This is a genomic window from Streptomyces sp. NPDC093261 (genome assembly GCF_044753645.1).
Classification (GTDB): Bacteria; Actinomycetota; Actinomycetes; order Streptomycetales; family Streptomycetaceae; genus Streptomyces.
This window is the reverse complement of the sequence record NZ_JBIVNO010000014.1, coordinates 110,574-165,028: the sequence shown is the minus strand read 5'-3', so window position 1 is coordinate 165,028 and position 54,455 is coordinate 110,574. Positions and strand designations below refer to the sequence as shown.

Here is a 54,455-nt window from a genome sequence, read left to right as displayed (position 1 = left end):
GCACCGCGGTCGCCGCGGCGGAACTGGCGGTGCTGGCCGGCGCGGACCGGGTGGAGGGCTGTCTGTTCGGGCAGGGCGAGCGCACCGGGAACGTGGACCTGGTGACCCTGGGGCTCAACCTCTTCAGTCACGGGATCGACCCGCGGGTCGACTTCTCCCGGATCGACGAGGTCCGCCGTGTCGCCGAGGAATGCACACAGCTGCCGGTGCCGCCGCGCCACCCGTACGCGGGCGACCTCGTCTACACGGCGTTCTCCGGCTCGCACCAGGACGCCATCGCCAAGGGGTTCGCGGCGATGGAGCGCACGGCCGCCGCGACCGGCACCCCCGTGGAGCGGCTGCCGTGGGCGGTGCCCTACCTGCCGATCGACCCGCGCGACGTGGGCCGCAGCTACGAGGCGGTCATCCGGGTCAACAGCCAGTCCGGCAAGGGCGGTGTGGCGCATGTGCTGCGCACCGAGCACCGCCTCAGGCTGCCGCGGCGGTTGCAGATCGAGTTCTCCCGGGTGATCCAGTCGCACACCGACGCGGCGGGCGGCGAGGTCACCCCGGCCGAGATCTGGGCGGCCTTCACCGCCGAGTATCTGCCGGGGCCCGCCCCGGGGGCCTCGGGCCTGGAACTGCTCACCCACCATCTGCTCACCGAGCCGGACGGCCGGGTGGCGCTCACCGTCCGAGTGCGGCTCGCAGGTGCCGTACGGGAGTTGACGGGCACGGGCACCGGTCCCGTCGACGCCTTCGCCCGCGCCCTGGCCGGGGCCGGGCTGCCGCTGCGGGTCCTGGACTACGCCGAGCACGCGCTGGCGTCCGGCGGCGACGCCCGCGCCGCCGCGTACGTGGAGTGCGAGGCGGACGGGCGCACGGCGTGGGGGGTGGGCATCGACGCCAACCTGGTGCGTGCCTCGCTCGCCGCCATGGTCAGCGCGGCCCGCCGCGTCCACCGGTGACCGCCCCGACGGGGTCCGCTCCCAGCCGAAAGGACGGAACGTGATCACAACAGGCTTGCCCGGACCTGCCGAGGAGCCGCCCCCGGTGCGGCTCCTGGACGCCGAGGGCCGCAGGGTCGAGGACCCCCGCTGGCCCCTGGACCTGTCCGCCGGGGAGGAGCGGTCGCTGTACCGGGACATGGCGCTCCTGCGGCGGTTCGACGCGGAGGCGACCACCCTGCAACGGCAGGGCGAACTCGGCCTGTGGGCCTCCCTGCTCGGCCAGGAGGCGGCCCAGATCGGCGCGGGCCGGGCCCTGGACCTGCGGGACTTCGTCTTCTCCAGTTACCGGGAGCACGGCATCGCCTGGTGCCGCGGCGTGGACCCGGTCGGAATGCTCGGCTTCTGGCGGGGCACCGCCCACGGCTGCTGGGACCCGTACCAGGCGGGCATGGCCAACTACCAGGTGGTGGTGGGCGGGCACGCCCCGCACGGGGTCGGCTACGCGATGGGCCTGCAGCGGGACGGGGCGGACGGCGCGGTCCTGGTGTGCTTCGGCGACGGCGCGACCAGCCAGGGCGACGTCAACGAGGCCTTCACCTTCGCCTCGGTCTACGGCGCCCCCGTGGTCTTCTACTGCCAGAACAACCAGTGGGCGATCTCCGAACCCCTGGAGCGGCAGACGCGCGTGCCGCTGTACCGGCGGGCCCTGGGCTTCGGCTTCCCCGGGATCCGGGTCGACGGCAACGACGTCCTGGCGTGTCTGGCGGTGGCCCGGGGCGCGCTGGAGCACGCCCGCTCGGGGGCGGGTCCGGTGCTGGTCGAGGCGGTCACGTACCGGATGGCCCCGCACACCACGTCCGACGACGCGACGCGCTACCGCTCGGGCGAGGAGGTGGAGGACTGGGCGGCCCAGGACCCCCTGACCCGGATGCGGGCGTATCTGGAGTCCACCGGGCGGGCCGACACCGGCTTCTTCAAGGAGGTCGACGAGGAGGCCGGGGCGCTGGCGGTACGGGTGCGCGGCGGCTGCCGGGCGATGCCGGACCCGCCCCCGACGGCGATCTTCGACCATGTCTACGCCGGCCCGCACGCCCTCCTCGACGCCCAGCGCGAGGAGTTCACCGCCTTCCAGGCCCAGTTCGAGGACGCATCCTGACCGAGCGGAGGACCGGCATGACAGCGACGACCCTGGCCCAGGCGCTCAACCTGGGGCTGCGCAAGGCACTCGAGGGCGACCGGAAGGTCCTCGTGATGGGTGAGGACGTAGGCCGGCTCGGCGGTGTCTTCCGGATCACCGACGGGCTGCACAAGGACTTCGGGGAGGACCGCGTCGTCGACACCCCGCTCGCCGAGTCGGGCATCGTCGGCACCGCGGTGGGCCTGGCCTTCCGGGGCTACCGGCCGGTCTGCGAGATCCAGTTCGACGGGTTCGCCTACCCCGCGTTCGACCAGATCGTCTCCCAGCTCGCCAAGGTCCGCACCCGGACGCGGGGACGGGTGGCGATGCCGGTCGTCGTGCGGATCCCCTACGGCGGCGGCATCGGCGCGGTGGAGCACCACAGCGAGTCCCCCGAGGCGTACTTCGCGCACACGGCGGGCCTCAGGGTGGTCTCACCGGCGAACCCGGCCGACGCGTACTGGATGATCCAGCAGTCCGTCGCCTGCGACGACCCGGTGATCTTCCTGGAGCCCAAGCGCCGCTACTGGGACCGGGAGGAGTTCGACCCGGGTACCGGTGCCCCGCTGCCGCTGCACACGGCACGGGTCGCCCGGCCGGGCGGGGACGTCACCCTCGTCGGCTACGGCCCCACCGTGCGCGTCTGTCTGGACGCGGCGGCGGCCGCCGCCCAGGAGGGGCACAGCGCGGAGGTGATCGATCTGCGCTCGCTCTCCCCACTGGACACGGACACCGTCGCCGCGTCGGTCGCGAGGACGGGCCGGCTGGTCGTGGTGCACGAGGCGCCGGGCTTCCTCGGCCCCGGCGCGGAACTCGCCGCGTCGATCGGCGAGCGCTGCTTCTACGCCCTCCAGGCACCGACGCTCCGGGTGACGGGGTACGACACCCCGTACCCGCCGTCCCGGCTGGAGGACGCCTATCTCCCGGACCTGGAAAGGGTGGTGGACGCGGTGCACCGCTCCCTGGCCTACTGAGCCCCGGACACCGCCCACATCCACGACGCGGGCCGGACCGTCCTGCCACGACGGCCCGGCCCGCCCTCCCGTGCCCTGGTCAGGGTGTCTTGGGCGCCAGGTCGGCCGGGACGTCGCGCCAGACCTCGCCGGCCAGCCGGTGGTAGTCGGCGCGCCAGCCGACGAGGGCGGCGCTCATCTGCTCCTGGAACTTCGGCGGAAGCGCGGCGAGCGCCGCGTCGGTCACGACCGGGTCCAGGCCCTCGTCCGTCCAGGCCGAGATCAGCCAGGTCGGCGGCCGGTACGCGCCGCCGTCACCGTCCTGGGCGCCCCCCGGCCCCTGGGGGCCGCCACCGGGGCCACCGCCCTGCCCGCGGCCCCCGCCGCCCTGGCCGCCGGCGATCTCCTCCGGCCGGACCCGGTCCACCAGGACCGGCACTATGTGCTTCTCCTCCAGCTCGAGATGCCGGTCGAGATGAGCCAGAAGACGCTCGGTCGCGGCCCGGGCCGCCTGGATCGCGTCGGCCTGCGGCAGCCGCTCCATCTGCCGGGTGATCTCCTCGAGCTCTCGGTCGAGGTCCGCGTGGTCCTCCTCCAACTCCGTCATGACGGGCGCGAGTTCCCCGGCGCGCGACGTGACCAGCGGGAAGAGGCTGTCGTCCTCGTTCTCGCTGTGGTCGGCGAGCGCCCAGTGGTAGAGCTTCCAGTGTCCGGCCAGGCGCTGCGCCTGCTCGGCGTCGTGCGGGTTCAATGCGGCCAGGGCGTGCGGGAAGCGGGCGGCGTCGCGTCGTAACGCGTGGTGGATCATGAGAAAGGACGTCGCCGCGGTGATCTTCCCCTCGGCGTCCAGCTGGAACCCTTCGGACATGCGTGACTCCTTGCGGTGGTCGGTGCCATTCAGGGGCCGGCGCGGGCAGGCGGCCGGCTTCACGCGTCGTGGCCCCGGCCCCGCGCGGGCGGCGCGGGACCGGGGCGCACAGGATGGATCGGGTGACCGGGAGGGCGTTCGGACGACCGGTGGGCCGTCAGAACGCGGTGAGGTACCGCTCGATCTCCCAGTCTCCGACCCGCCGGTGGTACGCGGCGAACTCGCTCTGCTTCAACTGGGCGTAGTAGTCCACGAATTCGCCGCCCGACACCTTACCGAAGGCCTCCCTGAGAACGGGGTCGGCGCTGACGGCTGCGGCCGCGTCGGCGAGGGTCGCGGGGAGCGCGGGGGCGGTGTCCCGGCCCCCGTCGCGCTCCAGGTTCGCCTCGTTGGGCGCCCCCGGGTCCATCCCGTGGTCGATGCCGTCGAGACCGGCCGCGAGCAGCGCGGTCATGGCCAGATAGGGGTTGGCGGAGGAGTCGACGCAGCGTGCCTCCACCCGGCCCGGGGCGGGCACCCGCAGCATCTGGGTGCGGTTGTTCCCGCCGTACGTGGCCCAGGTCGGCGCCCAGCTGGAGCCGGAGGCGGTCGCGTCGCGCGCCGCGAGCCGCTTGTAGGAGTTGACGGTGGGACAGCCGAAGCCGACGACCCCGGGCGCGTGCGCGAGCACCCCGGCGATGAACGAGTAGCCGAGGTCGGACATCCCGAGTCCCCGGCCGTCGTTGGCCCCGCGGAAGAGTTCGGTGCCCGAGGCGCGGTCCCACAGGCTCATGTGCAGATGCAGTCCGCTGCCGGTGAGATGACCGAAGGGCTTCGGCATGAAGGTCGCGAGCAGCCCCGCCTCACGGGCCAGCATCTGCACCAGAAAGCGGAAGAGGATCACACGGTCGGCGGTGACGAGCGCGTCGGCGTACGCGAAGTCGTGCTCGAACTGCCCGCCTGCGTCCTCGTGGTCGTTGGAGTAGTTGCCCCAGCCGAGCGCGGTCAGGGCCCGGCTGACGGCCGCGACATGGTCGAGGGAGCGGCCGAGCCCCCGGGCGTCGTAGCACGGCAGGTCCGCGGTGTCCTCGTCGTCCGCGATCGCGATGCCGCCGTCGGGGGTGCGCCGGACGAGGAAGTACTCCGGTTCGGCACCGACCTTGAACTGCATGCCCCGGTCCGCGAGCGCGGCGAGCCGGCGCCGGAGGATCACCCGTGGGGCGTACGGCCAGGGGGCGCCGCCGACATGCGGGTCGCACATGACCGCGGCCAGGCCGGTGCGCCAGGGCAGCACGGTGTACGTGGACACGTCCGGGACGGCCACCAGGTCGGGGTCGGCCGGGGACTGGCCGATGGCGCCCACGGCGTGGCCCGCGAAGCCGAGGCCCTCCTCGAGCAGCTCGGGGACGGCCGCGGCGGGGACGAGTTTGCAGCAGGGCTTGCCGTCGATGTTGACGAACAGGGCGAGGACGAACTCGATGTCGTCTCGGGCGACGGCGTGCAGGAAGTCCTCGGCGGACTCGGGCGGTTCGGGCAGCCGGGGCACGACGGGGTGTCCGTATCCGAACATCAGAGGTTCACCTGCACCCGGTAGTGCTCCAGCCACATGTTGAGGCTGAGGAGCATCTCGATGTCCAGCCGGCAGATCCACGCCCAGACCCCGGGGCGGCCCGCGACGTGCTGGGGGTCGGCGGCGACGGCGCGTGCGGCGGGGAGATTGACGAAGGGCCGCACGGGGGCGTTCGGGTCGGCGAGCACATCGCGCAGCTGGCGGCACAGTTCGGTGAGGTAGCCGAGGTCCTGGGTGACCGGGTAGGGGCTCTTCTGCCGGTCGAGGACGGACGCCGGGACCAAGTCCTTCGCGATCGAGCGCAGCAGGCTCTTCTCGCGGCCGTCGTGGTTCTTCATCGCCCAGGGGGTGTTGAAGACGTAGTCGACGAACTCGTGGTCGCAGTACGGCACCCGCATCTCCAGGGCAGGTCCCATGCCGAGCCGGTCGCTGCGGTCCAGGAGCACGCCCAGCCAGCGGGTCAGATGCAGATGGATGACCTCCCGCATGCGCCGCTCGTGGGCGTCCTCGCCGGGCAGGACGGGGACGTCCGCGAGGGCTTCGCGGTAGCGCTGGGCCACATAGCCGCGCAGGTCGAGCTTCTGGAGCAGGCCCGGGTCGAGCAGCCCGAGGCCGAGGCCGGGGTGGGTGGGGTCGAAGACGTGCATGATGGCCATCCACGGGAAGGTCTCGGCCGAGACCACCTGCTCGTTGTGCACCCACTGGAAGCCGCCGAAGACCTCGTCGGCGGTCTCGCCGGACAGGACCATGGTGGCCTTCTCGCGCACGGCCTTCGACAGCAGATAGGCGGAGGCGTCCATGTCGCCGAACATCGTCGGCATGTCCTGGGTGACGATGGTGGCCAGCCGGACCTCGGGCGCGGCGAGTTCGGCGGCGGGCAGCGCGATCTCCTCGTGGAGCGCGCCGACGTGCCGGGCCATCTCGGCCGCGTACGGGGCGTCCGAGGTGCCGCGCATCTCGTCGGCGCGGAAGCCGTCCGCGCCGGTCAGCGTGAGGGAGAAGGTCCGCAGCCGCGGCTCGTCGTGCTCGGCGACCCAGCGGGCGGCGAGCGCGGTCAGCACGCTGGAGTCGAGGCCGCCGGAGAGCAGGATGCCGCGCGGCACATCGGCGACGAGCTGCCGGGCGACGACCGCCTCCAGGCGCTCGCGGATCTGCGCGACGGTGGTGGGCAGGTCGTCGGTGTGCGGGCGGGCCGTCAGCTCCCAGTAGCGGTGCTCGCTGACGCCCTTGCGGCTGAAGCGGAGCACGCTGCCGGGAAGCACCTCGCGGATGTCGCCGTAGATCGAGGTGCCCGGGGACTTGGTCTGGGCGAGCAGTTCGCGCAGCCCGTCGCCGTCCACGACGGTGGCGATGTCGGGGTGGGCGAGCAGCGCCTTGGCCTCGGAGCCGAAGACGATGCCGGTGGGCGTCAGCTTGTACAGCAGCGGCTTGATGCCCATCTGGTCGCGGATCAGCACCAGTTCCTCGCGCCGGGCGTCCCAGACGCCGAAGGCGAACATGCCGTTGAAGTGCTCGCCGCACTTCTCGCCCCACTCCAGATAGCCGCGGATCACGACCTCGGTGTCGCAGCGGGTGCGGAACCGGTGGCCGCGTGCCTCCAGTTCGGTGCGCAGCTCACGGAAGTTGTAGATCTCCCCGTTGTAGGTGACGGCGGCGAGCAGCCGCCCGTCCTCCTCCACGACCATGGGCTGCCCGCCGCCGGGGATGTCGATCACCGCGTTGCGGGTGTGCCCGAAGCCCGCGTGGGCGCTCACCCAGACGCCGTCCCCATCCGGGCCACGGCAGGCCAGGGTGTCCGTCATGGCTCGTACGACCGGCCGCTCGGCGGAAATATCGCGCTCGAAGTCGGCCCATCCGGCGATTCCGCACATGCCTTCTGGCTCCTTCCTCCAGTGCCCGCCCCAGCGGCGGGCCTGGCCATCACCGCAACCCGCCCCATGGTGGTCGTGGTCGTTCGAGGCGATCTGGTGTCCCGGTAGGCGTCGCGGCGGGGGGCGCGTCCGGGTCCCGCTGGGCGCGCTCCGCCGGGGCGTCCGTCTCGTGCGCGATCGGCGGCCGCGGCGTGCGCAACGTCGTTGCAACGTGCCGTGTGCTGGAATCCGCGCGTGACGATGGACGTGATCCCGCGCGTGGAGCTGACCCCCGCGGCCGCCGAGCTGGTGCGGCGGCTGCGGGAGAACCACGGGCCGCTGATGTTCCACCAGTCCGGCGGCTGCTGCGACGGCAGCGCCCCGATGTGCTACCCGAAGGGCGAGTTCCGCACCGGCGGCTCGGATGTGCTGCTCGCGGAGCTGGAGGTCGACGGGGTCGACGAGCCGGTCGGTTTCTGGATGTCGAGGAACCAGTACGAGCTGTGGAGTCACACCCGGCTGATCGTCGACGTCGTCTCCGGCCGGGGCAGCGGATTCTCCCTGGAAGCACCCGAAGGAGTGCGTTTTCTCATCCGTTCACGCGTCGTAGACGCCTGAACACCGCACGCGACACCGCGTTCTGCTGCACTTCCCCTGAGTCCTGCGCACGTTGACGAGACATCAGGGGGAAACATGGGGCCTCGCGACAGACGGCTCAGAACGGTACTGACGGTTCTCGTGGCATGGAGCGCACTGGCCGGTGCGGCCCTTGTGGGGGCGGCACCGGCCACTGGTGTGCAGAGCACCCGGACGATCGCTCCCGGCGTCCGGTACAGCCAGTTCGACATCCCCGCGGCCCACGGGACGGCCCGCGCCCATCTGGTCACCGTGGACCTGCGGGATCCCCGCGTGCGGGTCGACCTGCTCCATCCGGGCGCCGTCGCCGCCCGGGCCACCGTCTCGCGGCTCGCCGGCCCGCGCGGCGCGGTCGCCGGGATCAACGGCGATTTCTTCGACATCTCCGAGACCCAGCACCCGGGGGTGGAGGCGACCGGCTCCAGCGACGGTCCGGCGATCGCGGGCGGGCACCAGCTCAAGGGCGCCGTGCCGAACGGGCAGCGCTTCGGGCCGGCCCTGCCGCCGGGTGCCGACACCCAGGACGTGCTCGGGGTGGGCACCGACCGCAGGGCCCGCCTGGACCGGCTGTCCCTGAGCGGCTCGGTGCGCACGTCCCATGGACGGCTGACGCTGGGCGGGTTCAACCAGTACGCGCTGCCGGTGGGGTCGATCGGGGCGTACACCTCGGACTGGGGCGCGGTCTCACGGATGCGGGCGGTCTGCGGTACGGACACCGACCGGGCCGCGCCGTGCAGCACGGACACCTACGAGGTGACGGTCAGGAAGGACCACGTCGTCGCCGCGGCCGCCCGGCCCGGTGGCGGCCCCGTCGCCGTCGGCACCACGGTGCTGGTCGGCCGCGAGGCGGGGGCCCGGTATCTGCGCACGCTGTACAAGGGCGAGCGGGTCCAGGTGCGGGAGCGTCTGGTGGCGGCCTCGTCCGGGATCCCGTACCGCTTCGCCATCGGCGGCTTCCCGGTGCTGCGGGGCGGCGTGCCGTCGGCGGGCCTCGACAACAAGACGTCCGCCGTGCGTACCGCGGTGGGCATCGGGGACGGCGGCCGGCGCCTGCTGCTCCTCGCGCTCGACGGCGCTGCCGCCTACCGCAGCGGTCTCACCGTCGCCGAACTCGCCACCACGCTACGGGGGCTGGGCGCGACCGACGGCTTCAACCTGGACGGCGGCGGCTCCACGACGCTGGTCACCCGGCTCGGTGGCGAGAGCGCGGTGACCGTGCGCAACCACCCCAGCGGGGGCGCCGAACGCGCGGTACCCAACGGGATCGGGGTCTTCTCCGCCTTCTGACGTCCGCTCGGGACAGCCGCCCCTGACGGTCGCCTCCCGGCGGTCAGGGGCGCAGGCCCCCGATGATCTGCGCCGTCGCCGCGAGGCCCTGGTGGAACGTCGGCGCCATGCTGGAGCCGGCCAGGAAGAAGCCGAGCAGTATGCAGATCAGGGCATGGGAGATCTTCAGCGCGCCGTTGCGGATGAAGATCACTGCGATGATCAGGAGCAGCAGCACCACAGAGATGGACACGGCCATCGTCACCCTCCTTCGCCACGCCCACGGCGCGGCTTTCGGCCGCAAGTGTGGCGTAGTGAAGGGTTGGCCCGGGCGGCTGACGTGTCCCCCGAACGTGTGGTTCTACGGCCGCTCGTGGGAATCGACGAAGGACTCCAGGCCACCGGGGCCGTCCGTGTTGACAGAGTCGACGCCGGCGTCCAGCGGTTCGTTCCACAGCGCCTTCCGGGCCGGGCCTGCGACATCGGGCGCGGCCCGGAAGCGCACCCTGTGCCGGCGCGCGTGTGCCGGGGCGACGGTGTCACGCCCAACCCGCGTGACAGGGAGGGAAGTCGGCCGGACCGCCACTGCCGGGTCACCTCCCCGGCGCGGCGGGCACAGGACGGGCCCGCCGCCCTGCCGGGAGACGGGCCCGTTCCTCGGTGCCGTCTACAACGGGGGCCGCAGATCGGCCAGTTCGGCCACTGTCGCGCGGTGGCGCCCGGCGGTGCCGTAGGCGATCGCATCCGCCTTCGCCCGCTTCAGATACAGATGGACCGGATGCTCCCAGGTCATCCCGATCCCGCCGTGGAGCTGGACAGCCTCCTCGGCGGCGTGCACCGCGACAGGCGCGGCGTACGCCGCCGCGACGGCGACCGCGACATCCGTGTCCGCGCTGCCCGTCGCGAGCGCGTCGGCGGCGTTGCGCGCGGCAGCCCGCACGCCCACGACCTCCAGCCACAGTTGCGCGAGCCGGTGCTTGAGCGCCTGGAACCCGCCGACGGGCCGGTTGAACTGCTTGCGCTCCTTCAGATAGCGCACGGTCTCCGTCAGGCACCAGTCGGCGAGGCCGAGTTGCTCGGAGGCAAGCAGTCCGGCCCCGGCCCGCAGGGCCCGTCGCACCGCCGTCCCGGCGTCCTCCGTGAGACGGCGTCCGGGCGCCCCGTCGAGAGTGACGGTGGCGAGGGGCCGAGTGAGGTCGAGGGACACCCGCGGGGTGGCGGTCACGGCGGCCGCGTCCACCGCGTACAGGGCGCCGTCCTCGGCCGGGACGAACAGCTCATCGGCGACGGCCGCGTCCGCGACGGCGGCCACCTCCCCGCGCAGCAGGCCGCCGTCCTGTCGTACGACGCCGGAGGCGCCCTCGAAACCGGCGGACAGCCCGACCGCGAGGACGCCCACCTTACGGCCGGACGCCAGCTCCGCCAGCAGCCCGGCGGCCTCGTCGCTCTCGCAGGCCAGCAGGGCCTCGGTCGCCACCACGGCACTCGTCAGATACGGCACCGGAGCGACCGAACGCCCGAGCTCCTCCAGGACGACGGCTGCCTCGCGGTGCGAGGCGCCCTGGCCGCCGAGGGACTCCGGCACCAGCAGCCCGGCGAGGCCCATGCCCTCCGCGAGCGCCTTCCACAGGGCGCGGTCGTGCGGGGCCTTGGACTCGGCACGGGCGAGGACGCCCGCGGGATCGCAGTGGTCGTCGAGGAGGTCACGGACGGCGGCGCGCAGCGCCTCTTCCTCCTCCGAGTACAGCAGATCGGGCTGCGTCGGCTGGGAGTTCATCGGGACAGGTCCTTCCACGCGACGTCCTTGTCGGTGCGCGCCTCGGCGGGCAGGCCGAGGACACGCTCGGCGACGATGTTCAGCAGAACCTCGCTGGTCCCGCCCTCGATGCTGTTGCCCTTGGCACGCAGATAGCGGTAACCGGCGTCGCGGCCGGTGAAGTCGACGAGCTCGGGCCGGCGCAGCGTCCAGTCGTCGTAGAACAGGCCCTCCTCGCCGAGGAGTTCCACCTCCAGACCGCTGATCTCCTGGTTGAGGCGGGCGAAGGCGAGCTTCATGCCGGAGCCCTCGGGGCCGGGCTGGCCCGCGGAGAGCTGCTGGCGCAGCCGCTCGCCGGTGAGCCGGACGACCTCGGCCTCGACCCACAGCGTCAGCAGCCGCTGGTGCAGGTCGTGGGTGCGCAGTTCGGGCCGCTCGCGCCAGGTGCCGGCGACCGGGCCGATCATGCCGCCCTCGCGGGGTATCCGCATGCCGCCGATGGACACGCGCTCGTTCATCAGCGTGGTCTGCGCGACGCGCCAGCCGTCGCCGATCCCGCCGAGGCGGCGGGCGTCGGGGATGTGGACGTCGGTGAGGAACACCTCGTTGAACTCGGCCTCGCCGGTGATCTGCCGCAGGGGCCGGACCTCGACGCCGGGGTCGGTCATGTCGCAGATGAAGTAGGTGATGCCCTGGTGCTTGGGCACGTCCGGGTCCGTACGGGCGATGAGGATGGCCCAGCGGGCGAGATGGGCGCTGGAGGTCCACACCTTCTGCCCGTTGACCACCCAGTCCCCCGCGTCGTCGCGGACGGCGCGGGTGCCGAGCGCCGCGAGGTCGGAGCCCGCACCCGGCTCGCTGAACAGCTGGCACCACACCTCCTCACCCGTCCACAGGGGCCTGAGGTAGCGGCGCTTCTGCTCCTCGGTGCCGTAGCGGAGGATCGTCGGCGCGGCCATGCCGAGGCCGATGCCGATGCGCCGCGGGTCGTTGTCGGGCGCGTCCGCGGCCTGGAGTTCGGCGTCGACGACCGTCTGGAGCGCGCGCGGGGCGCCGAGGCCGCCAAGGCCCTCCGGGTAGTGCACCCAGGCGAGTCCGGCGTCGAAGCGGGCCCGCAGGAAGTCGAGGCGGTCGGTGCCGGCGGGCGGGTGGGCGGCCAGCAACGCGCGGGTGCGCTCGCGCAGTTCGGCTGCGTCGGTCATACGGCGGCTCCGTTCTCCGGTACGACGGCGATCCGGCCGGTGGTGAGGCCGTCGGCGACGCGCTGCACGGCGTCCGCGGCCCCGCTCAGCGGCACCCGCTCGCTCACCAGCGGCTTGACGGCGCCCCGTGCGGCCAGCTCGGTGAGCTGCTCGTGGCAGTGCTGGATCAGCTTCGGGTTCTTGGTGTTGTACAGGCCCCAGTGCAGACCGAGGATGGAGTAGTTCTTGACGAGGGCGTGGTTGAGCGCCGGGCTGGGGATGTGACCGCTGGCGAAGCCGACCACGACGATCCGTCCCTCGAAGGCGACGACCTTCGCGGACTGCGCATAGGCCTCCCCGCCCACCGGGTCGTAGATCACGTCGGCGCCCCGGCCGCCGGTGGCCTCCTTCACGGCGGCGATGACGTCCTCGGCGCGGCGGTCGATCACGAAGTCGCAGCCCAGCTCGCGGGCCACGGCGGCCTTGTCGGCGCCGCCGACGACGCCGATGACGGTGGCGCCCGCGGCCTTGCCGAGCTGGACGGCCGCGCTGCCGACCCCTCCGGCGGCGGCGTGGACGAGCAGCGTCTCGCCGGCCTCGAGACCGGCCCGTCGGTGCAGGCCGAACCAGCCCGTCTGGTAGCCGATGTGCAGGGCCGCGGCCTCGGCGTCGTCGAGGGTCTCGGGAGCGGGCAGGACGGCCGCGGCATCGGCGACGGCGTACTCGGCGAAGCCCCCGTGCGGCAGCGCCGGGTTGGCGATCACCCGGCGTCCGTCCTCGGTCTCCCCGCAGATCTCCACGCCCGGTGTGAACGGCAGCGGCGGCCTGACCTGGTACTGGCCGCGGCACAGCAGCGCGTCCGGGAAGTTGATGTTCGCGGCCCGCACCTTCAGCAGGACCTGGCCGTGGCCGGGCGTGGGCGGCTCCACCTCCGCCGGCCGCATCACCTCGCTCGGTTCGCCGTTCTCGTGCACTTGCCATGCCTGCATGCGCGGCCTCCAGAGGGCTGTGCCGGTTGTGTTCGCCTGACCGGGTCGGTCGCATACTAAGCGGTCGCTTGCCGATCAGGGAACAGGAAGAGAACAGTCGCGCGCGTCACTGCCGACGGGGCCGCGCCCGGACATGCATCCGCTCGCCCTGGGGCCCGAACAGGCTGAGAAACTCGACCGGCCCTTCCCCGGTCGAGCCGAACCAGTGCGGCACCCGGGTGTCGAACTCGGCGGCCTCGCCGGACCCCAGCACCACATCGTGCTCGCCCAGCACGAGCCGGAGCCGGCCGGAGAGCACATACAGCCACTCGTAACCCTCGTGCGTCCGCAGGTCCGGTTCGAGCCTGCGCTGCGGCTCGACCACCTTGAAGGCCTGGAGCCCGCCGGGCTGGCGGGTGAGCGGCCAGTGGGTGCGGCCATGGCGGACGATCGGCTCGCCGCGCACCCGCGGGTCCCGCACCGCCGGGGCGCCGACCAGTTCGTCCAGCGGCACATCGTGGGCCTGTGCGATCGGCAGCAGCAGTTCGAGGCTGGGCCTGCGCAGGCCCGACTCCAGGCGCGAGAGCGTGCTGACGGAGATGCCCGTCGTCTCCGACAGCGCCGCGAGTGTCACCTCCCGCTCCCTGCGCAGCCGCCGCAGCCTCGGGCCCACGCCCGCGAGGACCTCGTCCATGCCCATGGCCCTCATTGCAGTTCCGGCAAATAGGTTTGTCAATGCCGCAGTGTCCGGGCCACGGTTCCGGCGGAGGTGGTCACCATGACCGAGAAGAGCAGCGGGACCTACGAGGTGGTCGTCGTCGGAGGCGGGCCGGCCGGACTGTCGGCGGCCCTGGTCCTGGGCCGGGCACGGCGCCGCACGCTCGTCGTCGACGCGGGCGAGCCGCGCAACGCGCCCGCCGCGCATCTTCAGGGCTATCTGTCCCGGGACGGCATGCCGCCGGCCGAGTTCCTCGCGGTGGGCCGCGCGGAGATCGCGCGCTACGGCGTGGAGCTGGTCCGGGACCGGGCGGTGGACGCCGTCCGGGGCGCGGACGGCGAGTTCGACGTGACGCTCGCGCAGGGACGGTCCGTGCATGCCCGCCGGCTGGTGGTCGCCACCGGCCTGCGGGACGAGCTGCCACGGGTGCCCGGGATGGCCGAGCGGTTCGGGCGCGATGTGCTGCACTGCCCGTACTGCCATGGCTGGGAGGTGCGCGACCGGCCCTTCGGAGTGCTCGCGACCAGCCCGCTGAGCGCGCACCAGGCACTGATGGTCTCCCAATGGTCGAAGGACGTGACCCTGTTCCTGCACACGGTCGCCGAGGAGGAGCTGTCCGGCCCGGACCGGCGCAGGCTGGCGGCGGCCGGGGTCGGTGTGGTGCCCGGCGAGGTGGCGGGGCTGGTTGCCGACGACGACCGGCTCACCGGGGTCCGGCTCGTGGACGGGACGGTCCACGAACGCTCGGTGCTGTTCGTCGCGCCCCGCGCCGTGCCGCGCACCGGCCTGTTCGAGCGGCTGGGCGCCGAGCTGAGCGAGACCCCCTTCGGCAGCTACCCGGTGGTGGACGGGCAGGGGCTGACGACCGTGCCCGGTCTGTGGGCGGCGGGAAACGCCACCGGTTTCGCGGAGCAGATCGTCAACGCGGCCAGCCGCGGGTACCGGGCGGGGGCCGCGATCAACGGGGAACTGCTCATGGCGGACCTGGACGCCGCCGCCTGGGTGTAGACCCGCCGCCCGCGGTGCACCATGACTGCATGCTCCTCGCCCGGCTGGCCCGTGTGTCCCGGGAGGTCGCCGCCACCTCGGCGCGCTCCCGGAAGATCGCGCTGCTCGGCGAGCTGTTCCGGGACGCCGACGCGGACGACGTGCCGATCGTCATCCCGTATCTGGCCGGTCGGCTGCCCCAGGGGCGGCTCGGCATCGGCTGGAAGCTCCTCGGGCAGCGGATCGCTCCCGCCGCCGAGCCCACGCTCACCGTGCGGGACGTGGACGCCCGGCTGAGCGGAATCGGCGCGGTCACCGGCCCCGGCTCCCAGGCCGAGCGCAAGCGGCTGGTCGGTGAGTTGCTGGCGGCGGCCACCGAGGACGAGCAGCGGTTCCTGACCGGGCTGCTGACCGGTGAGGTGCGCCAGGGCGCGCTGGACGCCCTGGCCGTGGAGGGACTGGCCGAGGCGACGGGGGCCGGCCCGGTGGACGTCCGGCGGGCCGTCATGCTCGCCGGATCGCTGCAGACCGTGGCGCAGGCCCTGCTCGCCGAGGGCCCGGCGGCCCTCGCCACCTTCCGGCTCACCGTCGGCCGGCCCGTGCTGCCCATGCTCGCGCACACCGCGTCGTCCGTGGCCGAGGCCATCGGCAAGCTCGGCGCGTGCGCCGTCGAGGAGAAGCTCGACGGCATCCGCGTGCAGGTCCACCGCGACGGCGACGACGTACGGATCCACACCCGCACCCTCGAGGACATCACCGCCCGGCTGCCGGAGATCACGACGGCGGCCCTGGGGCTGGCGGGCGAGCGGTTCGTCCTGGACGGCGAGGTCATCGCGCTGGACGAGAACGGACGGCCGCGGTCGTTCCAGGAGACGGCCGGACGGGTCGGCTCCCGGCTGGACGTGGCGACCGCCGCCGCGGCCGTCCCCGTCTCCCCCGTCTTCTTCGACGCACTGTCGGTGGACGGCAGGGACCTGCTGGACCTGCCCCTCGCCGATCGCCATGCGGAGCTGGCCCGGCTCGTACCGAAGCCGATGCGAGTGCGGCGTGTGGTGGTCGAGGGCCCCGGGGACACGACCGCCGCGGAGCGCTTCCTCGCCGAGACCCTGGCGCGAGGTCACGAAGGCGTGGTGGTCAAGGGCCTCGACGCCCCCTACAGCGCGGGCCGGCGCGGCGCCTCCTGGCTCAAGGTCAAACCCGTGCACACCCTCGACCTCGTGGTGCTGGCCGTCGAGCGGGGACACGGCCGACGCACCGGCAAGCTGTCCAACCTGCACCTGGGCGCCCGCGCCCCGGACGGCTCCTTCGTGATGCTCGGCAAGACGTTCAAGGGCATGACGGACGCGATGCTCGCCTGGCAGACCGAGCGGCTGAGGGAACTGGCCGTGGAGGACGACGGCTGGGTGGTGACCGTACGCCCCGAACTCGTCGTCGAGATCGCCTACGACGGACTCCAGCGGTCCACCCGCTACCCGGCCGGTGTCACCCTGCGCTTCGCCCGGGTCGTGCGCTACCGCGAGGACAAGCGGCCGGAGGAGGCCGACACCCTGGAGACCCTGCTGGCGGCGCACCGCGGGGTGGCGCCATGAGCGGGCGGCAACGGCACAGCGCCGGTCTGCTGTTGTTCCGGCGCACCGAGCACGGTCTTCAGGTCCTGCTCGGCCATATGGGCGGCCCGTTCTTCGCCCGCCGCGAGGCCGGGGCGTGGACCGTGCCCAAGGGCGAGTACGAGCCCGGAGAGCCCTCCTGGGAGGCCGCCCGGCGCGAATTCCGGGAGGAGCTGGGGCTGCCGCCGCCCGACGGCCGGGCCGTGCCGCTCGGCGAGGTGCGGCAGAGGGGCGGCAAGGTGGTCACGGCCTGGGCGGTCGAGGCGGATCTCGACCCGGCGACGGTCGTCCCGGGCACCTTCACGATGGAGTGGCCGCCGCGCTCGGGGCGCCTGGAGGAGTTCCCCGAGCTGGACCGGGTGGAGTGGTTCGGCCTCGACCGGGCCCGTGAGGTGATCGTGACGGCGCAGACGGCGTTTCTCGACCGGCTCATGGAGCACTCGGGCTGAAGGACGAGCCGCGTTGCGGTGGCGACCGCCGCGCGGGAAGGTCGAAGCAGAGCCTGTTCTCAGGAGGTCAGCCATGCCCATCGCCACCGTCAATCCGGCGACCGGCGAGACGCTCGAGACGTACGACGCCCTGAGCGAGGAGGAGATCGAGCGCAGGCTCGCCGCCGCCGAGACCGCGTTCCGCACCCATCGCACGACCACGTTCGCCGAACGGGCCCTGCGGATGAACAGGGCGGCCGCCCTGCTGGAGGAGGAAGAGCAGGACATCGCCCGGGTGATGACCGTCGAGATGGGCAAGCCGATCAGGCAGGCCCGCGCGGAGGCCGCGAAGTGCGCCAAGGCGATGCGCTGGTACGCGGAGCACGCCGAGGAGCTGCTCGCCGACGAGGAGCCCGCCGAGTACGACGTGAAGGACTCGGGCGCCTCCTGGGTGATCGTGCGCTACCGGCCGCTCGGCCCGGTCCTCGCCGTGATGCCCTGGAACTTCCCGCTGTGGCAGGTGGTCCGCTTCGCCGCGCCCGCACTGATGGCGGGCAACGTGGGACTGCTCAAACACGCCTCGAACGTTCCGCAGACCGCGCTGTACCTGGAGGACCTGTTCCGCCGGGCGGGCTTCGCCGAGGGCTGTTTCCAGACCCTGCTGATCGGTTCCGGCGCGGTGGAGAGGGTCCTGCGCGATCCGAGGGTCAAGGCCGCGACGCTCACCGGCAGCGAGCCGGCCGGCCGGTCGGTGGCCTCGGTGGCCGGGGACGAGATCAAGAAGACCGTTCTGGAGCTGGGTGGCAGCGACCCGTTCATCGTGATGCCGTCCGCGGACGTGGAGCGGGCCGCGGAGGTGGCGGTGACGGCGCGGGTGCAGAACAACGGGCAGTCGTGCATCGCCGCCAAGCGGTTCATCGTGCACACCGATGTCTTCGACGCGTTCACCGAGCGGTTCACGGCCCGGATGAAGGCACTGAGGATCGGCGATCCGATGGAGGAGGAGACGGAGGTCGGGCCGCTCGCCAGCGAGCAGGGCCGCGTCGATGTGGAAGAGCTGGTGCGGGATGCGGCCGCCCGGGGCGCGGCGGTGCTGTGCGGCGGTGAGCGCCCGGACCGTCCCGGCTGGTACTACCCGCCGACCGTCCTCGCCGATGTCACCCCGCAGATGCGCATCCACCGCGAGGAGGCGTTCGGCCCGGTCGCCACCCTCTACCGGGCGGCCGGCATCGACGAGGCGGTGGCGATCGCGAACGACTCGCCGTTCGGACTGAGCTCGAACGTGTGGACACACAACGGTACCGAGGTGGACCGATTCGTCCAGGACCTTGAGGCCGGTGGTGTGTACATCAACGGGATGACGGCGTCTCATCCGGCGTTTCCGTTCGGCGGGGTCAAGCGTTCCGGCTACGGGCGGGAGCTGTCGGGGCACGGAATCCGCGAGTTCTGCAACATCACCACCGTATGGCACGGGGCGTGAGCGTTCCGCGGTTACGATCCCTGCTGTGAACCGCGAAGTGACCCTGCCTCTGATCGTCGACGACCACGGCACGTTGCAGGTGGCGGCCGCGGACGTCAGCAAGCTGCTGCGCACGGTGGGCGGCCGGTGGCTGCGGCTTGTGGAGGCCGGAGAGGACGGGCTCGACGAGGACACCGTGGCCGCGCTGACCATCGAGCTGGCCAAGCTGGCGGACCGGATCGATGTGGCGTGCATCGCGCACAGCAGCGGCTCGCTCGGCTAGGGATCCCCGGAGGACGGCCGTCGGTGCGCGGGGACGCCGGGCAGCGGTCAGGTGCGCGCGTCCAGCTCCCACAACGCGTGCCAGAACCGGGTCTCGTACCCCTGGAGCAGCCGGCCGTAGCGATGGGCGCGGTCCTCGTCCACACGGCCCGCGTCCAGACCCTCCTGCACGGCCTCCTCGGCCTTGCGGTGCAGGTCGGGTGACGGCTCGGCGAAGAAGTCGAAGAAGCCGCAGGACGCGTCGTCGAAGCCGTAGTGGCGGCGCAGCGCCTGCGCGATCGACGCGCAGTAGCCGCTCCAGGACGTGAAGTTGGCGCCCAGGGCCAGGACGACGTCGGCCGGCTCCCCGTTCAGGGCGAGCCAGGCCACGTACGCCGGGTAGCCCTGACAGTCCGCCGGCGACTCGTAGGTGTCCGCGGCCTCGTCGGCCCGGCAGACGGAGGCGTAGGCGCCCAGGCGATTCTGGGCCACGCCCTCACCGTCCGCAAGCGCGGCGAAATAGGCCGCACAGGCGGGCTCGTCCCGCGACCGCTCGGACAGATGCAGGAACGCCCGGCGGTCGGCGGCGATCACCTCCCGCTGTTCGAGGGCGAGGGCGGCAAGGGTGGCCGGCTGGGCCGCGCCCCGGGCGACCAGCGGAAGCAACCGGTTGGCGTGCGGATCCGGGGCGAGCTTCCGGGTGGCCTCCTCCAGCAGCTCCCTGGCCGTGCGCGCCATCGACGCTCCTCCTCCGACTCGTTCGACTCACCGGACATGCCCGGAATATCACTGTGCGTGCATCACTGAAGCGGAGTAACCCGACGAGATATCGCAGCCCCGCCGCGCGATCGTGGGGGAAGCCCTCATACGGGTGAACCCCTTCCGCCGAGGGACGACGAGTCCCCCGCCAAGGCGAAAGAAGGCGCGCTCCATGGCCACTCTGTGCAGACCCGCGGTTTCCGTTCCGGAGTATGTGATCACGATGGAGGAGACGCTCGAACTGGCGCGCTCCCGCCACGCGGACCACCCCCAGCTCCCGCTGGCTCTGCGGCTGATCGAGAACACCGGGGTCCGGACCCGGCACATCGTGCAACCCATCGAGGAGACCCTGAAGCACCCCGGCTTCGAGGAGCGCAACAATCTCTACGAGGCCGAGGCGAAGACCCGGGTGCCCGCGGTCGTCCAGCGGGCGCTGGACGACGCCGAGCTGCTCACCACGGATATCGACGTGATCATCTACGTGTCGTGCACGGGGTTCATGATGCCCTCGCTGACCGCGTGGCTGATCAACGCGATGGACTTCGACACCGACACCCGGCAGATACCCATCGCCCAGCTGGGCTGCGCCGCGGGCGGCGCCGCCATCAACCGGGCGCACGACTTCTGCCGGGCCTACCCGGACGGCAACGCCCTCATCGTGGCCTGCGAGTTCTGCTCGCTGTGCTACCAGCCCACCGACCTGGGGATCGGCTCGCTGCTGTCCAACGGACTGTTCGGCGACGGCATCGCGGCCGCCGTCGTCCGCGGCAAGGGCGGCACCGGCGTCAAGCTGGAGCGCAACGGCTCGTATCTGATCCCCGAGACCGAGGGGTGGATCGCGTACGACGTCCGGGCCACCGGATTCCACTTCCTGCTGGACAAGCGGGTGCCGACCACGATGGAACCCCTCGCCCCGGCCCTCCAGGAGCTGGCACGCCAGCACGGCTGGAACGCTTCCGACCTGGACTTCTACATCATCCACGCGGGCGGTCCGCGGATCCTGGACGACCTGAGCAAGTTTCTGCGGGTGCCGCCGGAGGCCTTCCGGTTCAGCCGGGCCACGCTGACCGAGTACGGCAACATCGCGAGCGCCGTCGTCCTGGACGCGCTGCGCCGGCTCTTCGACGAGGGCGGCGCCGATCACACGGCGCGGGGCATGCTGGCCGGCTTCGGTCCGGGCATCACGGCGGAAATGGCCCTGGGCCGCTGGCATGTCTCCGGGAACGGGAAGAACCGAACGTGACGACGACCGACAGGGTGGCGGCGGCCGAGGGACTGTTCGTTCCCCCCGGCCATGGCCGCGTCGTACGGACGCCGGCGCAGCATGTGACCTTCAAGGTGACCGGCTCGCACTCGCGCATGGCGTCCACGTTCGAGGTGATCGTGCCGCCCGGCTTCGACGTCGGCGCCCATGTCCACACCCGCAGCGAGGAACTGTTCTACGTCCTCGAGGGCGAGCTGGACGTGCTGGCCTTCGAGCCACGGGTACGGACCCGCGACCACTGGCAGAAGTGGGAGTCGAGGTCGGGCCGCCGCGTGGTACGGGCGACTCCGGGCACGGTCATCGTCGTACCGCCGGGCTGCCCCCACGCGTTCGCGAACCCGACGGAGACCCCCGCCAAAGTGTTCTTCCAGGCGTCTCCGCCACCGGATCACGAACGCTACTTCGAGGAACTGCTGGAGATCCTCGCCGACGGGGGCCCACCGGACCAGGAAGCGATCGAGGCGCTGCGCAGGCGGTACGACATCGAGCAGCTCACACCGCTCAGGCACCGGTGAGCGGCGGCGCTATCGGATCGGCATCCCGGACAGGGTGCGCGCGATCACCAGCCGCTGGATCTCGCTGGTGCCCTCGAAGATCGTGTAGATGCCCGCATCGCGGTGCATCCGCTCCACCGGGTACTCCCGGGTGTAGCCGTTGCCCCCGAGGATCTGGATCGCCTGCGCGGTGACCTTCTTCGCCGTCTCGCTGGCGAACAGCTTCGACATGGAGCCCTCGGCCGACGTGAACGGCTTGCCGTTGACGGCCATCCACGAGGCCCGCCACACCAGCAGCCGGGCGGCGTCGATCTGCGTCCGCATGTCCGCGAGCTGGAAAGCGACGCCCTGGTTGTCGATGATCGGCCGCCCGAACTGCTCGCGCGTCCGCGCGTAGTCGAGGGCCACCTCGTACGCGGCCCGGGCGGTGCCCACGGCCATCGCGCCGACGGCCGGGCGGGAGGCCTCGAAGGTGGCCATGGCCGCGTTCTTCACGCTCCCCGCCTCACGGCTTCGCTCGAGCGGGGGGACCCCCATCCCGACCGCCTTCGCCTTCTCCCTGGCACGGGCGAGCCGCTCGTCCAGCTTCTCCTTGCCGCCGAGCAGGCAGGAGCCGGGAACGCGGACGTTGTCGAGGATCACCTCGGCGGTGTGCGAGGCGCGGATGCCGTGCTTCTTGAACTTCTGGCCCTGGGCGAGACCCGGGGTGTTCGGCGGGACGATGAAGGAGGCGTGCCCCTTGGAACCCAGCTCCGGGTCGACGACCGCGACCACGACATGGACGTTGGCGATGCCGCCGTTGGTGGCCCAGGTCTTGGTGCCGTTGATCACCCACTCGTCCTTGGCCTCGTCGTAGACGGCCCGTGTACGCATGGAGGCGACGTCGGAGCCGGCGTCGGGCTCCGAGGAGCAGAAGGCGGCCACCTTGACATCGTTGACATCGCCGTACATCTGGGGGATCCAGGTGCCGATCTGCTCCTCGGTGCCGTTGGCGAGGACGCCCACGGCCGCGAGTCCGGTGCCGACGATGGACAGCGCGATGCCCGCGTCACCCCAGAACAGCTCCTCCATCGCCATGGGGATGCCGAGACCCGTGGCGTCGAAGTACTGCTGGGCGTAGAAGTCGAGGGAGTAGATGCCGACCTTGGCGGCCTCCTGGATGACCGGCCAGGGGGTTTCCTCACGCTCGTCCCATTCGGCGGCCGCGGGGCGGATCACGTCGGCGGCGAAGCCGTGCAGCCAGTCCCGGACCTCCTTCTGTTCGTCGTTGAGCTCCATGGTGAACTCGGCCATGTCCCCTCCAGCACTGCGCTAGCCTGTTACTTGCGGTAACGCCAGTGTGTTACTCGCCAGTAGCAGAAGTCAACTCCCCGGCCCAAGCGGTCGTCCACGACGGGCGGTCGGCAGCTCGTTCGATACTGGCCCGCCTTTCAGTGTTAGTTTGCGCAGGCGTCACCGATACAGCACGGGTGGGGAGAGATCATGGACACCACACAGCGGGCCGAGCAGCAACGGTCCGCCGACCGCCGACGGCGTGAGCTGCTGGAGGCCGCCGACCGGGTGGTGCTGCGCGACGGCCCCGGGGCCTCGATGAACGCCATCGCCGCCGAGGCCGGCATCACCAAGCCGATCCTCTACCGCCACTTCGGCGACAAGGGCGGGCTCTACGCCGCGCTCGCCAAGCGCCACACGGACGCGCTGCTCGACTCGCTGCGGGCGGCGCTGGACGCACCGGCCGACCGGCGGGAGCGGGTGGAGGCCACCCTGGACACCTATCTCGCGGCCATCGAGGCACGGCCGCAGGTCTACCGCTTCCTGATGCATCCGGCGGAGGGCGGCTCACAGAACGACCAGGGCTTCGACACCGGCCGGCACTCCGTCCCGGTACTGCGCCGCATGGGCGAGGAACTGGCCCAGGTCATCGAGGAGCGCCTGGACCTCGGCCCGGACAGCCACCAGCTCGCCCGGGTCTGGGGACACGGCATCGTCGGCATGATGCACGCCGCCGGTGACTGGTGGCTGGGCGAACGCCCCTGCTCCCGGGCCGAGTTGGTGCGCAGCCTGGCGGACCTGCTGTGGGGCCGGCTGGCGGCCGCCGGGGACCGCGTCGGGGGCCCCGGGTTCTGAGGCTCCCCGCCGCCCGGCGGCTCGTCGCGGCCGGGCGCACGGACGCGACGGGAGCCGCGGGGTGCCGGGGTCGCCGGGGGATGCGGCGGGCGGCGGAGGGGAGCATGACGCGGGCGCGTCCCTAGCGGGGTGCCCTGCGCCGCCACTGCCACATCGCCCTGCGCCGGCGCCAGCCGTCGAGCCGGTCCACGTACAGACCCCCGCCAAGGTGGTCGCACTCGTGCTGAAGGCACCGGGCGAACCACCCCGTCCCCTCCACCCGCACCGGCTCGCCGTCCAGCGTGCGGCCCTCGACGACGGCGCGGTCGTACCGCTCCGTTCCCGCCTCGAGGCCCGGAAGGGACAGGCACCCCTCCGGTCCGCGCAGCACCACACCGTCCGCCTCGACGAGCCGTGGGTTCACCACATGGCCCAGATGGCGCACTTCCTCGTCGTCCGGGCAGTCGTACACGAACACCCGCAGCGGCTCGCCGACCTGGTGCGCTGCCAGCCCCACGCCCCCCGCGGCGTACATGGTGGCGAACATGTCCTCGACGAGCCGGGCCAGTTCGGGGCCGAAGTCGGTGACCTCCGCGCCCGGGGTGCGTAGCACCGGGTCGCCGAGCAGGGTGAGGGGCCGGACGCGCCCTCGGGCGCCCGGGATGGAACGGTGTCGCATGGCGGCAAGGGTACGGTCGTCAGGGCCGCGCGGGCGCCGGGGTGGTGCCGCGGTGCGGGGGCGTGAACGGATCTCGATAGGCTGAGGCCCGCACGTTGCCGGGACTGGGCGCGGCGCCGTACGCAAGGAGGATCGAGAACTGATGGCAGGCAACTCGGACCCGCTGACGCCGCGGGCCAAGCTGGCCGTGACCGCGGGCAAGGCGGTCGCTGCGGCATCGCGCGCCGCGGGGCGCGGCAGCGGATCGGTGATCGGCGGCCGAGTGGCGCTCAAACTCGACCCCGATCTGCTCGCCCGGCTCGCCCAGAACCTGGACGTCGTCCTGGTCTCGGCGACCAACGGCAAGACGACCACCACCCGGCTGATCGCGGAGGCGCTGCGCGCCGCGGGCCCGGTCGTCTCCAACGCGCTCGGCGCCAACATGCCGGCCGGCATCACCTCGGCGCTGGCCGGCGGCTCGGACGCCAAGTTCGGCGTCATCGAGGTCGACGAGAAGTACCTCGCCGGGGTCGCCAGGGACACCGACCCGAAGTGCATCGCGCTGCTCAACCTCTCGCGCGACCAGCTCGACCGCGCGGCCGAGACCCGGATGCTCGCCGAGAACTGGCGCGAGGGCCTGGCCGGCTCCAAGGCCGTGGTCGTCGCCAACGCCGACGACCCCCTGGTGGTGTGGGCCGCCTCGTCGTCGCCCAATGTGATCTGGGTCGCGGCCGGCCAGATGTGGAAGGACGACGCCTGGTCCTGCCCGTCCTGCGGCGGTGTGATGCAGCGCCCCGGCGACGACTGGTTCTGCGGCGAGTGCGGCTTCCGCCGGCCTACCCCGTCCTGGGTGCTGTCGGGTGACCACGTCCTCGACCCGCACGGCTCCGCCTGGCCGATCCACCTCCAGCTCCCGGGCCGCGCCAACAAGGCCAACGCCACCACCTCGGCCGCCGTCGCCGCCGTCTTCGGCGTGCCCCCGCAGGTCGCGCTGGAGCGCATGTACCAGGTGCAGGCGGTGGCCGGACGCTACGACGTGGTCCAGTTCCAGGGCCGCGACCTGCGTCTGCTGCTCGCGAAGAACCCGGCCGGCTGGCTGGAGACGTTCTCGCTGATCGACCCGCCGCCGGCCCCGGTGATCCTGTCGGTGAACGCGCGCGGCGCGGACGGCACCGACACCTCCTGGCTGTGGGACGTCGACTACACGCGGCTCACCGGGCATCCGATCTTCGTCATCGGCGACCGGAAGCTGGACCTCGCGGTGCGCCTGGAGGTCGCGAACCAGTCCTTCCAGGTCTGCGACGATCTCGACCAGGCCGTCCAGCTCGCTCCGCCCGGCCGCATCGAGGTCATCGCGAACTACACCGCGTTCCAGGACCTGCGCCGCCGCGTCGGCAACTGACCACGAAGGACGATCATCGATGAGTGACAACAGCCTGCGTCTGGTGTGGATCTACCCTGACCTGCTGAGCACCTACGGCGACCAGGGCAACGCGCTCGTGGTGGAGCGCCGGGCCCGCCAGCGCGGCCTCGACGTGGCCCGGCTCGACGTGCGCAGCGACCAGCCGATCCCCACGTCCGGCGACATCTACCTGATCGGCGGCGGTGAGGACCGTCCGCAGCGGCTGGCAGCCGAGCGGCTGCGCCGCGACGGCGGTCTGTACCGGGCCGTGGAGAACGGCGCGATCGTGTTCTCCGTCTGCGCCGGCTACCAGATCCTCGGCCACGAGTTCATCAACGACCTCGGGCAGCGCGAGCCGGGCCTCGGCCTGCTGGACGTGGTCTCGGTGCGCGGCGAGGGCGAGCGGTGCGTCGGCGACGTCCTCGCGGACATCGACCCGCGGCTGGGCCTGCCCCAGCTCACCGGCTTCGAGAACCACCAGGGCGTCACGCACGTCGGCCCGAACGCCCGCCCGTTGGCACAGGTGCGGCTCGGCAAGGGCAACGGCACGGGCGACGGCACGGAGGGCGCGTACAACGGGACGGTCTTCGGCACGTACATGCACGGTCCCGTGCTCGCGCGCAACCCGCTGATCGCCGACCTGCTGCTCAAGCTGGCGCTCGACGTCAACGCCCTTCCGCCGGTCGACGACCGCTGGTACGAGGCGCTGCGCAACGAGCGGATCACGGCCGCGCAGCAGCCCGCCTAGAGCCCGGCCGAAGCGCTCCCGAAACGGTTCCGCGGAGCCCGCCCGGCGGCCCGTACACCCCTTGGCCCTCCGGGCGTAACCGGCCCGTCTGACACCTCGTCCGCACAGGTGAGCGGGTGCGTCCAGCAGGCGGACGCACGGTGCTGCCCCGCCCCCCGCCGCCGGTAGGGTGGCGGGGATCGAGCCGGACAGCGTGGTCCGGTCCCGGCTCACGTGGAGAAGGTTGTTTCGGGCTATGCGCATTGGTGTCCTCACGTCCGGCGGCGACTGCCCCGGCCTGAACGCCGTCATCCGGTCCGTCGTGCACCGCGCCGTCGCCGACCACGGCGACGAGGTCATCGGCTTCCGGGACGGCTGGAAGGGCCTTCTGGAGTGCGACTACCTCAAGCTCGACCTCGACGCGGTGGGCGGCATCCTGGCTCGCGGCGGCACCATCCTCGGCTCCTCCCGGGTCCGCCCGGAGCATCTGCGGGACGGCGTGGAGCGGGCCAGGGGCCATGTCGAGGAACTGGGGATCGACGCGATCATCCCGATCGGCGGTGAGGGCACGCTCAAGGCGGCCCGGCTGCTGTCCGACAACGGGCTGCCGATCGTCGGCGTGCCCAAGACCATCGACAACGACATCGCGGTCACGGATGTCACCTTCGGCTTCGACACGGCCGTGGGCGTGGCGACCGAGGCCCTGGACCGGCTGAAGACCACCGCCGAGTCCCATCAGCGCGTGCTCATCGTGGAGGTCATGGGCCGCCACACCGGCTGGATCGCGCTGCACTCCGGCATGGCCGCCGGTGCCCACGCGATCGTCGTGCCGGAGCGCCCCTTCGACATCGAGGAGTTGGCGGCCCGGGTCGGCGAGCGGTTCGACGCGGGCAAGCGGTTCGCGATCGTGGTGGCCGCCGAGGGCGCCAAGCCGAAGCCGGGCACCATGGAGTTCGACGAGGGCGGCAAGGACATCTACGGCCACGAGCGCTTCGCCGGCATCGCCCGCCAGCTCTCCATCGAGCTGGAGCAGCGGCTCGGCAAGGAGGCCCGTCCGGTGATCCTCGGGCACGTCCAGCGCGGCGGCACGCCGACGGCGTACGACCGCGTACTCGCCACCCGCTTCGGCTGGCACGCCGTGGAGGCGGCGCACCGCGGCGAGTTCGGGAAGATGACCGCGCTGCGCGGCACGGACATCGTGATGGTGGAGCTGGCGGAGGCCGTGGAGACGCTGAAGACGGTGCCGCGGGAGAGGTACGCCGAGGCCGAGTGCGTCCTGTAGTACGGGGCCGGTCTCGTGCGGTGCGGGACTGATCGCGCACGGAGTCGAAGAGCCCGCCCCCGGTCGCAGTGGCGACCGGGGGCGGTTCTACTCTGGTGCGGACAGACAGCGCACAACCCCCACGAATCAGGAGCCGGCGGATGGATCACAGCGGGCACGGCATGCACGGCATGACCATGGATCTGCCGCCGTTCACGCTGGGGAGGGGCCTGGAATGGTCCGCCGACCCGTTCTTCCTCGTCGCCTGTCTCGTCGGACTCGGGTTGTACGGCTGGGGCGTGGCCCGGCTCGTGCGGCGCGGGGACAAGTGGCCGGTGGGCCGGACCGTGTCGTACGTCATCGGCGTGCTGACGGTGATGCTGGTCATGTGCACCAAGCTGAATGACTACGGCATGGTCATGTTTAGCGTGCACATGGTGCAGCACATGGTGATCAGCATGCTCTCGCCGATCCTGCTGCTGCTCGGCGCCCCGATCACGCTGGCACTGCGCGCGCTGCCCACGGCGGGCCGCGACCGCAAGGGGCCGCGCGAACTGCTGCTGATGCTGCTCCACAGCCGCTATGTGCGCATCATCACCCACCCGGCGTTCACCATCCCGCTGTTCATCGCGAGCCTGTACGGGCTGTACTTCACGCCGCTCTTCGACTTCCTGATGCAGTCCAAGACCGGACACATCGCGATGATGGTGCACTTCCTCGCCGTCGGCGTGGTGTTCTTCTGGCCGATCATGGGCATCGACCCCGGTCCGCACCGCCCCGGCCATCTGATGCGGATGCTGGAGCTGTTCGCGGGCATGCCGTTCCACGCGTTCTTCGGGATCGCGCTGATGATGGCGTCCACGCCGATGGTCGGCAGCTACCGGAACCCGCCCGCCTCGCTGGGCATCGACGCCCTCGCGGACCAGACCTCGGCGGGCGGCATCGCCTGGGCGTTCAGCGAGGTTCCCTCCGTGCTGGTGCTCCTGGCGCTCCTGTTCCAGTGGTACCGCTCCGAACAGCGGCAGGCCAAGCGAAAGGACCGCGCCGCGGACCGCGACGGCGACAAGGAACTCCAGGCGTACAACGCCTATCTGGCCTCACTCAACGCACGCGGCCACTGAGTTCCGCGACACCGCTGAATTCCCTTTCCTTCCAAGTCTTTTCAAGCCGCCTGAAATGCTCCCGCATTCGGTAATCTGGTGCCCGGCGTCCTGCCTCCGCTCGGCAGGGCGCGGGGGGACCGCCGGGGGGAGCGGTGATGACACGTCGTGCAGTTCTGCGCAGGACCGGAAAATCAGCGATCCGGAGGATCGTCTTTCTTCTTGCCGCCGCGCTGATCCTCAGCGGATGCGGCAGAAACGCACAGTTGTTCGCGGTGAAGGCCGTCGCCGTCGGGGTTCCGTCGCTCGCCCCCTTCTTCGACGAGCACAGCGGTCTCGGCCGCGACACCCCGGTCCGGTCGCGCCGGGCGCCCGGTGGTCTGCAAGCGGGCGACACACCGGGGCTCTACGGCGGTTCCCGCACCCCGACGGTCTGTGACATCGCCCGGCTGAAGGAATTCCTCACCGATCCACGGAACGACCGGAAGGCCAAGGTCTGGGCACAGGTCGAGGGGATTGCCCAGAGGGAGATCCCCGATTATCTGGACCGGCTCACACCCGTCCTTCTGCGTCACGACACCCTGGTGCGGAACCACGACTTCAAGAAGGGCAGGGCCACACCTTTCGACTCCTTGCTCCAGGCCGGAATCGCGGTACTGGTGGACGAGCGGGGACAGCCCACGGTGAAGTGCTCGTGCGGCAATCCGCTGCGCCCGTTCCGGGGCGACACCACCCGGATTTCCGTCACGTTCGCGGGCGGCAACGAGAAATGGGCGGGGTACGACCGGACCTCCGTGGTGGCGGTCCACCCCGCCCCGCGGCGGCTCACCCGGATCGCGCTGGTCGACGTCCACGACCCCGACCGGGGGCTCGACCGGCCCGTGGGCACGAGCGGCGGGCACGACTCCGCCTTCGACACCCGGGTACGGCACAAGGTGCCCGATGTGACGGGACTGCGTTTCGCGGAGGCCGGGCGGCGGCTCGCGGCCGAGGGGCTCGCGGTCGCCTACGCCGGGCGGGGCGCGCCCCCCGACGACGCCGCGGTCACGGGCTCGGATCCCGGGCCCGGCACCGAGCTGGCGTTCGGGCAGTATGTGACGCTCTCGGCGGACATGGGCGAGACGGACGGACCCCAGGTGCCGGGCGAGTCCGGCACGTCCCGGAAGGGCGCGGCGGGGCCGACCGACAGCGGCACCGGCCGGGGGCGGGACGGCGATGGGTCCGCCTCACCGTCGACGGGCGGGCCGACGGAGGGGAAGACGGGCGGCACCCCCGCCACGCCGAGTGACAGCGGGCGGGTCTCCTCGCCGACCGCGTCGAGCGGTTCGTCGTCACCCTCCATGTCCCGCTCGTCCTCGAGGGCCCACTCGTCGCCGACGGCGCAGTCGTCCCAGTCTCCGACGGCGGCGCACTCGTCTCGGTCTCCGACAGCCCCCTCCTCCTCGACGGCCCGCCCGCCTCAGTCTTCTCCGACAGCCCCCTCCTCCTCGACGGCCCGCCCGCCTCAGTCTTCTCCGACAGCCCACTCCTCCCCGACGGCGCGCCCGCCTCAGTCTTCTCCGACAGCCCACCCCTCCCCGTCGGCCGGAGGCGGCTCGTCCCCGGCGACCGCTAGCGGCTCCCCCACAGCACCTCACGACGGCCCGACCTCCGCGGCAAAGGGCGGTACAGGCGCCCCACGCGGCTCCTCCGCTCCGCCCGGCAGGCCCACCGGCACCCCCGTCACCGACTCGCCCACGACGGGCACGACCTGGATTCGGGAGTGAAGGGATGGCAGCAGGATCACCGCAGTCCGGAGTGGGCCGGGTCATCGCCGGCCGCTACCGCCTGCTCAACCGCCTCGGCGGCGGCGCCATGGGCCAGGTGTGGCGCGCCCACGACCAGCGGCTGGCCTGCGACGTCGCCCTCAAGGAGGTCGCATTCCGCGATTCGGTCGAGGCGACCGAGGAGCGGACGGCCCGGGTCGCCCGTGCCCGCGCGGAGGCCCGGCACGCGGCCGGGCTGCGGGGCCACCCGCATGTGGTGACCGTGCACGACGTACTGGAGCACGAGGGCCTGCCGTGGATCGTCATGGAGTATGTGCCGGGCGCGCTGGACCTGCGTGAGCGGGTCCACCGGCACGGTCCCCTCGCCGCCGCCGAATGCGCGCGTATCGGGCTCGCCGTGCTGGACGCGCTCACCGCCGGGCACGAGCGGGGCGTCATGCACCGGGATGTGAAGCCGGCGAACATCCTGCTGGCGCCGGACCGCTCCGGGACGCCGTACGCCCGAGTCCTGCTCACCGACTACGGCATCGCGGTCCAGCCGGACGCGGGCGAGACCCGGCACACGCTGACGTCCGCGCTGGTCGGGACGCCGGGCTATCTGGCGCCGGAACGTGCGACGGGCGGGCCGCCGACCGCCGCCGCCGACCTGTTCTCACTGGGCTGCACGCTGTACTTCTCGGCGGAGGGGTGCGGGCCCTTCGAACGCGACACGCAGCTCGCGGAGGTCACCGCGGTGGTCCTGGAGGAGCCCCGGCCCCCGGTGCGGGCCGGGGCGCTGGCGCCGCTTCTGTCCGCGATGCTGGTCAAGGACCCGGCCCTGCGGATCACGGCGGCGGAGACCGCCGCCGCGCTGGAGGCGGTCATCAGCCCGCGACCGCATCCGCGCACCTGGGTCGATCCGGGGGCGCACCCGCCGTGGGCAGGCTCCGCCGCGGCGACCGAGACCTCGCCGCTCCGGCCGGTGCCGGACGGCGTTCCCACCCCGGGGCCCGCGCACGGGGGCCAGGGACAGGCCCCGCCCACGCCCGGCGGCTGGGCACGGCCCGGGGACCCGGCCGCGCCCTCCGTGTCGTACGACCCTCACATGCCCGGTGCGGCGAGCGAGGCGGGATTCGGTCCACCGCTCACCGGCGGCGGTCCCCCTCCGGGGCAGCCGCGTCCGACGCGGGCGCATGTCCTGCGGGCCCTGGTCGCCTGCCTGCTCGGACTGGTCCTCGCGCTGGGCGGGGTCTGGTACGCGGTGTACCGCCCGGCGTCCGGCGGCTCGGCGGCACCGTACGGTGCCGCCGTCGCGCTCAGCCGCCCGCTCACAGCGGGAGACTGCGTCGTCGCCGCCTGGCCCGGCCGCCCGTTCCAGGGCGCCCCTCCACGGCTGACGGTGGATCCGAGTTGCGCCGATGCCGGCCCGGACGGGCAGGTCGTGGCCTTCGTCCCCAGCGCCTCCGCCGACGAGGCGCGCAGACGGGGTCCGGCCCAGTGCGAGCAGCGCACCCAGGAGATCCGCGGCAAGCTCGCGGACGTCCGCAGTTACGCCGTGGTCCCGACGCGCTCGGGCTTCGCGGCGGCCGGGCGGCGCACCGCGTGTCTGGTGCTCGGCGCGCACGGGCCGGTCTACGGTCCGCTGGGCGACCGCCGCAAGCCGGGGATGAGGTTCGTGGACACGGCGAATATGCAGAAACGGGACTGTCTGGACGCCCTGTCCCGGTCGGCGGCGCGGCTGGTCTCCTGCGCCGGACCCCACGACCAGCAGGTGCTCGGCTTCACCCGGCTGGCCCCGGACATCACCCTGGCCAAGGCGAAGGACCTGTCGGACACGGCGTGCGCGCGGGACGTGCCGCCGAAGGACTACGGCTATGATCCCAGCCGCTATACGGCCGCCTCCTGGACGGGCAACGCCGCATGGACGTCCGGAACTCATCTGATCGTATGCACCGTTCGAAGGCAGAACGGGGGCACCATGGGGAAGGACGACCCATGAGGAGGGTGTTGCGATGCCCGGTTCCACGAAGACGATGGGGGTGCTCACCGTCGGTGGGCTCGTCGTGGTGACGGCCTATACGGTGGCGCTCGGCAGCAGTGGCTGGCTGTGGTTCGGCTGGGTCGTCCTCGGCCTGATCACCCTCGCCATGGTCCTCACCCGCGACGCGTGAGGCTCAGATCCGGGGCAGCCGCCCGGCCGAGCGCACTCCCGGCTGGTACTTCGGCAGCCGGTCGGTGATCTTCATGCCCGCCCCCGGGGCGGTCCCGACGACGAGCCCGTGGTCGTCGCCGTGGACCTGGCGCAGCCTGTCGTCCACGTCGGACAGGCCGATACCGCCGGAGCCTCCGGCCTCCCCGGCGAGGATGCGGCGCAGCAGCTCCGGGTCCATTCCGGCGCCGTCGTCCTCGATGACGACCAGGGCCTCGGCGCCCGCGTCCTGGGCGGTGATGCCGATGTGGCGCTTGTCGTGGTGCCCTCCAGCCCGTGCTTGACGGCGTTCTCGACGAGTGGCCGGAGGCACAGGAACGGCAGGGCGACCGGCAGCACCTCGGGGGCGATCTGGAGGGTGACCGGGATCCGGTCCCCGAAACGGGCCGTACGAGCGCCAAGTACTGGCCGATGGCGTGCAGTTCGTCGGCGAGTGTGGTGCAGTCGCCGCGCCGGCGGAACGAGTGGCGGGTGAAGCCGGCCAACTCCGGCAGGAGTTCGCGGGCGCTCGGGATGAGTGCGCACGAACGAGGCGATCACAGCGAGCGAGTTGAAGATGAAGTGCGGGGAGCCGGGGCGGCCCGGTGACGACGACCCGGCGCTCGGTGGGGTCCTGGGGCACGCCGCTCCTGGATTCGTGGACCGGGATCAGCCGTGCGGCGCGCCGCACTGTGCGCCCCGGCGCACCGCTTCCGCGAGCCGCTCGCGGCGGACGGGCTCGAGGACGTGGTCGACGGCCGGATCCGCGGATCGGCGTGCGGCAGACAGCGGAGCTCCTCCGGCGAGAGGAGTTGGTCGTCGACGGCGAGGGCGCGCAGCATGAACGTGGAGCGCAGGAGCGTTCGGGACGCCTGGGCATGTGCGGAACATGGACGTTCCCGCTGGATACAGTGCCCGCATGAGTACCAGGCCAGCGCCGTTCGACGAACTCGACCGGAAGATCATCACCGCTCTCATGGCGAACGCCAGGACCAGTTTCGCCGAGATCGGCGCGGCCATCGGCCTGTCGTCGACGGCGGTCAAGCGCCGGGTGGACCGGCTGCGCGAATCGGGCGTGATCACGGGGTTCACAGCCACGGTGAAGCCGTCGGCGCTGGGCTGGCGCACGGAGGCGTACGTCGAGGTCTACTGCGAGGGTGCGGCGCCGCCCCGGCGCCTGGCGGAGGTCGTGCGCAACCATCCGGAGATCACCGCGGCGATGACGGTGACCGGTGGAGCGGACGCGCTGCTGCATGTGCGGGCGCGGGACGTCGAGCACTTCGAGGAGGTGCTGGAGCGCATCCGCGCGGAGCCCTTCATCCGGAAGACGATCAGTGTGATGGTGCTGTCCCACCTGCTGCCGGAGAGCCCGGAGGCGGGCGCCAACCATGCGGCGCCGGACGGCGCAGCAGACGTGCGCTGAGCGCTTCGAAGACGCAGTGTTGCTGCGCCAACACGCAGCCATCGTTTCTTGTCGCTCGTCTCCGCGGCTTCCTACCTTTGTGTCAACCCTCACTCGACACCCCCAGGAAGCGGAGGAAACCCTCTGTGACCGACACCCGTGTGCCGCGCCGGCGGCGCTTCCTCGTCTGCGAACCCAGACATTTCGCCGTGCAGTACGCGATCAATCCGTGGATGCATCCCGACACCCAGGTCGACGTCGACCTGGCCCGGGAGCAGTGGCAGGGGCTGATGCGCGCCTACCGCGACCACGGCCACACCGTGGACTCGGTGGACCCGGTCCCCGGCCTCCCGGACATGGTGTTCGCCGCGAACTCGGCGGTCGTCGTCGACGGCCGGGTCTTCGGCTCCCACTTCCACGCCCCCGAGCGGCGCCCCGAGTCCGACCACTACGAGACCTGGTTCAAGGCGGCCGGGTATGACGTGCACCGCTCCGAGTCCGTCTGCGAGGGCGAGGGCGACCTGGTGTGGACGGGACGCTACCTCCTGGCCGGCACCGGGTTCCGTACGACGCGGGAGGCGCACCGCGAGGTACAGGAGTTCTTCGGTCACCCGGTCATCAGCCTGACCCTGGTGGACCCGTACTTCTACCATCTGGACACGGCACTGTTCGTCCTCGACGACCGCAACATCGTCTACTACCCGGAGGCGTTCTCACCCGGCAGCCGCGAGGTGCTCGCCCGGCTCTACCCGGACGCGGTGCTCGCGACCCGCGAGGACGCGATGGTCTTCGGGCTCAACTCCGTCTCCGACGGGCGCCATGTCTTCATCGCTCCCCGGGCCGAGGCGCTCGCCGCCCGGCTCGCCGACCACGGCTATGACCCCGTCCCCGTCGACCTCTCCGAGTTCCACAAGGCCGGCGGCGGCATCAAGTGCTGCACTCAGGAGATCCGTTCATGACCGCACCCGCCCGTACGCGTTCGTCCGACGAGCTGATCAGCGCCGAGCAGCCGGTTCTCGCGCACAACTACCACCCACTGCCCGTGGTGGTGGCGCGCGCCGAGGGCACCTGGGTGGAGGACGTCGAGGGGCGCCGCTACCTCGACATGCTCGCCGGCTACTCGGCCCTCAACTTCGGGCACCGCAACCCGGTGCTGATCGAGGCGGCCCACCGCCAGCTGGACCGTCTGACCCTCACCTCCCGCGCGTTCCACAACGACCAGCTCGCCGAGTTCGCGGAGTCCCTGGCCGCGCTGACCGGCCTGGACATGGTCCTGCCGATGAACACGGGCGCGGAGGCGGTGGAGAGCGCCGTCAAGGTGGCCCGCAAGTGGGCGTACGAGGTCAAGGGCGTGCCCGCCGACCAGGCGACGATCGTGGTGGCGGCCGGCAACTTCCACGGCCGTACGACGACGATCGTCAGCTTCTCCACGGACGAGACGGCACGGTCGGGCTTCGGCCCGTTCACCCCGGGCTTCCGGATCGTCCCGTACAACGACCTGGCCGCGCTGGAGGAGGCCGTCGACGAGACGACGGCGGCCGTGCTGATCGAACCCATCCAGGGCGAGGCGGGTGTGATCATTCCGGACGACGGCTATCTCACCGGGGTCCGTGAGCTCACCCGCCGCGCCGGGTGCCTGTTCATCGCCGACGAGATCCAGTCGGGCCTCGGCCGTACGGGCAGCACCCTGGCCGTGGACCACGAGGGGGTCGTGCCGGACGCGGTGCTGCTCGGCAAGGCACTCGGCGGCGGCATCGTGCCGGTGTCCGCGGTGGTCGCGCGCCGTGAGGTTCTCGGCGTGCTGCGGCCGGGCGAGCACGGCTCGACGTTCGGCGGCAACCCGCTGGCCGCGGCGGTCGGCTCGGCGGTCGTGGGAATCCTGGAGACGGGCGAGTTCCAGCGCCGGGCGGCCGAGTTGGGCGTGGTGCTGCGGGACGGTCTCACGGCGCTGCTCGGCAAGGGCGTGGTGGGCTTCCGCTCCCGCGGGCTGTGGGCGGGTGTCGACATCGACCCCGCGATCGGCACCGGCCGTGAGATCAGCGAGCGCCTGATGCGGGAGGGGATCCTGGCCAAGGACACCCATGGCTCGACGATCCGGCTGGCCCCGCCGCTGACGATCACGGGCGAGGAGCTGGGATCGGCCCTGGAGGCCCTGGAGCGGGTCCTGACCGCCTGACCACCGGCGACGACGGCACCCGGGAGCCCGAGCACCACCACGGGCCCCGGGTGCCGCCGCGTCGCAGAACCCTGCGGCGTGCCCGTGCCGGTCAGGCCCACAGTCCCGTGAGGTCGAGCGCCTCGGCGGGTGTCCGTGCCTGCCGCACGCCGGGTACCTCGTGTCCGCCGGCGTCGACGAGGCGCCAGCCGTCGCCGAGTTGGACCACGGGCACATCGCCGCGGCGCATGGCGAGGGCCAGCTCCGAGAGCGTGCCCCACGAGCCGCCGACCACGATGACGGCGTCCCCGCTGTGGACGATCACGTTGTTGCGCGCCTGCCCGAGGCCGGTGGCGATCGCGACGCTCAGATCCGGCCCGGCACCGACCCGATCGGCCCCCGGCAGGACTCCGACGACCAGGCCGTCGCGGGACCGGGCGCCCGCCGCCACAGCGGCCATCACCCCGCCGTGGCCCCCGCAGATCACCACGGCCTGGCGCTCCGCGAGCAGCCGCCCCAGTTCATGGGCGAGATTCCGGTCGCGCTCCCCGCATCGCGACGGCCCGCACACCGCCACCTGCACCGCCATGCCGCGCCACCTCCGGGCGCACGATACCGCCCTCAACCGACCTTGCGGCCGTGCAAGGGTGCGGTCGCCGCGCCGGCGCCCTCCCGCAGCCCCTGGAGGAACTCCTCCAGCACCTCGGTCGCCGTCATGCGCGGCTGCCAGCCCAGTTCGGTGTGCGCACGGGTGCAGTCCATGAGCGGCAGCCGCAGCACCGCGTCGAAGAGATGCGGGGAGGCGGGAAGCAGACGCAGCCCCCACGCGGCGGCGATCGCCGACCGTGCGGCGGTACGGGGCAGCCGTACGGGGCGGGACCCCATGACCTCGCCCAGGACGGCCGCGTCGAGGGGCGGATCGGCGGCCAGGTTGAACGCGCCCCGCACCTCGCCGTGGATCGCGAGTTGATACGCGCGGGCCGCGTCATCGGTGTGCAGGGCCTGCACCCGCAGCCCGGAGACGTCCGGCAGGAACGGCAGCAGTTCGGGCCGGGCCAGCGGTCCGGGCAGGAACCGCCCGGCGAAGATCCGCCGCTGTTCGCTCGCCGACTCCCGTTTGAACAGGAAGGCGGGCCGCATCCGGACCACCCGGGTCCCGGGGTGCTCGTACTCGAAGGCGTCGAGGGTCCGCTCGAGATAGGCCTTCTCCCGGGTGTAGGCGGCGTCCGGCCAGCCGTGCGTCGGCCATGACTCGTCGACGGCCCGTTCCTTGGGGCCCGGAGAGTAGGCACCGACGGACGAGGCGTGCACCAGCGTCGGCACATTGGCGGCGGCGACGGCCTCGAAGACCCGGACGCTGCCGAGCACATTGGTCTCCCAGGTCGCGACCGGATCGTGGGTCGGCTGGAAGGCCCATGCCAGGTGTACGACCGCGTCCGCGCCCGCGAACTCCTCCACCATGTCGACCCGCGCCGAGGTGAGGTCGGCCGCCGACCACCGCACCCGATCGGGACCGAGGTCGGGGACGCGGCGCGCGAGCCCCCGCACGCTCGCCACGCCCGGATCCTCGGCGAGCAGGCGTACGAGACTGGTTCCCACGTTGCCGGTGGCGCCCGTGACCACGATCTTCTTACCCGTTGTGGTGCTCACTGGCTGCTCCTCTCGTGACCGGGACGTGCGAGTACCCGGTGCGGGAGGGAGCTGCACACCCCGTGTGCGCCGCCGGTGGCGGTGCCTTTGCCGGGGCCGATGCCGTCACTGATGCTGGCGCTCGTGCCGGCCGGCGGTCCGGGCGTCGTGCCGGGCGAGCAGCGAGAGCAGGTCGGCGACGCTCAGGCTCGCCTCCGCCGGGTGCCTGAGGAGGGTGCCGGGCTGGATGCGGTAGATGTTGGAGCGCCCCTCGCGGGTGTGGCTGAGGTAGCCGTCCTGTTCCAGGTCCGCGATGATCTTCTGGACGGCGCGTTCGGTCAGCCGGCAGCGGGCCGCGATGTCACGGATCCGGGTGGTCCGATCGTCGGCGATCGCGGCCAGGACGCGTGCGTGGTTGGTGAGGAACGTCCAACCGATGTGCGGCTCAGGCACTCCACCCATACAGCCGAGAGTAGAGGGCCGGGTACATGAACACAAAATGACGAAAGGGACTTCAGGGATGTGGGATGTCTTGACCTGTCGCGCGTGACGGGCAGAGCCTGGGGTTGCGGACATCGTCACACCGAACTCGTCCTGCGACCGGTAAGGCTTCCCTCATGACCTTTCAGAGTCCTGCCGAGCGCGGCGGTCACCGGCGCGGCATCTTCGAGGAACTGGCGGAGCGAGCGTCCAACTTCACCAGCTCTCCGCTCTTCTTCCTGATCTGCCTGGCCTTCGTCGGCTTCTTCGTGGCGGCCCATGTCGCGGGGTTGCCCCTGGAGGTGCTTCTGCTCGCAGGGGAGTCCATGACCGCGGTCACCCTCCTGCTGCTCGCTCTGCTCAAGAATTCGGAGATGCGGGCGGAGCATGCCATTCAGCGCAAGCTCGACGCGATCGCGCGCGCCCTGCTGGAGATGAACGAGGACAAGGACAGCCACGCCCTGGAGGAGCTCAGGAAGTCGATCCGCATGGAGGAGGAGACGTAAGGAGGGGCATCCGGGCGTGGGCACGTGTGCAGCCGCGGGAGCCCCTCCGGGGGCCGATATGCAGGGCCCCGCGAGTCGTGCCACGCTGATCGGGGGCGGAGTCACGCCCCTTGTCTCACCTCGTCGAGGAGTGAGCCGCCATGACCGACCGCGAACGTCACCCGTTCGAGGACGACTCGGGCCACCTCAGGGACATGACCGAGGAGACTCTGGGCGCTCAGGAGCAGGCGCGCCAGGAACGCCAGCACCGGCTGGAAGAACAGCAGCAGGGCCGTCGCAGGGACGACGAGTCGTCGTCCGCACGCCCGCAGCAGGAGGATGACTACTATCTGTAATCCATAACCGCGCGGAGCGACACGTCAGTCGTGCGCTTCGCGCCGCCTTCCCCTCACCCCGGCCCGGCCCCCGTCCGCGGGTGCCGTGCGAGTCGGCTCCCGCCCGGTTCCGGCCGATCGCGCCCGACCCTACACTGGCACCCCATCACATGCCGGTTGAGCTGCTGGAACACGGCGGTCGAGCCGATCCGCCGGAGTGAGGAGCAAGGCTCTTGTTCTACTACGTGCTCAAATACGTCCTTCTCGGGCCCCTGCTCAGACTGGTCTTCCGGCCGCGTATCGAGGGCCTCGACCATGTACCGGCGGACGGGCCGGCCATCGTCGCCGGCAACCATCTCTCGTTCTCCGACCATTTTCTGATGCCCGCGATTCTCAGACGCCGCATCACCTTCCTCGCGAAGGCCGAGTACTTCACCGGGCCCGGCATCAAGGGCCGCCTCACCGCCGGGTTCTTCCGCAGCGCCGGCCAGATCCCGGTGGACCGCTCCGGCAAGGAGGCCGGACAGGCCGCGATCCGCGAGGGGCTCGGCGTCCTGGGCAAGGGCGAGCTGCTGGGCATCTACCCGGAGGGCACCCGCTCCCACGACGGGCGCCTGTACAAGGGCAAGGTCGGCGTCGCCGTGATGGCCCTCAAGGCCCAGTGCCCCGTGATCCCCTGCGCGATGATCGGCACGTTCGAGGCCCAGCCGCCCGGCCGGGCCATCCCCCGCGTCCACCCCGTGACCATCCGCTTCGGCGAGCCCCTGGACTTCTCCCGCTATGCCGGCCTGGAGAGCGAGAAGGCCGTGCTGCGCGCCGTCACCGACGAGATCATGTACGCCATCCTGTCCCTCTCCGAGCAGGAGTACGTCGACCGGTACGCCGCGGAGGTCAAGGCCGAGGAGGCCGGGAAGGCGGACGAGCGGGCGCCCAGGTTTCCGCGGATGCCGCTGGGGTGAGCCCGGGTGGATCCGGACACGACCAGGGGGCGGCCGGTGTCCGGCCGCCCCCCTTCCCGCGCCTGTCACGCGGCGTGTGTCACGACGCGTGCGCAGAGCTACGCCCTATGGGTCCGCACCCGCGCGCCTACGGCTTCGGCGTGGCGTGCGGCGTGCACGTCACATCCGCGCTGTCCGTCCTGCCGGTGAGCAGGTAGGTGTCCACGCGGCTGTTGATGCACGGGTTGACCAGACCGGTCACGCCGTGGGAGCCCGCGTCCTTCTCGATGATCAGGCGGGAGCCCTTGAAGCGCTTGTGCAGCTCGACCGCGCCGTCGAACGGCGTGGCGGCGTCACGCGTGGACTGCACGATCAGGACGGTCGGCAGGCCCTCTCCGGTCCTCACGTTCAGCGGGGTCTGCTGCTTGACCGGCCATGTGGCGCACGGCAGGTTCATCCATGCGTTGGCCCACGTCATGAACGGGTAGCCCTTGTTGAGCCGGGTGTTGTCCCGGTCCCACTTCCGCCAGCTCGTGGGCCACTTGGCGTCGGTGCACTCGACGGCCGTGTAGACGGCGTTGCCGTTCTCGGAGGAGATGTTGCCCGCCGTGTCCGACAGGTCGGGCGCGGCCGCGTCCACGAGTGCCTGGGTGTCGCCGGCCACGTACTTGCTGAAGACGGTGGCGACCGGCACCCAGGAGGAGTCGTAGTACGGGGCGCTCTGGAAGAAGGAGATCAGCTCGGCGGGGCCGACGACGCCGCCGATCGGGTTCTTCTTCGCCGTGGCGCGCAGCTCGAGCCACTTCGCCTGCACCGCGTCACGGGTGGTGCCCAGGTGGAAGGAGGCGTCGTTGGCCGCGACCCAGTTCTCCCAGTCCTTCCAGCGGCCCTCGAAGGCGACGTCCTGGTCCAGGTTGGCCTGGTACCAGATCTTCTCCCGCGAGGGGTTGACCACGCTGTCGACGATCATGCGGCGGACGTGGCCCGGGAAGAGCGTGCCGTAGACGGCGCCGAGGTAGGTGCCGTACGAGACGCCCAGGTAGTTGATCTTCTTCTCCCCCAGGGCGGCCCGGATGACGTCCAGGTCGCGCGCGGTGTTGGGGGTGGTCATCTGCTGGAGCATCGTGCGGCCGGTGCGGTCGAGGCACCCCTGCGCGTACTCACGGGCGAGCTTGCGCTGCGCGCGCTTGTCCGCCTCGGAGCCGGGAACCGGGTCCGCCTTGGGCGCCTTCACGAACTCCTGCGGGTCCTCGCAGGAGATGGGCGCCGAGTGGCCGACACCTCGCGGGTCGAAGCCGACGAAGTCATAGGCCTTCGCGACATTGACCCAGAGCGGGTTCTTGGTGGTGATCCGGAGCGGGAAGCGCAGTCCGGAGCCGCCGGGGCCGCCGGGGTTGTAGACCAGGGCGCCCTGGCGCTCCTCCTTGGTGCCGGTGTTCCCGACGCGGTCGACGGCGAGCTTGATCTGCTTGCCGTCCGGGTGGGCGTAGTCGACCGGGACGGTGACCCAGCCGCACTGGACGGGCTTCGCGAGCCCCCAGTCCGCCGGGCAGTCCTTCCAGTCGATCCCTGCCTCGGCCGCGCGTGCGGCGGCGATCGCCGCACCACGGGCCTCCCGGTCCTGACCATGGCGCGAGTCGGCGGTGGCCGACGGTGCCGCCACGGCGCCGGCTATCAGCGTCGCCGTGACGAGCGCCCCCGCAGAGGCGAGCGCTGTCACTCGTCTCGTCGGTCTGATTCCCCTCAAGTGGGACCTCCCCGTACAAGGTTGCGATAGGTACGGGGATCCTTGCCGCTGTGAGAACCCTGAGAACAGAGGGGACTTGGCTTCTTTACCAATCCGATAACCGGTACATGGCGCTCCGCACAGCGGGCGGCTGGGTCAACTGAGCGCTTCCAGCGCCTCGTTCAGTACCCGGCGCAGCCGCAGCGCGTCCGGTGCGACCGCGGTGACGAGTACGCCGGGCCCGGCGAGCGGGGTGAGCGAGGCATCCTCCCCGAGCAGCCGTGCCTCGGCCGACCGGCTCACGAACTCCGGCTTGACGACCAGGAGTTGACCGAACGCCCGATGTCCCGCCAGGACGGCGGGCCCGTCCCACCCGCCGGGGGCGCCCGGTCCGCAGGCCACCTCCTGGTCGAGCAGCGGGCGCCCGTCGAGCCGTACCGTGAGACGGCTGGTGAGCCGCCCGGGTTCCTCTCCGACGCGCCCGAGGACCTGCTCCTCGCGGTACACGAGACGGGCCCCGGACGCGAGGTCGATGCGCGTGGAGACCGACAGCTCACTGCCCCGCGCCGAGATCAACTGCTCGGGCAGCCAGTGCAGTTCGCCGCCCGCGGCCACATCGAGCCGGACGTCGTAGCGGGCCTCGCCCTTGGCCTGCCCGGGCAGGGCGATGGTGGCGGCGGCCGAACCCGCGTGCAGCAGGGCGCCGCTGCCCACGGCCGCCTCGACGGTGAAGTGGTCTCCGCCGAGCGGCCCGCTCATCGCGCCGACGAGCATGACGCGCGCCTCTTCACCGTGCGCACGCGTCCGGCGCAACGCGAGCGGTCCCTCGCCCGCCAGCACCGGCAGGGACGTGCCGCCCCGGCCATCGTCCCGGGCCACGATCCGCGCGGTGGCCCGTACCCCCGTCGTCACGCCGTCCACGCGGCGAGCCGCGTCCGCACCCAGCCGGCCACGTCATCGACACCGGCCTCGGTCCGCAGGGACTGGAAGACAACGGGCAGTTCGGCTCGCTGCGCCTTCGCGTCGGCCGCCATCCGGGAGAGATCGGACCCGACGTACGGCGCGAGATCGGTCTTGTTGACGACAAGCAGGTCCGCGGTGGTGACACCCGGGCCGCCCTTGCGCGGGATGTCGTCCCCGCCCGCGACGTCGATGACGAAGATCTGCGCGTCGACGAGCCCCTTGGAGAACGTGGCGGTGAGGTTGTCACCGCCCGACTCCACGAGGATCAGATCGAGCGGTCCGACCTCGTCCTCCAGGTCCTCCACGGCCTCGAGGTTGGCGGAGATGTCGTCCCGGATGGCGGTGTGCGGACAGGCTCCCGTTTCCACGGCGGCGATCCGCTCGGGCGGCAGCACGGCCTCCCGCAGCAGGAACTCGGCGTCCTCTCGGGTGTAGATGTCATTGGTCACGACGGCGAGTGACAGCTCGTCCCGCAGGGACCGGCAGAGCGCGGCGACGGTGGCGGTCTTGCCGGATCCGACGGGACCGCCGAGCCCGATCCGCAGGGCACGCCGTGAGCCGTCGGGCCGGCGGGCGTCGGCGCCGACGGCGGTGGGGCCGTCGTGGGAGTGGTCGAGGTGCATGGGGCGGCTCCTGTCTCAGGACCGAAGGGCGGGACCGGGGGGACCGGGGAGGCGGACTGGGGAGGCGGACTGGGGAAGGGACCGGGAAGCGACCGGGAAGCGGGACCAGGGGAAGGGACCGGCAAAGCGGGACTGGGCGGAAGGGACCGGCGCGAAGGGTCTGGGCCTGGGGACGGACGCGGGCCTCCTCTACGACGCGAACAGACGGACGGGCCAGGAGGCATGCGCCTCCGCACCGATCTCCAGCAGGGGCGCCGACGCCGCGGGCAGCGCCTCGACCCCGTCGTCGAGCACGCGCCGCGCCGCCTCCTGCGCGCGGTCGGCCACCAGATCCAGCTCGGGCGCCAGCCGCGCGAGAACGGCCGACGCGTCGAAGGGGTCGAGGCTCAACAGCCGTACGACCGCGGTCGCGGGCCCGCTCACGCTCTCGTACGCGGAGCAGTACGCGGCATCCTGTTCCCCGAGCCCCGCGGCCCGGGTGGCGAGCCCCAGCACCACCGGCTGGTGGGCCCCTTTGGGGAACTCGGCCGCGAGGGCGTCCAGTTCGGCGGAGGGCCAGGTGGCCCGCGCCGCCCGCATCAGCTGCCGTCCCAGCCGGCGCGCGGCGCCCCGGAGCGCGGCCGACGGCGTACGGGCATCGGCGGCGGCGTCCAGCACGGCCGGGTCCACACCGAGCGCGGCCGCCGCGGCGAGGGACGCCGACACCAGCCCGGCGGTGTGCAACCGCCCCCGGCAGAAGTCCTCCAGGCTCGCCGCCCCGGTGATCCGCCCGGCGCGGACGGCCGCCTCGGCCCCGCCGGAGTGCGCGTGCGCTCCGGCGGGGAAGCGGCCGTCGGCCAGGACGAGAAGCGCTGCCCTGGACATCAGAAGAGGAAGTATCGCTGGGCCATGGGCAGTTCCTCGGCCGGTGCGGCCTCGACCAGTTCCCCGTCGATGTGCACGCTGAAGCTGTCGGGGTCGACCCGCACCTGGGGCCGGGCGTCGTTCTCGCGCATGTCCGCCTTGGTGACTGCGCGCGTGGACTCGATGGCCACGAACCTCTTCCCGAGCGAGAGCCGCTCCGGCAGCCCGTCCTCGATCGCCAGGGGCGCGACGAAGTTGACCGAGTTCGAGGCCGGGGCCCGCCCGATCGCCCCGTACATCGGGCGGGGCAGGATCGGCTGCGGGGTCGGGATGGAGGCGTTGGCGTCTCCCATCTGCGCGTAGGCGATCTGGCCGCCCTTGATGACGAGGTGCGGCTTGACGCCGAAGAACGCGGGCTCCCACAGCACCAGGTCGGCGAGCTTGCCGGTCTCGACGGAGCCGATCACATGGGCCAGGCCCTGGGCGAGCGCCGGGTTGATCGTGTACTTGGCGACATAGCGACGTACGCGGTGGTTGTCGGCGTGGCCGTCGCCCGGCAGGGCTCCGCGTCGCCGCTTCATCACATGGGCGGTCTGCCAGGTCCGCATGATGACCTCGCCGACGCGCCCCATGGCCTGGGAGTCGGAGGAGATGATGGAGATCGCGCCCAGATCGTGCAGGATGTCCTCCGCGCCGATCGTGGAGGGCCGGATCCGTGACTCCGCGAAGGCGAGGTCCTCGGGCACCGCCGGGTTCAGATGGTGGCACACCATCAGCATGTCGAGGTGTTCCTCGGCGGTGTTGACGGTGAACGGCCGGGTCGGGTTGGTGGAGCTGGGCAGCACATGCGGCTCGGACACCACGGTCATGATGTCCGGCGCGTGCCCGCCGCCCGCCCCCTCGGTGTGGTACGCGTGGATGCCCCGGCCCCCCACGGCGGCGAGCGTGTCGCCCACGAACCCGGCCTCGTTGAGGGTGTCCGTGTGGATGGCGACCTGGATGCCGGTGCGGTCGGCGACCGTCAGCGCGGCGTCGATGACGGCGGGGGTGGAGCCCCAGTCCTCGTGGAGCTTGAGGCCGAGGGCGCCGCCGCGGATCTGGGAGAGCATCGCGTCGTGCGAGACGGTGTTGCCCTTGCCGAGCAGCCCGAAGTTGAGCGGGTACCCCTCCATCGCCTCCAGCATCCTGGCCAGATGCCAGGGCCCGGGGGTGACGGTGGTCGCCTTCGAGCCCTCGGCCGGTCCGGTGCCGCCGCCCACCAGGGTGGTGATGCCCGCGGCGAGGGCCTCGTCGGCGATCTGGGGGCAGATGAAGTGGACATGGGCGTCGATGGCTCCGGCGGTCATGATCCGGCCGTTGCCCGCGATGATCTCCGTCTCCGGGCCGATCACCAGGTCCGGGTGGACGCCGTCCATCGTGTCCGGGTTGCCGGCCTTGCCGAGGGCGCTGATCCGGCCGTCGCGGATGCCGACGTCGGCCTTGACGATGCCCCAGTGGTCGATGACGACGACCCCGGTGACGACGGTGTCGGGAGTACCCTCGGCCCGGGTGGCGCGCGACTGGCCCATGGACTCGCGGATGACCTTGCCGCCGCCGAACACGGCCTCGTCGCCGGCGAGCCCCGGCCCGCCGGAGCGGTCCTCCTCGATCTCGACGAGCAGATCGGTGTCGGCGAGCCGGATGCGGTCGCCGGTGGTCGGACCGAACAGGTTGGCGTACGCGGCGCGCGGGATCTCAGGCATCGAGGGCACCTCCGGTCTCCCCGCGCAGGCCCGGCACGACCCGGGCGCCGGTGAGCGGGACGAGTTCCACGTCGACGGGGATGCCGGGCTCGAAGCGCACGGCGGTGCCGGCGGCGATGTTCAGCCGCTTGCCGCGCGCGGCGGCGCGGTCGAAGTCCAGCCCCGGGTTGGCCTCGGCGAAGTGGTAATGGGAGCCGACCTGGACGGGCCGGTCGGCGGCGTTGAGCACGGTCAGCCGGGTGATCTCGCGGCCCTCGTTGTAGACGACGGGCTCCTCCGCGAACAGGATCTCTCCGGGAATCATGGCGGCCGGTCCCCCGTCAGACGATCGGGTCGTGGACGGTGACCAGCTTGGTGCCGTCCGGAAAGGTGGCCTCGACCTGGACGTCGTGGATCATCTCCGGAATGCCCTCCATGACGTCGTCCCGGGTGAGCAGCTTGCGGCCGGAGGCCATGAGTTCGGCGACCGTACGCCCGTCACGGGCGCCTTCGAGGATGTGGGACGTGATGAGGGCGACCGCCTCCGGATGGTTCAGCCTGAGTCCACGGGCCCGGCGCTTCTCGGCCACGTCGGCCGCCACATGGATCAGCAGCCTCTCTTGTTCGTGCGGGGTCAGATGCACGTCCCACCTCACCGTCCTCGCTCCGGACCGTGCGGGGTCCGGTTGCCGCAGCCACGGGTCAAAGTCCCTGGTGGCGTGGATGGGCAGGTTAGTTGGACCGCGTTTCACGCGCGTTAACCGGACGGTGAGCCGCAAAGCCGCCGGCGCGACCTGGCACCGGCCGCCGCCTCCACCGCACCAGAGATCGGCGGCTGCCGCCAGCCGGGGGAAGCATTCGGGGACCGCACCAGGGACGAGGGGGCGGACCCGAGGGGGCGCAGGGCACAGGGGGCGCAGGGTGCACGGCGCACGGGGCGCAGGGCGCACGGGACACAAGGGCTCAGGGCGCTCAGGGCGCTCAGGGCGCTCAGGGCGCTCAGGGCGCTCAGACGTGCGACGACGCGGGCAGGGGGCCGCCCGTTCGAGCGGCCGCCGTCAGGACGGGTCGGGCCCCCGATGCTCCGCGGTGATGCCGAAGCGGTGTCGCTCGGGCCGGACCGAGGGAACCTCGCGGACGCCGGAGACCGAGCTGATCACCTGCTCCTCAGCGGCGTCCAGTGCGGCGAGCCGCTCGAGGTCGGCGGCGGAGACCAGGGCGACGAGAGGCTTTCCGTGCCGTGTCACGACGACACGCTCGCCGCCGTACACCACGCGGTTGATCAGATCGGCGAGTTCAGCCCTGGCTTGCGTCACCGGAATCTCGTAGGCCATGTGGTCCAGCTTAGACCGGGGCCCCGGAAGTGCCGGGGCGAGGACGGCTCGGACCGGGGGCCGCCTCCGTTTTCGCTCTCGGCGTGCCGGCTTCGCTCTGGGCGATTTTCCATGCCTCGGACAACGTACATCCTGTACATTTTTTACAGGAGCGATTCCGAGGAGGCCTGTGTCATGAACCGACCGTCCGCACGTCATGTCCTGCCCGAGTTCACCGAGCGGACCGGCTATGGGCACCGGACCCTGGATCCTTACTCGAAGCTGCTGGACGAGCGGATCGTGTTCCTGGGGACACCGATCGACGACACCTCGGCGAACGACGTGATGGCGCAGTTCATGCATCTCGAGTACCTGGACCCCGACCGTGACATCTCGCTCTACATCAACTCTCCCGGCGGCTCGTTCAGCGCGATGACCGCCGTCTACGACACGATGCAGTACGTCGGCTGCGACGTGGAGACGATCTGCCTCGGCCAGGCGGCGTCCGCCGCGGCCGTGCTGCTGGCCGGAGGGACGCCGGGCAAACGGTTCGCCCTGCCCGGCGCACGGGTGCTGCTCCAGCAGCCGTCCCTGCCCGAACCCATCGAGGGACAGACCGGCGATCTGGTGATCCAGGCCGAGGAGTTGATGCGCGTACGCGGGCGACTGGAGGAGATGCTCGTACGCCATACCGGGCAGAGTCCGCAGCGGATCGCCGCCGACATCGAGCGGGACACGATGCTCGACGCTCCGGCCGCGGTGGAGTACGGACTGATCGACCGCATCATCCCGAGCCGCAAGGCGTCGCGCCCCGCGTCCGACGCGAGGTGAGCCGCCGATGCTGCCGCCCGAACTGCCCCCGCTGCCCGCACTGACCCGGGCCGAGGCGGAGGTGATCGACCGTTACCTCGACGTAGTCGACCTGCTCGGACGCATCAACCCGGCGCACTCCGGGGACACCTACCGCGGACTGCGCGCCGCCCAGGCCCTGGCGAGCAAGGCGGCGACCCTGCGCGACGCCCTGACGGTCATGCACCAGCGCGGGGAGCACGAACTGCATGGCCCCACACTGGCCCGGGCCCTGCGCGTCCTCGACGGCGAGCGGCGCGCGGCCCGGGTCGCCGTGCCGCCCGGACCGGAGTGACGCATGGCGCGCGGGGATCGGTCGGGTCCTGACTGACGGCCGGTGATCTGTGGTACGCGGTGTGCAGTTGACCACGGTCCGGTCGGCGTTCGCGCACGGCCCGCGCCGTCGGCCCTGCGTCCGGCCCCGGGATCAAACGGACCAAATGGCGTACCCCTGCCCGGCGTAGAGGGTGCTCCGTCCGGGAGCGGGGAGAACGTGGGCCAAGTGCGGGGCATCCAGGGCGCCATGACATGCTCCGCCGCAGGTCCGGGCCTCGTCGATCCCCTCAACGGCCCTCACACACAAGGGTGTCCGGCCGAACGGGTGAGTGGTGAGTAATGCCACAAACCCTCGATTCCATTGTGATTTTCCGACATCCCTGGGCGAAGATCCCTTGCTGACGACAAGCCCCCGCCACCGCGGCGGGGCGGTCCGGGCGGACGCCGAATCCTGCCGCCGCCCGGATGATCCGGTCGACAGAAGTGGATCGGCAGGAGTGGAGGACCCAGCAAGGCGGGCCTCCCGGAGAGATCCGGGTGGTCCTTGGGGTGAAGCCGCGCGAGCGGCCGGGCTACTTCGCCAGCCCGAATCCGACAGGTCATCCTTCACAGGCGGCTGACGAAGGGTTGCGCATGACTGCGCTCAATCGTGTCCCGTCGCTGCTGACCCGGGCCGGCACCGCCTCGGCCCTCACCCTCGCCGCCGTCGGCGGCAGCATCGCGGTTCCCGGCGTCGCAAGCGACGCGGCGGCCGCGACGCCGGCGACAAAGGCGCTCCAGATCGCGGCGTCCAAGAAGGGGTCTCCCTACAAGTGGGGGGCCGCCGGGCCGCGCCGCTTCGACTGCTCCGGACTCACCCTCTACGCCTACAAGAAGGCGGGCAAGTCCCTACCCCGCACGGCAGCGGGGCAGTACAACAAGACGCACCACATCTCCGCCTCCCACCGCAAGGCCGGCGACCTGGTGTTCTTCCACTCCGGCCGGAACGTCTACCACGTGGGCATCTACGCCGGGAAGGGAAAGATCTGGCACTCCCCGAAGACCGGGTCCGTCGTACGGCTCGAGAAGATCTGGACCAGGAGCGTCTGGTACGGCCGGGTCAGCTGATCCGGCGGGCGGGGTGACGGCACGGGCCGCCGTCACCCCGCGCGTACGCCGTGTCCCCGTGGGTGGCGGGTGCGTCCCCGCGGGGACGGGCGAGGACGCGGCCCCGGGGCGTGAAGAGGGTCGCAGCGGTTACTCGTTCACCATGGCCGACCGACCACCTCTTGAGGCACGGCACGAGACACCGCTGGAGCGCGCCGACCGCAACTTCGCCGAGCTGCTGCAGGAACTGCGTGTCACGCAGACCGGCGTGCAGATTCTCTTCGCGTTCCTGCTGACCCTCGCGTTCACCCAGCGCTTCCCGTCCCTCGACACGGCCCAGCGCGTCACCTATGTCACGACGCTGCTGCTGGCGATGGTGGCCGCGGCCCTGTTCACGGCCCCGGCCGCGCTGCACCGAATGCTCTTCCAGCAGAACGTCAAGCCCGCCATCGTGCGGATCTCCTCCCGGCTCGCGGCGGCCGGGTTGGTGGTGCTGGCGCTCGCCTTCACCGGCTCGGTGCTGCTGGTGGTGGAAGTGTCGCTCGGCCGCGCGGCGGGCATCGCCGCCGGCGCGGGCACGCTGCTGGTGTGCGCGGCCCTGTGGCACGTCCTGCCGCTGCTGGTGCGGCGCGCGGTCGTCAGGAGACGAGAGGCTCGAGGAGAAGCACCGGACCGAGACCCGTCAGAGCGCCCCCGGTGACCGCCTCCAGGGCTCGCGCGGTGCGCGGCCGGCGCAGTCGGCGGCCGAGCCACTTTGGCGCAGCGGCCGCCCTTCGGGCGCGTCCGACGCCACGGGGCGTTCATCGGGGTCAGGGGCCCGCCCGGCGGATTCCGTGGCGGTGGCGAAGGCCTGGGACCGGCCCAGTCCCCGGAGCGGCCGTGCGCCCAGGTACAAGCACATAGCCACCGCTGAGCAGCTGAAGCGTGGGGAACAGCCCGATCACGGCCACCAGCACCGTGGCGACTTTGCCGTCGTCCGTGTCCCTGGAACCCGTGCTGTCGGAGGAGCTGGTCCTGGTCACGAGCCCGGGCCACGCGTTGAGCGCGGAGGCGTCGCGACTGCCACCCGCCGAGCTTGCGGGGCAGCCGCTGATCAGCACGGCGCCGCGGCACCCGGCGCGGCGGGAGGTGGAGGCCGCCCTCGCCGCCCTCGCCGCCGTCGCCGCCGTCGGCGCCACTCCGCCGGTCCTGGTCGAGACGCCGGGATACGCCGTGGTGTGCGCGCTGGCCAGTGCCGGTCTCTGGGTGGCGGTGGTGCCGGAGATGGTGGCCAGGACCACGGCGACCCCGCTGGGGGTACGCCCGCTTCGGCCGGGCACCCCGCGCCGGACGATCTCGGTCGTGCACCGCACCGACGAGCCGGCGCCCGCGGCCGACGCCTTCCGCGCTCTGCTGCGCGGCGCCTTCGGGCGAGCGGCGCGGAACCTCCGAGAGGCCGCGACTCCGCGCACGCCGGCATCGCACCCGGGACGCGCCCCGTCCCCCCGGGGCGCGGCGCGGAGCGGCCCAGCCCTGCGTGCCCATGCGCAGGCACCGATTCAGGGCTCCGGCTGTCCCGCCCCCGAGACCGACCGCACGGGAACGGTCCACGGCAGTTCGATGGCCACGGTCTTGCCGCCCTCCCGGGTGGGCCGCACGGTGAGCGTCCCGCCGTGCTCGGCGGTCAGCCAGCGGACGATCACCATGCCACGGCCGTTGTCCTGCTGGACGGCGGCCGGCAGCCGCTTGGGGAAGCGCGGGTGGCTGTCCGTGACGCCGATGCGCAGTAACTCCTCCCGCGCGAGCGCGATGTCGACCGTGAAGGTCGGTGACTGCCCGAACGTGTGCTGCACGGCATTGGTCGCCAGTTCGGACACGATCAGGCGCACGGAGTCGGCGACTTCGGCATCGCTCGGCAGACCCCATTCCGTGAGAATGTCCGAGACATATGTTCGGGCGGCGGAGACCGAGGCGGGATCGCTCGGCAGAGTGACGGATGCTTCCTGATGGTCTGCCATGGCGACGTCGTCCCTTTCCCTGGGGACCGGGGTCCGACACGGAGCGGTCTGGTTCGAGAACGGTCCCGGACTTGGTGCTGCGCGCCAGACTGCCATCACCAGGCCTGTCGCGCGTGCCATCCCTCGAGATATGCATATATCTGTCGCCCGAAGCGGTGAACTCTCCGACGACCGACCGTATTCGGGCGGCCCTCGGGGTCATCCTTTACCGTCGCCTACCGTCGCCGTGAAAACCGCGCGCCGTGCGGAGGGAGTCGGCCATGCAGTACGGACCAGCGGTGCGCCGCCGCAAACTCGGCGCCGAATTGCGCGGCCTGCGTGCCCGCTCGGGTCTCACGAGCGGCCAGGCGGCCGCGCGCGTCGGCTGGCACCAGTCGAAGGTGAGCCGGATCGAGACGGGCTCCAGCGGGGTCAAGCCGGGGGACGTACGGCTGCTGCTGGACGCGTACGGCGTCGAGGACCCCGAACTGCGGGAACTGCTGCTGGTGCTGGCGGGCTCGGAGGACGGCGACGGCCGGCAGAACTGGTGGCACGCCTATCGAGGGGTGCTGCCGCCGGCCTACCGCGACTTCATCAGCCTGGAGTCGCAGGCGAGCGGGATGCGCACACTGGAGACCTCGGTGGTGCCGGGGCTGCTCCAGACTCCGGAGTACGCCCGGGCGGTCACCCGGGCCGCCGTGGGCACCCTGGAGGACGCCAAACTGGACGCCCTGGTGGAGGTGCGGCTGGCCCGTCAGGAGGTGCTGCGCGCGGATCCGCCGCTGCGGCTGAGCGCCGTTCTGGACGAGGCCGTGCTGCGCCGGGAGGTCGGTGGCCCCCAGACCATGACACGGCAGCTCAGGCGGCTGCTGGACGCGGCCCGGCTGCCCCATGTGCGGCTCCAGGTGCTGCCGTTCGCCGCCGGGGCGCACATCGGCATCACTGGGCCTTTCGTTATCTTCTCCTTTCCGAGCAGATCCGATCTGGATGTCGTCGTTCTCGACCACTTGACGAGTAGCCTCTACCTCGAACGGAAAGAAGACCTCCAGGCCTACTGTGAGGCCTTCGACTCCCTTCGGATCCACGCCCTTTCGCCCGAGGACTCGTTGGATTACATCGCCGCGTTGGCCGGTGATGCGTAAGGAGGCACCATGTCAGCACCGCCTCGGCACATCTCTGTCAGTACCTTCCTGCACGGCGCACAGTGGCGGCGCAGCAGCCGCAGCACGGGAATGAACAACTGCGTCGAGACCGCCCGCCCGGGCACCGGCCCCTGGCGGGGACTGGTGGCCGTGCGCGACTCCAAGAACGTGTGCGGCCCGGCCCTGCTCTTCACCCCCGACGCCTGGAAGGAGTTCCTGATGGGGCTGACCTGATCATGTCCGTTCGACCCGGGCTTTTTTTAAGCCAATTCCGGGTCGATTTCCCCCTCACATCCGACGGAGTACTCCGCTCACGGTTCCGTACCCGTCCCCTGCGTACGACGAGCGACGCACACGGCCGTCCCGCCGACTCACGGTCGCGTCTCGCCGATCACGCGCACAGCGTGCTCGATCTGCCCGTCGGTGAGATCCGCACGGGCGGTCAGCCGCAGCCGTGAGATGCCGTCGGGCACCGACGGCGGACGGAAGCAGCCGACGGCGACTCCCGCCGCCCGGCAGTCCGCCGCCCACCGCACCGCCAGTTCGGCGGAGGGGGCCCGCACGGAGATCACGGCGGCGTCCGGGCGCACCGCCTCATGGCCCTCGGCCGTGAGACGGGCGTGCAGGGCCGTCGCCACCGCGCGGGCCCGCGCGGCACGCTCCGGCTCGCGGCGCAGCAGTCGCAGCGCCGCGAGCGCCGCGCCCGCCGCCGCCGGGGCGAGCCCGGTGTCGAAGATGAACGTCCGCGCCGTGTTGACGAGATGGTCGATCACCGGTGCCGGGCCGAGCACCGCGCCGCCCTGGCTGCCGAGCGACTTCGACAGCGTCACCGTCGTCACCACGTCCGGCGCGCCCGCGAGGCCGGCCGCGTGCGGAGCGCCACGGCCGCCGGCGCCGAGCAGGCCGAGCCCGTGCGCGTCGTCGACGATCAGCCCGGCATCGCACTCCCGTGCCGCTTCCGCCAGGCCGGCCAGCGGGGCCGCGTCGCCGTCCACCGAGAACACCGTGTCGGAGACCACGACGGCGGGGCCGCGGTGGGTGCCGAGCGCCTTGCGGACCGCCCGGGGGTCGGCGTGCGCCACGACCTCGGTGGTGCCGCGGGCCAGCCGGCAGCCGTCGATGAGCGAGGCGTGGTTGCCCGCGTCCGAGACGATGAGGGAGCCGTGCGGCGCGAGCGCGGTGACCGCCGCGAGATTGGCCGCGTACCCGGAGGAGAAGACGAGCGCCGCCTCGAAGCCGCAGAAGTCGGCGAGTTCGCGCTCCAGCTCGCCGTGGAGTTGCGTCGTTCCGGTGACGAGCCGGGAACCGGTCGAGCCGCCACCCCACAGCCGGGCCGCCTGCGCGGCGCCCTCGGTGATCTCCGGATGGCGGGACAGACCCAGATAGTCGTTGCCGGCCAGGTCGAGGAGCGGGGAGCCGGCCGACCGGGGACGCAGAGTTCGGACGAGTCCGGCCCGGCGGCGCGCCCGTGCCTGTTCGTCGATCCAGCCGAACGCCATGGTTCCTCCGGGCTTTTGTAGGCAGCGCACAGACACTAGCGGGACGACCAGCCGCCCAGGGTGTGGCAATACCCACACGTCGATCGCTGTCTGTTGTGCGGTCTCTCCTTGGCCCGGGGCGGTCCCGTAGGACAGGATCGGCTCTCATGGACCTGCTGAACACGCTGGTGGACAAGGGGATGCGGCGCGAGGTGCCGACCCGCGAGGAGGCCTTGGCCGTCCTCGCCACTTCCGACGACGACGTGCTCGATGTGGTGGCGGCGGCCGGCAAGGTGCGCCGCCACTGGTTCGGCCGACGGGTGAAACTCAACTATCTCGTCAATCTGAAGTCCGGCCTGTGCCCTGAGGACTGTTCCTACTGCTCCCAGCGGCTCGGCTCGAAGGCCGGCATCCTCAAGTACACCTGGCTCAAGGCCGACGAGGCCTCACAGGCCGCGGCGGCCGGAGTGGCGGGCGGCGCCAAGCGGGTCTGCCTGGTGGCGAGCGGCCGCGGGCCCACCGACCGGGACGTGGACCGGGTCTCCGACACCATCAGGACCATCAAGGAGCAGAACGAGGGCGTCGAGGTGTGCGCCTGCCTCGGTCTGCTCTCCGACGGCCAGGCGGAGCGCCTGCGCGCGGCGGGCGCCGACGCCTACAACCACAACCTCAACACCTCCGAGGCGACCTACGGGGACATCACCACCACCCACACCTACGCCGACCGGGTGGACACGG

The 54,455-nt window shown here is 72.0% G+C and carries 57 protein-coding genes, 2 pseudogenes and 1 riboswitch (2 of these 60 cut by a window edge); of the genes and pseudogenes, 34 read left to right on the top strand and 25 right to left on the bottom strand.

The window, feature by feature from the left end; translation table 11 throughout:
• The 3 genes in view from leuA to ACIP94_RS26825 are tightly spaced (at most 40 nt apart) and all read left to right on the top strand, a layout consistent with a single transcriptional unit that may run on beyond the window.
• Nucleotides 1-947: the 3' portion of a 2-isopropylmalate synthase gene (gene leuA, locus ACIP94_RS26835; RefSeq protein ID WP_402430732.1), read on the top strand. It extends 772 nt beyond the left edge of the window; the window shows 947 of its 1,719 coding nt (coding positions 773-1,719); its start codon lies beyond the left edge, outside the window; the stop codon is at nt 945-947.
• 40 nt (nt 948-987) lie between these two features.
• Nucleotides 988-2,085: a pyruvate dehydrogenase (acetyl-transferring) E1 component subunit alpha gene (gene pdhA, locus ACIP94_RS26830; protein ID WP_402430730.1), complete on the top strand. Its 1,098-nt coding sequence runs from the start codon at nt 988-990 to the stop codon at nt 2,083-2,085.
• 17 nt (nt 2,086-2,102) lie between these two features.
• Nucleotides 2,103-3,080: an alpha-ketoacid dehydrogenase subunit beta gene (locus tag ACIP94_RS26825; RefSeq protein ID WP_402430727.1), complete on the top strand. Its 978-nt coding sequence runs from the start codon at nt 2,103-2,105 to the stop codon at nt 3,078-3,080.
• Between the two features lie 79 nt (nt 3,081-3,159).
• Here the strand turns inward: ACIP94_RS26825 and ACIP94_RS26820 are convergent, their stop codons facing one another.
• The 3 genes from ACIP94_RS26820 to asnB form a co-directional block, all read right to left on the bottom strand.
• Nucleotides 3,160-3,927 carry a hemerythrin domain-containing protein gene (locus ACIP94_RS26820; RefSeq protein ID WP_402430724.1) on the bottom strand — a complete coding sequence of 256 codons (768 nt, stop codon included), beginning with the start codon at nt 3,925-3,927 and terminating at the stop codon, nt 3,160-3,162.
• Between the two features lie 157 nt (nt 3,928-4,084).
• Nucleotides 4,085-5,476: a type III glutamate--ammonia ligase gene (gene glnT / locus ACIP94_RS26815; protein ID WP_402430721.1), complete on the bottom strand. Its 1,392-nt coding sequence runs from the start codon at nt 5,474-5,476 to the stop codon at nt 4,085-4,087.
• Entirely contained in the window at nt 5,476-7,347 is a 1,872-nt protein-coding gene (asnB, locus tag ACIP94_RS26810; protein WP_402430718.1) for an asparagine synthase (glutamine-hydrolyzing), read from the bottom strand. Before asnB ends, glnT begins: the two co-directional genes overlap by 1 nt.
• Before the next feature lie 240 nt (nt 7,348-7,587).
• Here asnB and ACIP94_RS26805 point away from each other — a divergent pair, with 240 nt between their 5' ends.
• Nucleotides 7,588-7,944, top strand: coding sequence for a DUF779 domain-containing protein (locus ACIP94_RS26805; protein WP_402430872.1), 357 nt, complete (start codon nt 7,588-7,590; stop codon nt 7,942-7,944).
• A 75-nt stretch (nt 7,945-8,019) separates the two neighbouring features.
• Complete coding sequence (locus ACIP94_RS26800) at nt 8,020-9,249, top strand: phosphodiester glycosidase family protein (protein WP_402430715.1); 1,230 nt, start codon at nt 8,020-8,022, stop codon at nt 9,247-9,249.
• A gap of 43 nt (nt 9,250-9,292) precedes the next feature.
• Here ACIP94_RS26800 and ACIP94_RS26795 read toward each other — a convergent pair whose 3' ends face one another.
• From ACIP94_RS26795 to ACIP94_RS26775, 5 genes are all read right to left on the bottom strand, one after another.
• Nucleotides 9,293-9,487, bottom strand: coding sequence for a hypothetical protein (locus ACIP94_RS26795; RefSeq protein ID WP_402430713.1), 195 nt, complete (start codon nt 9,485-9,487; stop codon nt 9,293-9,295).
• A 408-nt stretch (nt 9,488-9,895) separates the two neighbouring features.
• Nucleotides 9,896-11,005, bottom strand: coding sequence for an acyl-CoA dehydrogenase family protein (locus ACIP94_RS26790; RefSeq protein WP_402430710.1), 1,110 nt, complete (start codon nt 11,003-11,005; stop codon nt 9,896-9,898).
• On the bottom strand, nt 11,002-12,186 hold the full coding sequence (locus tag ACIP94_RS26785; RefSeq protein ID WP_402430707.1) for an acyl-CoA dehydrogenase family protein: 1,185 nt from the start codon (nt 12,184-12,186) through the stop codon (nt 11,002-11,004). The genes ACIP94_RS26790 and ACIP94_RS26785 overlap by 4 nt, the downstream gene beginning before the upstream one ends.
• Nucleotides 12,183-13,154 carry an NADPH:quinone oxidoreductase family protein gene (locus tag ACIP94_RS26780; RefSeq protein WP_402430704.1) on the bottom strand — a complete coding sequence of 324 codons (972 nt, stop codon included), beginning with the start codon at nt 13,152-13,154 and terminating at the stop codon, nt 12,183-12,185. The genes ACIP94_RS26785 and ACIP94_RS26780 overlap by 4 nt, the downstream gene beginning before the upstream one ends.
• A gap of 106 nt (nt 13,155-13,260) precedes the next feature.
• On the bottom strand, nt 13,261-13,833 hold the full coding sequence (locus ACIP94_RS26775; protein ID WP_402430701.1) for a helix-turn-helix domain-containing protein: 573 nt from the start codon (nt 13,831-13,833) through the stop codon (nt 13,261-13,263).
• A gap of 78 nt (nt 13,834-13,911) precedes the next feature.
• Here ACIP94_RS26775 and ACIP94_RS26770 point away from each other — a divergent pair, with 78 nt between their 5' ends.
• The 5 genes from ACIP94_RS26770 (at nt 13,912) to ACIP94_RS26750 (ending at nt 18,615) form a co-directional block, all read left to right on the top strand.
• Nucleotides 13,912-14,859, top strand: coding sequence for an NAD(P)/FAD-dependent oxidoreductase (locus ACIP94_RS26770; RefSeq protein WP_402430698.1), 948 nt, complete (start codon nt 13,912-13,914; stop codon nt 14,857-14,859).
• 29 nt (nt 14,860-14,888) lie between these two features.
• Nucleotides 14,889-16,427 carry an ATP-dependent DNA ligase gene (locus tag ACIP94_RS26765; protein WP_402430695.1) on the top strand — a complete coding sequence of 513 codons (1,539 nt, stop codon included), beginning with the start codon at nt 14,889-14,891 and terminating at the stop codon, nt 16,425-16,427.
• On the top strand, nt 16,424-16,894 hold the full coding sequence (locus ACIP94_RS26760) for an NUDIX domain-containing protein (RefSeq protein ID WP_402430692.1): 471 nt from the start codon (nt 16,424-16,426) through the stop codon (nt 16,892-16,894). Before ACIP94_RS26765 ends, ACIP94_RS26760 begins: the two co-directional genes overlap by 4 nt.
• 73 nt (nt 16,895-16,967) lie before the next feature.
• Nucleotides 16,968-18,353: an NADP-dependent succinic semialdehyde dehydrogenase gene (locus ACIP94_RS26755; protein WP_402430690.1), complete on the top strand. Its 1,386-nt coding sequence runs from the start codon at nt 16,968-16,970 to the stop codon at nt 18,351-18,353.
• Nucleotides 18,354-18,378: 25 nt separating this feature from the next.
• On the top strand, nt 18,379-18,615 hold the full coding sequence (locus ACIP94_RS26750; protein WP_402430687.1) for a DUF6213 family protein: 237 nt from the start codon (nt 18,379-18,381) through the stop codon (nt 18,613-18,615).
• Nucleotides 18,616-18,662: 47 nt separating this feature from the next.
• On the opposite strand, the gene ACIP94_RS26745 is transcribed toward ACIP94_RS26750, so the two are convergent.
• Nucleotides 18,663-19,331: a transcriptional regulator gene (locus ACIP94_RS26745; RefSeq protein WP_402430684.1), complete on the bottom strand. Its 669-nt coding sequence runs from the start codon at nt 19,329-19,331 to the stop codon at nt 18,663-18,665.
• Nucleotides 19,332-19,464: 133 nt separating this feature from the next.
• Between ACIP94_RS26745 and ACIP94_RS26740 the strand changes: the two genes are divergently transcribed.
• Together ACIP94_RS26740 and ACIP94_RS26735 are read left to right on the top strand one after the other, a co-directional pair.
• Nucleotides 19,465-20,595 (top strand): type III polyketide synthase, encoded by a 1,131-nt coding sequence (locus ACIP94_RS26740; RefSeq protein ID WP_402430681.1) that lies wholly within the window; start codon nt 19,465-19,467, stop codon nt 20,593-20,595.
• Between the two features lie 14 nt (nt 20,596-20,609).
• Nucleotides 20,610-21,131, top strand: a complete 522-nt coding sequence (locus ACIP94_RS26735) for a cupin domain-containing protein (protein WP_402430869.1) — start codon at nt 20,610-20,612, stop codon at nt 21,129-21,131.
• A gap of 9 nt (nt 21,132-21,140) precedes the next feature.
• On the opposite strand, the gene ACIP94_RS26730 is transcribed toward ACIP94_RS26735, so the two are convergent.
• The gene (locus ACIP94_RS26730; RefSeq protein ID WP_402430678.1) at nt 21,141-22,403 is read right to left on the bottom strand and encodes an acyl-CoA dehydrogenase family protein; all 1,263 of its coding nucleotides are present in this window, start codon (nt 22,401-22,403) and stop codon (nt 21,141-21,143) included.
• Between the two features lie 189 nt (nt 22,404-22,592).
• Here ACIP94_RS26730 and ACIP94_RS26725 point away from each other — a divergent pair, with 189 nt between their 5' ends.
• Entirely contained in the window at nt 22,593-23,237 is a 645-nt protein-coding gene (locus ACIP94_RS26725; RefSeq protein ID WP_402430675.1) for a TetR family transcriptional regulator, read from the top strand.
• 121 nt (nt 23,238-23,358) lie between these two features.
• Here ACIP94_RS26725 and def read toward each other — a convergent pair whose 3' ends face one another.
• Complete coding sequence (gene def, locus ACIP94_RS26720) at nt 23,359-23,895, bottom strand: peptide deformylase (protein WP_402430672.1); 537 nt, start codon at nt 23,893-23,895, stop codon at nt 23,359-23,361.
• A gap of 142 nt (nt 23,896-24,037) precedes the next feature.
• Between def and ACIP94_RS26715 the strand changes: the two genes are divergently transcribed.
• From ACIP94_RS26715 to ACIP94_RS26685, 7 genes are all read left to right on the top strand, one after another.
• Complete coding sequence (locus tag ACIP94_RS26715; protein ID WP_402430669.1) at nt 24,038-25,276, top strand: MurT ligase domain-containing protein; 1,239 nt, start codon at nt 24,038-24,040, stop codon at nt 25,274-25,276.
• Between the two features lie 19 nt (nt 25,277-25,295).
• The gene (locus tag ACIP94_RS26710; RefSeq protein ID WP_402430666.1) at nt 25,296-26,024 is read left to right on the top strand and encodes a type 1 glutamine amidotransferase; all 729 of its coding nucleotides are present in this window, start codon (nt 25,296-25,298) and stop codon (nt 26,022-26,024) included.
• 235 nt (nt 26,025-26,259) lie between these two features.
• Nucleotides 26,260-27,285 (top strand): 6-phosphofructokinase, encoded by a 1,026-nt coding sequence (locus ACIP94_RS26705; protein WP_402430664.1) that lies wholly within the window; start codon nt 26,260-26,262, stop codon nt 27,283-27,285.
• A gap of 140 nt (nt 27,286-27,425) precedes the next feature.
• Nucleotides 27,426-28,385, top strand: a complete 960-nt coding sequence (locus ACIP94_RS26700) for a cytochrome c oxidase assembly protein (protein WP_402430661.1) — start codon at nt 27,426-27,428, stop codon at nt 28,383-28,385.
• Between the two features lie 137 nt (nt 28,386-28,522).
• A complete protein-coding gene (locus ACIP94_RS26695) occupies nt 28,523-30,130 on the top strand; it encodes a DUF6777 domain-containing protein (protein WP_402430658.1) in 1,608 nt (535 codons plus the stop codon).
• A 4-nt stretch (nt 30,131-30,134) separates the two neighbouring features.
• The gene (locus ACIP94_RS26690) at nt 30,135-32,108 is read left to right on the top strand and encodes a protein kinase (RefSeq protein WP_402430655.1); all 1,974 of its coding nucleotides are present in this window, start codon (nt 30,135-30,137) and stop codon (nt 32,106-32,108) included.
• Between the two features lie 13 nt (nt 32,109-32,121).
• Nucleotides 32,122-32,280, top strand: coding sequence for a hypothetical protein (locus tag ACIP94_RS26685; RefSeq protein ID WP_311691433.1), 159 nt, complete (start codon nt 32,122-32,124; stop codon nt 32,278-32,280).
• 3 nt (nt 32,281-32,283) lie between these two features.
• Here ACIP94_RS26685 and ACIP94_RS26680 read toward each other — a convergent pair.
• Nucleotides 32,284-32,888 (bottom strand): annotated as a pseudogene (locus tag ACIP94_RS26680) (sensor histidine kinase); the annotation flags it as partial.
• Between the two features lie 328 nt (nt 32,889-33,216).
• Between ACIP94_RS26680 and ACIP94_RS26675 the strand changes: the two are divergent.
• The 3 genes from ACIP94_RS26675 to rocD all read left to right on the top strand — a co-directional run bounded on the left by ACIP94_RS26675 (nt 33,217) and on the right by rocD (nt 35,875).
• Complete coding sequence (locus tag ACIP94_RS26675; protein WP_402430652.1) at nt 33,217-33,720, top strand: Lrp/AsnC family transcriptional regulator; 504 nt, start codon at nt 33,217-33,219, stop codon at nt 33,718-33,720.
• Nucleotides 33,721-33,845: 125 nt separating this feature from the next.
• Nucleotides 33,846-34,658: a dimethylargininase gene (ddaH, locus tag ACIP94_RS26670; protein WP_402430649.1), complete on the top strand. Its 813-nt coding sequence runs from the start codon at nt 33,846-33,848 to the stop codon at nt 34,656-34,658.
• On the top strand, nt 34,655-35,875 hold the full coding sequence (gene rocD, locus ACIP94_RS26665) for an ornithine--oxo-acid transaminase (protein WP_402430646.1): 1,221 nt from the start codon (nt 34,655-34,657) through the stop codon (nt 35,873-35,875). The genes ddaH and rocD overlap by 4 nt, the downstream gene beginning before the upstream one ends.
• A 91-nt stretch (nt 35,876-35,966) precedes the next feature.
• Here the strand turns inward: rocD and ACIP94_RS26660 are convergent, their stop codons facing one another.
• The 3 genes from ACIP94_RS26660 to ACIP94_RS26650 form a co-directional block, all read right to left on the bottom strand.
• Nucleotides 35,967-36,443 carry a TIGR00725 family protein gene (locus ACIP94_RS26660; protein WP_402430643.1) on the bottom strand — a complete coding sequence of 159 codons (477 nt, stop codon included), beginning with the start codon at nt 36,441-36,443 and terminating at the stop codon, nt 35,967-35,969.
• A 32-nt stretch (nt 36,444-36,475) separates the two neighbouring features.
• The gene (locus ACIP94_RS26655; protein ID WP_402430640.1) at nt 36,476-37,504 is read right to left on the bottom strand and encodes an SDR family oxidoreductase; all 1,029 of its coding nucleotides are present in this window, start codon (nt 37,502-37,504) and stop codon (nt 36,476-36,478) included.
• 105 nt (nt 37,505-37,609) lie between these two features.
• Entirely contained in the window at nt 37,610-37,945 is a 336-nt protein-coding gene (locus ACIP94_RS26650) for a helix-turn-helix transcriptional regulator (RefSeq protein ID WP_402430637.1), read from the bottom strand.
• Between the two features lie 155 nt (nt 37,946-38,100).
• Here ACIP94_RS26650 and ACIP94_RS26645 point away from each other — a divergent pair, with 155 nt between their 5' ends.
• The 3 genes from ACIP94_RS26645 (at nt 38,101) to ACIP94_RS26635 (ending at nt 39,742) form a co-directional block, all read left to right on the top strand.
• Complete coding sequence (locus ACIP94_RS26645; protein WP_402430634.1) at nt 38,101-38,469, top strand: hypothetical protein; 369 nt, start codon at nt 38,101-38,103, stop codon at nt 38,467-38,469.
• A 140-nt stretch (nt 38,470-38,609) separates the two neighbouring features.
• Nucleotides 38,610-38,804: a hypothetical protein gene (locus ACIP94_RS26640; RefSeq protein WP_402430630.1), complete on the top strand. Its 195-nt coding sequence runs from the start codon at nt 38,610-38,612 to the stop codon at nt 38,802-38,804.
• Between the two features lie 212 nt (nt 38,805-39,016).
• Nucleotides 39,017-39,742, top strand: coding sequence for a lysophospholipid acyltransferase family protein (locus ACIP94_RS26635; protein ID WP_402430627.1), 726 nt, complete (start codon nt 39,017-39,019; stop codon nt 39,740-39,742).
• A 127-nt stretch (nt 39,743-39,869) separates the two neighbouring features.
• Here the strand turns inward: ACIP94_RS26635 and ACIP94_RS26630 are convergent, their stop codons facing one another.
• The 8 genes from ACIP94_RS26630 to ACIP94_RS26595 all read right to left on the bottom strand — a co-directional run bounded on the left by ACIP94_RS26630 (nt 39,870) and on the right by ACIP94_RS26595 (nt 46,931).
• A complete protein-coding gene (locus tag ACIP94_RS26630) occupies nt 39,870-41,468 on the bottom strand; it encodes an alpha/beta hydrolase (protein ID WP_402430624.1) in 1,599 nt (532 codons plus the stop codon).
• 135 nt (nt 41,469-41,603) lie between these two features.
• Nucleotides 41,604-42,368, bottom strand: coding sequence for an urease accessory protein UreD (locus tag ACIP94_RS26625; RefSeq protein WP_402430621.1), 765 nt, complete (start codon nt 42,366-42,368; stop codon nt 41,604-41,606).
• Nucleotides 42,356-43,033 (bottom strand): urease accessory protein UreG, encoded by a 678-nt coding sequence (gene ureG / locus ACIP94_RS26620; protein ID WP_402430618.1) that lies wholly within the window; start codon nt 43,031-43,033, stop codon nt 42,356-42,358. The genes ACIP94_RS26625 and ureG overlap by 13 nt, the downstream gene beginning before the upstream one ends.
• A 189-nt stretch (nt 43,034-43,222) precedes the next feature.
• Nucleotides 43,223-43,897, bottom strand: a complete 675-nt coding sequence (locus ACIP94_RS26615; protein WP_402430615.1) for an urease accessory protein UreF — start codon at nt 43,895-43,897, stop codon at nt 43,223-43,225.
• Nucleotides 43,897-45,618: an urease subunit alpha gene (locus ACIP94_RS26610; RefSeq protein ID WP_402430612.1), complete on the bottom strand. Its 1,722-nt coding sequence runs from the start codon at nt 45,616-45,618 to the stop codon at nt 43,897-43,899. The genes ACIP94_RS26615 and ACIP94_RS26610 overlap by 1 nt, the downstream gene beginning before the upstream one ends.
• Nucleotides 45,611-45,922 (bottom strand): urease subunit beta, encoded by a 312-nt coding sequence (locus tag ACIP94_RS26605; protein ID WP_402430610.1) that lies wholly within the window; start codon nt 45,920-45,922, stop codon nt 45,611-45,613. Before ACIP94_RS26605 ends, ACIP94_RS26610 begins: the two co-directional genes overlap by 8 nt.
• A 16-nt stretch (nt 45,923-45,938) precedes the next feature.
• On the bottom strand, nt 45,939-46,241 hold the full coding sequence (locus tag ACIP94_RS26600) for an urease subunit gamma (RefSeq protein WP_402430866.1): 303 nt from the start codon (nt 46,239-46,241) through the stop codon (nt 45,939-45,941).
• Between the two features lie 414 nt (nt 46,242-46,655).
• A complete protein-coding gene (locus ACIP94_RS26595) occupies nt 46,656-46,931 on the bottom strand; it encodes a type II toxin-antitoxin system Phd/YefM family antitoxin (RefSeq protein WP_402430608.1) in 276 nt (91 codons plus the stop codon).
• A 174-nt stretch (nt 46,932-47,105) separates the two neighbouring features.
• On the opposite strand from ACIP94_RS26595, the gene ACIP94_RS26590 reads away from it, so the two are divergent.
• From ACIP94_RS26590 to ACIP94_RS26570, 5 genes and pseudogenes are all read left to right on the top strand, one after another.
• Nucleotides 47,106-47,741 (top strand): ATP-dependent Clp protease proteolytic subunit, encoded by a 636-nt coding sequence (locus ACIP94_RS26590; protein ID WP_402430605.1) that lies wholly within the window; start codon nt 47,106-47,108, stop codon nt 47,739-47,741.
• 7 nt (nt 47,742-47,748) lie between these two features.
• A complete protein-coding gene (locus ACIP94_RS26585; RefSeq protein ID WP_402430602.1) occupies nt 47,749-48,054 on the top strand; it encodes a hypothetical protein in 306 nt (101 codons plus the stop codon).
• Nucleotides 48,055-48,467: 413 nt separating this feature from the next.
• A riboswitch (cyclic di-AMP (ydaO/yuaA leader) is annotated at nt 48,468-48,665 on the top strand.
• Nucleotides 48,666-48,668: 3 nt separating this feature from the next.
• A complete protein-coding gene (locus ACIP94_RS26580) occupies nt 48,669-49,142 on the top strand; it encodes a C40 family peptidase (protein ID WP_402430600.1) in 474 nt (157 codons plus the stop codon).
• Between the two features lie 142 nt (nt 49,143-49,284).
• Nucleotides 49,285-49,821 (top strand): DUF6328 family protein, encoded by a 537-nt coding sequence (locus ACIP94_RS26575; protein ID WP_402430597.1) that lies wholly within the window; start codon nt 49,285-49,287, stop codon nt 49,819-49,821.
• A gap of 269 nt (nt 49,822-50,090) precedes the next feature.
• A pseudogene (locus tag ACIP94_RS26570) lies at nt 50,091-50,540 on the top strand (LysR family transcriptional regulator substrate-binding protein); the annotation flags it as partial.
• A 119-nt stretch (nt 50,541-50,659) separates the two neighbouring features.
• On the opposite strand, the gene ACIP94_RS26565 reads toward ACIP94_RS26570, so the two are convergent.
• Complete coding sequence (locus ACIP94_RS26565) at nt 50,660-51,118, bottom strand: ATP-binding protein (RefSeq protein WP_402430594.1); 459 nt, start codon at nt 51,116-51,118, stop codon at nt 50,660-50,662.
• 260 nt (nt 51,119-51,378) lie between these two features.
• Between ACIP94_RS26565 and ACIP94_RS26560 the strand changes: the two genes are divergently transcribed.
• Both ACIP94_RS26560 and ACIP94_RS26555 read left to right on the top strand, forming a co-directional pair.
• Entirely contained in the window at nt 51,379-52,239 is an 861-nt protein-coding gene (locus ACIP94_RS26560) for a helix-turn-helix domain-containing protein (protein ID WP_402430591.1), read from the top strand.
• A 9-nt stretch (nt 52,240-52,248) separates the two neighbouring features.
• Nucleotides 52,249-52,473, top strand: a complete 225-nt coding sequence (locus tag ACIP94_RS26555) for a DUF397 domain-containing protein (RefSeq protein ID WP_402430588.1) — start codon at nt 52,249-52,251, stop codon at nt 52,471-52,473.
• A gap of 137 nt (nt 52,474-52,610) precedes the next feature.
• Here ACIP94_RS26555 and ACIP94_RS26550 read toward each other — a convergent pair whose 3' ends face one another.
• The gene (locus ACIP94_RS26550) at nt 52,611-53,738 is read right to left on the bottom strand and encodes an 8-amino-7-oxononanoate synthase (protein ID WP_402430585.1); all 1,128 of its coding nucleotides are present in this window, start codon (nt 53,736-53,738) and stop codon (nt 52,611-52,613) included.
• A 146-nt stretch (nt 53,739-53,884) separates the two neighbouring features.
• Here ACIP94_RS26550 and bioB point away from each other — a divergent pair, with 146 nt between their 5' ends.
• A protein-coding gene (bioB, locus tag ACIP94_RS26545; protein ID WP_402430582.1) for a biotin synthase BioB crosses the window boundary here: on the top strand, nt 53,885-54,455 show its start. 641 nt of this gene lie beyond the right edge of the window; only the first 571 of its 1,212 coding nucleotides appear in the window; it begins with the start codon at nt 53,885-53,887; its stop codon lies off the right edge, out of view.

Bases quoted from the DNA above. Each gene is read 5' to 3' on its own strand.
- ACIP94_RS26825 (WP_402430727.1), top strand. From the start codon at position 2,103: ATGACAGCGACGACCCTGGCCCAGGCGCTCAACCTGGGGCTGCGCAAG.
- ACIP94_RS26820 (WP_402430724.1), bottom strand. From the start codon at position 3,927: ATGTCCGAAGGGTTCCAGCTGGACGCCGAGGGGAAGATCACCGCGGCG.
- glnT (WP_402430721.1), bottom strand. From the start codon at position 5,476: ATGTTCGGATACGGACACCCCGTCGTGCCCCGGCTGCCCGAACCGCCC.
- asnB (WP_402430718.1), bottom strand. From the start codon at position 7,347: ATGTGCGGAATCGCCGGATGGGCCGACTTCGAGCGCGATATTTCCGCC.
- ACIP94_RS26805 (WP_402430872.1), top strand. From the start codon at position 7,588: ATGGACGTGATCCCGCGCGTGGAGCTGACCCCCGCGGCCGCCGAGCTG.
- ACIP94_RS26800 (WP_402430715.1), top strand. From the start codon at position 8,020: ATGGGGCCTCGCGACAGACGGCTCAGAACGGTACTGACGGTTCTCGTG.
- ACIP94_RS26795 (WP_402430713.1), bottom strand. From the start codon at position 9,487: ATGGCCGTGTCCATCTCTGTGGTGCTGCTGCTCCTGATCATCGCAGTG.
- ACIP94_RS26790 (WP_402430710.1), bottom strand. From the start codon at position 11,005: ATGAACTCCCAGCCGACGCAGCCCGATCTGCTGTACTCGGAGGAGGAA.
- ACIP94_RS26785 (WP_402430707.1), bottom strand. From the start codon at position 12,186: ATGACCGACGCAGCCGAACTGCGCGAGCGCACCCGCGCGTTGCTGGCC.
- ACIP94_RS26780 (WP_402430704.1), bottom strand. From the start codon at position 13,154: ATGCAGGCATGGCAAGTGCACGAGAACGGCGAACCGAGCGAGGTGATG.
- ACIP94_RS26775 (WP_402430701.1), bottom strand. From the start codon at position 13,833: ATGGGCATGGACGAGGTCCTCGCGGGCGTGGGCCCGAGGCTGCGGCGG.
- ACIP94_RS26770 (WP_402430698.1), top strand. From the start codon at position 13,912: ATGACCGAGAAGAGCAGCGGGACCTACGAGGTGGTCGTCGTCGGAGGC.
- ACIP94_RS26765 (WP_402430695.1), top strand. From the start codon at position 14,889: ATGCTCCTCGCCCGGCTGGCCCGTGTGTCCCGGGAGGTCGCCGCCACC.
- ACIP94_RS26760 (WP_402430692.1), top strand. From the start codon at position 16,424: ATGAGCGGGCGGCAACGGCACAGCGCCGGTCTGCTGTTGTTCCGGCGC.
- ACIP94_RS26755 (WP_402430690.1), top strand. From the start codon at position 16,968: ATGCCCATCGCCACCGTCAATCCGGCGACCGGCGAGACGCTCGAGACG.
- ACIP94_RS26745 (WP_402430684.1), bottom strand. From the start codon at position 19,331: ATGGCGCGCACGGCCAGGGAGCTGCTGGAGGAGGCCACCCGGAAGCTC.
- ACIP94_RS26730 (WP_402430678.1), bottom strand. From the start codon at position 22,403: ATGGCCGAGTTCACCATGGAGCTCAACGACGAACAGAAGGAGGTCCGG.
- ACIP94_RS26725 (WP_402430675.1), top strand. From the start codon at position 22,593: ATGGACACCACACAGCGGGCCGAGCAGCAACGGTCCGCCGACCGCCGA.
- def (WP_402430672.1), bottom strand. From the start codon at position 23,895: ATGCGACACCGTTCCATCCCGGGCGCCCGAGGGCGCGTCCGGCCCCTC.
- ACIP94_RS26715 (WP_402430669.1), top strand. From the start codon at position 24,038: ATGGCAGGCAACTCGGACCCGCTGACGCCGCGGGCCAAGCTGGCCGTG.
- ACIP94_RS26710 (WP_402430666.1), top strand. From the start codon at position 25,296: ATGAGTGACAACAGCCTGCGTCTGGTGTGGATCTACCCTGACCTGCTG.
- ACIP94_RS26705 (WP_402430664.1), top strand. From the start codon at position 26,260: ATGCGCATTGGTGTCCTCACGTCCGGCGGCGACTGCCCCGGCCTGAAC.
- ACIP94_RS26700 (WP_402430661.1), top strand. From the start codon at position 27,426: ATGGATCACAGCGGGCACGGCATGCACGGCATGACCATGGATCTGCCG.
- ACIP94_RS26695 (WP_402430658.1), top strand. From the start codon at position 28,523: ATGACACGTCGTGCAGTTCTGCGCAGGACCGGAAAATCAGCGATCCGG.
- ACIP94_RS26690 (WP_402430655.1), top strand. From the start codon at position 30,135: ATGGCAGCAGGATCACCGCAGTCCGGAGTGGGCCGGGTCATCGCCGGC.
- ACIP94_RS26685 (WP_311691433.1), top strand. From the start codon at position 32,122: ATGCCCGGTTCCACGAAGACGATGGGGGTGCTCACCGTCGGTGGGCTC.
- ACIP94_RS26675 (WP_402430652.1), top strand. From the start codon at position 33,217: ATGAGTACCAGGCCAGCGCCGTTCGACGAACTCGACCGGAAGATCATC.
- rocD (WP_402430646.1), top strand. From the start codon at position 34,655: ATGACCGCACCCGCCCGTACGCGTTCGTCCGACGAGCTGATCAGCGCC.
- ACIP94_RS26660 (WP_402430643.1), bottom strand. From the start codon at position 36,443: ATGGCGGTGCAGGTGGCGGTGTGCGGGCCGTCGCGATGCGGGGAGCGC.
- ACIP94_RS26650 (WP_402430637.1), bottom strand. From the start codon at position 37,945: ATGGGTGGAGTGCCTGAGCCGCACATCGGTTGGACGTTCCTCACCAAC.
- ACIP94_RS26645 (WP_402430634.1), top strand. From the start codon at position 38,101: ATGACCTTTCAGAGTCCTGCCGAGCGCGGCGGTCACCGGCGCGGCATC.
- ACIP94_RS26640 (WP_402430630.1), top strand. From the start codon at position 38,610: ATGACCGACCGCGAACGTCACCCGTTCGAGGACGACTCGGGCCACCTC.
- ureG (WP_402430618.1), bottom strand. From the start codon at position 43,033: ATGCACCTCGACCACTCCCACGACGGCCCCACCGCCGTCGGCGCCGAC.
- ACIP94_RS26615 (WP_402430615.1), bottom strand. From the start codon at position 43,897: ATGTCCAGGGCAGCGCTTCTCGTCCTGGCCGACGGCCGCTTCCCCGCC.
- ACIP94_RS26610 (WP_402430612.1), bottom strand. From the start codon at position 45,618: ATGCCTGAGATCCCGCGCGCCGCGTACGCCAACCTGTTCGGTCCGACC.
- ACIP94_RS26605 (WP_402430610.1), bottom strand. From the start codon at position 45,922: ATGATTCCCGGAGAGATCCTGTTCGCGGAGGAGCCCGTCGTCTACAAC.
- ACIP94_RS26595 (WP_402430608.1), bottom strand. From the start codon at position 46,931: ATGGCCTACGAGATTCCGGTGACGCAAGCCAGGGCTGAACTCGCCGAT.
- ACIP94_RS26590 (WP_402430605.1), top strand. From the start codon at position 47,106: ATGAACCGACCGTCCGCACGTCATGTCCTGCCCGAGTTCACCGAGCGG.
- ACIP94_RS26585 (WP_402430602.1), top strand. From the start codon at position 47,749: ATGCTGCCGCCCGAACTGCCCCCGCTGCCCGCACTGACCCGGGCCGAG.
- ACIP94_RS26580 (WP_402430600.1), top strand. From the start codon at position 48,669: ATGACTGCGCTCAATCGTGTCCCGTCGCTGCTGACCCGGGCCGGCACC.
- ACIP94_RS26575 (WP_402430597.1), top strand. From the start codon at position 49,285: ATGGCCGACCGACCACCTCTTGAGGCACGGCACGAGACACCGCTGGAG.
- ACIP94_RS26565 (WP_402430594.1), bottom strand. From the start codon at position 51,118: ATGGCAGACCATCAGGAAGCATCCGTCACTCTGCCGAGCGATCCCGCC.
- ACIP94_RS26560 (WP_402430591.1), top strand. From the start codon at position 51,379: ATGCAGTACGGACCAGCGGTGCGCCGCCGCAAACTCGGCGCCGAATTG.
- ACIP94_RS26555 (WP_402430588.1), top strand. From the start codon at position 52,249: ATGTCAGCACCGCCTCGGCACATCTCTGTCAGTACCTTCCTGCACGGC.
- ACIP94_RS26550 (WP_402430585.1), bottom strand. From the start codon at position 53,738: ATGGCGTTCGGCTGGATCGACGAACAGGCACGGGCGCGCCGCCGGGCC.